Source organism: Chryseobacterium sp. Marseille-Q3244 (assembly GCF_940807095.1).
Classification (GTDB): domain Bacteria; phylum Bacteroidota; class Bacteroidia; order Flavobacteriales; family Weeksellaceae; genus Chryseobacterium.
The window spans coordinates 57,672-115,342 of the sequence record NZ_CALNWX010000009.1; the positions used below are offsets into that span (position 1 = coordinate 57,672).

At 35.6% G+C, this 57,671-nt stretch carries 57 protein-coding genes and 1 riboswitch (2 of these 58 cut by a window edge); of the genes, 26 read left to right on the forward strand and 31 right to left on the reverse strand.

The window, feature by feature from the left end; translation table 11 throughout:
• On the forward strand, positions 1 to 932 hold the 3' portion of the coding sequence (locus tag NBX25_RS16345; protein WP_250254395.1) for an endonuclease/exonuclease/phosphatase family protein. Its footprint begins 151 nt before the window's first position; only the last 932 of its 1,083 coding nucleotides appear in the window; its start codon lies off the left edge, out of view; its stop codon occupies positions 930 to 932.
• Between the two features lie 46 nt (positions 933 to 978).
• Here the strand turns inward: NBX25_RS16345 and NBX25_RS16350 are convergent, their stop codons facing one another.
• The 9 genes from NBX25_RS16350 to NBX25_RS16390 form a co-directional block, all read right to left on the reverse strand.
• Positions 979 to 2,034, reverse strand: a complete 1,056-nt coding sequence (locus NBX25_RS16350) for a diphosphomevalonate decarboxylase (RefSeq protein WP_250254396.1) — start codon at positions 2,032 to 2,034, stop codon at positions 979 to 981.
• Between the two features lie 70 nt (positions 2,035 to 2,104).
• Positions 2,105 to 3,874 carry an AMP-dependent synthetase/ligase gene (locus tag NBX25_RS16355; RefSeq protein ID WP_250254397.1) on the reverse strand — a complete coding sequence of 590 codons (1,770 nt, stop codon included), beginning with the start codon at positions 3,872 to 3,874 and terminating at the stop codon, positions 2,105 to 2,107.
• Positions 3,871 to 4,884, reverse strand: coding sequence for an NAD-dependent epimerase/dehydratase family protein (locus tag NBX25_RS16360; RefSeq protein ID WP_250254398.1), 1,014 nt, complete (start codon positions 4,882 to 4,884; stop codon positions 3,871 to 3,873). The genes NBX25_RS16355 and NBX25_RS16360 overlap by 4 nt, the downstream gene beginning before the upstream one ends.
• A gap of 452 nt (positions 4,885 to 5,336) precedes the next feature.
• Positions 5,337 to 6,341, reverse strand: coding sequence for an MvdD family ATP-grasp ribosomal peptide maturase (locus NBX25_RS16365; RefSeq protein WP_250254399.1), 1,005 nt, complete (start codon positions 6,339 to 6,341; stop codon positions 5,337 to 5,339).
• A complete protein-coding gene (locus tag NBX25_RS16370) occupies positions 6,334 to 7,290 on the reverse strand; it encodes an MvdC/MvdD family ATP grasp protein (protein WP_250254400.1) in 957 nt (318 codons plus the stop codon). Before NBX25_RS16370 ends, NBX25_RS16365 begins: the two co-directional genes overlap by 8 nt.
• 89 nt (positions 7,291 to 7,379) lie before the next feature.
• Complete coding sequence (locus NBX25_RS16375) at positions 7,380 to 7,598, reverse strand: microviridin/marinostatin family tricyclic proteinase inhibitor (protein WP_123857120.1); 219 nt, start codon at positions 7,596 to 7,598, stop codon at positions 7,380 to 7,382.
• A gap of 114 nt (positions 7,599 to 7,712) precedes the next feature.
• Positions 7,713 to 8,492 (reverse strand): alpha/beta fold hydrolase, encoded by a 780-nt coding sequence (locus NBX25_RS16380; protein WP_123910691.1) that lies wholly within the window; start codon positions 8,490 to 8,492, stop codon positions 7,713 to 7,715.
• Between the two features lie 104 nt (positions 8,493 to 8,596).
• Positions 8,597 to 9,316: a pyridoxine 5'-phosphate synthase gene (locus NBX25_RS16385; protein ID WP_123910690.1), complete on the reverse strand. Its 720-nt coding sequence runs from the start codon at positions 9,314 to 9,316 to the stop codon at positions 8,597 to 8,599.
• 144 nt (positions 9,317 to 9,460) lie between these two features.
• Positions 9,461 to 10,729, reverse strand: a complete 1,269-nt coding sequence (locus NBX25_RS16390) for a mechanosensitive ion channel family protein (RefSeq protein WP_123910689.1) — start codon at positions 10,727 to 10,729, stop codon at positions 9,461 to 9,463.
• A 176-nt stretch (positions 10,730 to 10,905) separates the two neighbouring features.
• Here NBX25_RS16390 and NBX25_RS16395 point away from each other — a divergent pair, with 176 nt between their 5' ends.
• A complete protein-coding gene (locus tag NBX25_RS16395; RefSeq protein ID WP_123910688.1) occupies positions 10,906 to 11,397 on the forward strand; it encodes a DUF456 domain-containing protein in 492 nt (163 codons plus the stop codon).
• A 19-nt stretch (positions 11,398 to 11,416) separates the two neighbouring features.
• The gene (locus tag NBX25_RS16400; RefSeq protein ID WP_250254401.1) at positions 11,417 to 11,914 is read left to right on the forward strand and encodes a hypothetical protein; all 498 of its coding nucleotides are present in this window, start codon (positions 11,417 to 11,419) and stop codon (positions 11,912 to 11,914) included.
• Here NBX25_RS16400 and NBX25_RS16405 read toward each other — a convergent pair.
• The 3 genes from NBX25_RS16405 to NBX25_RS16415 form a co-directional block, all read right to left on the reverse strand.
• Positions 11,901 to 12,542: a uracil-DNA glycosylase gene (locus NBX25_RS16405; protein WP_123910686.1), complete on the reverse strand. Its 642-nt coding sequence runs from the start codon at positions 12,540 to 12,542 to the stop codon at positions 11,901 to 11,903. The genes NBX25_RS16400 and NBX25_RS16405 overlap by 14 nt on opposite strands.
• A gap of 37 nt (positions 12,543 to 12,579) precedes the next feature.
• The gene (locus NBX25_RS16410; protein ID WP_123910685.1) at positions 12,580 to 13,581 is read right to left on the reverse strand and encodes an acyltransferase family protein; all 1,002 of its coding nucleotides are present in this window, start codon (positions 13,579 to 13,581) and stop codon (positions 12,580 to 12,582) included.
• 64 nt (positions 13,582 to 13,645) lie between these two features.
• Positions 13,646 to 14,152, reverse strand: coding sequence for a GNAT family N-acetyltransferase (locus NBX25_RS16415; protein ID WP_250254402.1), 507 nt, complete (start codon positions 14,150 to 14,152; stop codon positions 13,646 to 13,648).
• Between the two features lie 127 nt (positions 14,153 to 14,279).
• On the opposite strand from NBX25_RS16415, the gene NBX25_RS16420 reads away from it, so the two are divergent.
• The 5 genes from NBX25_RS16420 to NBX25_RS16440 all read left to right on the forward strand — a co-directional run bounded on the left by NBX25_RS16420 (position 14,280) and on the right by NBX25_RS16440 (position 19,736).
• A complete protein-coding gene (locus NBX25_RS16420) occupies positions 14,280 to 16,427 on the forward strand; it encodes an endonuclease MutS2 (protein WP_250254403.1) in 2,148 nt (715 codons plus the stop codon).
• 135 nt (positions 16,428 to 16,562) lie between these two features.
• Positions 16,563 to 17,225 (forward strand): hypothetical protein, encoded by a 663-nt coding sequence (locus NBX25_RS16425; protein WP_250254404.1) that lies wholly within the window; start codon positions 16,563 to 16,565, stop codon positions 17,223 to 17,225.
• A gap of 33 nt (positions 17,226 to 17,258) precedes the next feature.
• Positions 17,259 to 18,146 carry a hypothetical protein gene (locus NBX25_RS16430; RefSeq protein WP_250254405.1) on the forward strand — a complete coding sequence of 296 codons (888 nt, stop codon included), beginning with the start codon at positions 17,259 to 17,261 and terminating at the stop codon, positions 18,144 to 18,146.
• Positions 18,147 to 18,223: 77 nt separating this feature from the next.
• The gene (locus NBX25_RS16435; RefSeq protein WP_250254406.1) at positions 18,224 to 19,021 is read left to right on the forward strand and encodes a hypothetical protein; all 798 of its coding nucleotides are present in this window, start codon (positions 18,224 to 18,226) and stop codon (positions 19,019 to 19,021) included.
• Between the two features lie 34 nt (positions 19,022 to 19,055).
• A riboswitch (cobalamin riboswitch) is annotated at positions 19,056 to 19,236 on the forward strand.
• Positions 19,237 to 19,352: 116 nt separating this feature from the next.
• A complete protein-coding gene (locus tag NBX25_RS16440; protein WP_047098292.1) occupies positions 19,353 to 19,736 on the forward strand; it encodes an acyl-CoA thioesterase in 384 nt (127 codons plus the stop codon).
• Between the two features lie 47 nt (positions 19,737 to 19,783).
• Here NBX25_RS16440 and NBX25_RS16445 read toward each other — a convergent pair whose 3' ends face one another.
• The 3 genes from NBX25_RS16445 to NBX25_RS16455 form a co-directional block, all read right to left on the reverse strand.
• On the reverse strand, positions 19,784 to 20,374 hold the full coding sequence (locus tag NBX25_RS16445; RefSeq protein ID WP_123910679.1) for an HD domain-containing protein: 591 nt from the start codon (positions 20,372 to 20,374) through the stop codon (positions 19,784 to 19,786).
• A 1-nt stretch (position 20,375) separates the two neighbouring features.
• Positions 20,376 to 21,074 carry an XAC2610-related protein gene (locus tag NBX25_RS16450; RefSeq protein WP_164464461.1) on the reverse strand — a complete coding sequence of 233 codons (699 nt, stop codon included), beginning with the start codon at positions 21,072 to 21,074 and terminating at the stop codon, positions 20,376 to 20,378.
• 207 nt (positions 21,075 to 21,281) lie between these two features.
• Positions 21,282 to 22,292, reverse strand: coding sequence for an acyltransferase family protein (locus tag NBX25_RS16455; protein WP_250254407.1), 1,011 nt, complete (start codon positions 22,290 to 22,292; stop codon positions 21,282 to 21,284).
• 404 nt (positions 22,293 to 22,696) lie between these two features.
• Here NBX25_RS16455 and NBX25_RS16460 point away from each other — a divergent pair, with 404 nt between their 5' ends.
• From NBX25_RS16460 to NBX25_RS16485, 6 genes are all read left to right on the forward strand, one after another.
• Complete coding sequence (locus tag NBX25_RS16460; RefSeq protein ID WP_045499677.1) at positions 22,697 to 23,026, forward strand: PadR family transcriptional regulator; 330 nt, start codon at positions 22,697 to 22,699, stop codon at positions 23,024 to 23,026.
• A gap of 11 nt (positions 23,027 to 23,037) precedes the next feature.
• Positions 23,038 to 24,756, forward strand: a complete 1,719-nt coding sequence (locus NBX25_RS16465; RefSeq protein WP_250254408.1) for a PspC domain-containing protein — start codon at positions 23,038 to 23,040, stop codon at positions 24,754 to 24,756.
• Between the two features lie 313 nt (positions 24,757 to 25,069).
• Positions 25,070 to 25,654 carry a 1-acyl-sn-glycerol-3-phosphate acyltransferase gene (locus tag NBX25_RS16470; protein WP_123910676.1) on the forward strand — a complete coding sequence of 195 codons (585 nt, stop codon included), beginning with the start codon at positions 25,070 to 25,072 and terminating at the stop codon, positions 25,652 to 25,654.
• A 64-nt stretch (positions 25,655 to 25,718) separates the two neighbouring features.
• Entirely contained in the window at positions 25,719 to 26,147 is a 429-nt protein-coding gene (locus NBX25_RS16475; protein WP_068944176.1) for a PaaI family thioesterase, read from the forward strand.
• Between the two features lie 223 nt (positions 26,148 to 26,370).
• A complete protein-coding gene (locus tag NBX25_RS16480) occupies positions 26,371 to 27,339 on the forward strand; it encodes a chorismate-binding protein (protein ID WP_250254409.1) in 969 nt (322 codons plus the stop codon).
• Positions 27,340 to 27,486: 147 nt separating this feature from the next.
• The gene (locus NBX25_RS16485) at positions 27,487 to 28,008 is read left to right on the forward strand and encodes a hypothetical protein (RefSeq protein WP_123857144.1); all 522 of its coding nucleotides are present in this window, start codon (positions 27,487 to 27,489) and stop codon (positions 28,006 to 28,008) included.
• A gap of 301 nt (positions 28,009 to 28,309) precedes the next feature.
• Here NBX25_RS16485 and NBX25_RS16490 read toward each other — a convergent pair whose 3' ends face one another.
• The 12 genes from NBX25_RS16490 to NBX25_RS16545 form a co-directional block, all read right to left on the reverse strand.
• Complete coding sequence (locus NBX25_RS16490; protein WP_066694630.1) at positions 28,310 to 28,507, reverse strand: hypothetical protein; 198 nt, start codon at positions 28,505 to 28,507, stop codon at positions 28,310 to 28,312.
• Between the two features lie 5 nt (positions 28,508 to 28,512).
• Entirely contained in the window at positions 28,513 to 29,115 is a 603-nt protein-coding gene (locus tag NBX25_RS16495) for a MarC family protein (protein WP_115973180.1), read from the reverse strand.
• A 44-nt stretch (positions 29,116 to 29,159) separates the two neighbouring features.
• Positions 29,160 to 30,899 carry a BatD family protein gene (locus NBX25_RS16500; protein WP_250254410.1) on the reverse strand — a complete coding sequence of 580 codons (1,740 nt, stop codon included), beginning with the start codon at positions 30,897 to 30,899 and terminating at the stop codon, positions 29,160 to 29,162.
• Positions 30,899 to 31,645 carry a tetratricopeptide repeat protein gene (locus tag NBX25_RS16505; protein ID WP_123910672.1) on the reverse strand — a complete coding sequence of 249 codons (747 nt, stop codon included), beginning with the start codon at positions 31,643 to 31,645 and terminating at the stop codon, positions 30,899 to 30,901. Before NBX25_RS16505 ends, NBX25_RS16500 begins: the two co-directional genes overlap by 1 nt.
• 99 nt (positions 31,646 to 31,744) lie before the next feature.
• Positions 31,745 to 32,752: a vWA domain-containing protein gene (locus NBX25_RS16510; protein WP_123910671.1), complete on the reverse strand. Its 1,008-nt coding sequence runs from the start codon at positions 32,750 to 32,752 to the stop codon at positions 31,745 to 31,747.
• The gene (locus tag NBX25_RS16515; RefSeq protein ID WP_123910670.1) at positions 32,752 to 33,744 is read right to left on the reverse strand and encodes a VWA domain-containing protein; all 993 of its coding nucleotides are present in this window, start codon (positions 33,742 to 33,744) and stop codon (positions 32,752 to 32,754) included. Before NBX25_RS16515 ends, NBX25_RS16510 begins: the two co-directional genes overlap by 1 nt.
• Complete coding sequence (locus NBX25_RS16520; protein WP_250254411.1) at positions 33,737 to 34,633, reverse strand: BatD family protein; 897 nt, start codon at positions 34,631 to 34,633, stop codon at positions 33,737 to 33,739. The genes NBX25_RS16515 and NBX25_RS16520 overlap by 8 nt, the downstream gene beginning before the upstream one ends.
• Before the next feature lie 56 nt (positions 34,634 to 34,689).
• Positions 34,690 to 35,553 (reverse strand): DUF58 domain-containing protein, encoded by an 864-nt coding sequence (locus tag NBX25_RS16525; protein ID WP_123857150.1) that lies wholly within the window; start codon positions 35,551 to 35,553, stop codon positions 34,690 to 34,692.
• A gap of 102 nt (positions 35,554 to 35,655) precedes the next feature.
• A complete protein-coding gene (locus NBX25_RS16530; RefSeq protein ID WP_250254412.1) occupies positions 35,656 to 36,114 on the reverse strand; it encodes a GNAT family N-acetyltransferase in 459 nt (152 codons plus the stop codon).
• Positions 36,114 to 37,118, reverse strand: a complete 1,005-nt coding sequence (locus NBX25_RS16535) for an AAA family ATPase (RefSeq protein ID WP_123910667.1) — start codon at positions 37,116 to 37,118, stop codon at positions 36,114 to 36,116. Before NBX25_RS16535 ends, NBX25_RS16530 begins: the two co-directional genes overlap by 1 nt.
• 288 nt (positions 37,119 to 37,406) lie before the next feature.
• On the reverse strand, positions 37,407 to 37,799 hold the full coding sequence (locus NBX25_RS16540; RefSeq protein WP_250254413.1) for a hypothetical protein: 393 nt from the start codon (positions 37,797 to 37,799) through the stop codon (positions 37,407 to 37,409).
• Positions 37,800 to 37,891: 92 nt separating this feature from the next.
• Positions 37,892 to 39,193, reverse strand: a complete 1,302-nt coding sequence (locus NBX25_RS16545; RefSeq protein WP_250254414.1) for a hypothetical protein — start codon at positions 39,191 to 39,193, stop codon at positions 37,892 to 37,894.
• 239 nt (positions 39,194 to 39,432) lie between these two features.
• On the opposite strand from NBX25_RS16545, the gene NBX25_RS16550 reads away from it, so the two are divergent.
• The 9 genes from NBX25_RS16550 (at position 39,433) to NBX25_RS16590 (ending at position 48,488) form a co-directional block, all read left to right on the forward strand.
• Positions 39,433 to 40,770, forward strand: coding sequence for a peptide-N-glycosidase F-related protein (locus NBX25_RS16550; RefSeq protein ID WP_250254415.1), 1,338 nt, complete (start codon positions 39,433 to 39,435; stop codon positions 40,768 to 40,770).
• Positions 40,771 to 41,104: 334 nt separating this feature from the next.
• Entirely contained in the window at positions 41,105 to 41,575 is a 471-nt protein-coding gene (locus tag NBX25_RS16555) for a DinB family protein (protein WP_066694648.1), read from the forward strand.
• Positions 41,576 to 41,608: 33 nt separating this feature from the next.
• On the forward strand, positions 41,609 to 42,001 hold the full coding sequence (locus NBX25_RS16560; protein WP_250254416.1) for a four helix bundle protein: 393 nt from the start codon (positions 41,609 to 41,611) through the stop codon (positions 41,999 to 42,001).
• A 62-nt stretch (positions 42,002 to 42,063) separates the two neighbouring features.
• Entirely contained in the window at positions 42,064 to 42,807 is a 744-nt protein-coding gene (gene rlmB, locus NBX25_RS16565; RefSeq protein ID WP_250254417.1) for a 23S rRNA (guanosine(2251)-2'-O)-methyltransferase RlmB, read from the forward strand.
• Between the two features lie 31 nt (positions 42,808 to 42,838).
• On the forward strand, positions 42,839 to 43,888 hold the full coding sequence (locus tag NBX25_RS16570; RefSeq protein ID WP_123910661.1) for a DUF6263 family protein: 1,050 nt from the start codon (positions 42,839 to 42,841) through the stop codon (positions 43,886 to 43,888).
• Between the two features lie 65 nt (positions 43,889 to 43,953).
• Positions 43,954 to 44,184, forward strand: a complete 231-nt coding sequence (locus NBX25_RS16575) for a hypothetical protein (protein WP_123857160.1) — start codon at positions 43,954 to 43,956, stop codon at positions 44,182 to 44,184.
• Between the two features lie 31 nt (positions 44,185 to 44,215).
• On the forward strand, positions 44,216 to 46,756 hold the full coding sequence (locus NBX25_RS16580; RefSeq protein ID WP_250254418.1) for a YfhO family protein: 2,541 nt from the start codon (positions 44,216 to 44,218) through the stop codon (positions 46,754 to 46,756).
• A gap of 62 nt (positions 46,757 to 46,818) precedes the next feature.
• Positions 46,819 to 47,127, forward strand: a complete 309-nt coding sequence (locus NBX25_RS16585; protein WP_250254419.1) for a GIY-YIG nuclease family protein — start codon at positions 46,819 to 46,821, stop codon at positions 47,125 to 47,127.
• 68 nt (positions 47,128 to 47,195) lie between these two features.
• Positions 47,196 to 48,488 (forward strand): glycosyltransferase family protein, encoded by a 1,293-nt coding sequence (locus NBX25_RS16590; protein ID WP_250254420.1) that lies wholly within the window; start codon positions 47,196 to 47,198, stop codon positions 48,486 to 48,488.
• Between the two features lie 107 nt (positions 48,489 to 48,595).
• On the opposite strand, the gene NBX25_RS16595 is transcribed toward NBX25_RS16590, so the two are convergent.
• Positions 48,596 to 49,240 carry a hypothetical protein gene (locus tag NBX25_RS16595; protein WP_250254421.1) on the reverse strand — a complete coding sequence of 215 codons (645 nt, stop codon included), beginning with the start codon at positions 49,238 to 49,240 and terminating at the stop codon, positions 48,596 to 48,598.
• A gap of 234 nt (positions 49,241 to 49,474) precedes the next feature.
• Here NBX25_RS16595 and NBX25_RS16600 point away from each other — a divergent pair, with 234 nt between their 5' ends.
• Entirely contained in the window at positions 49,475 to 50,455 is a 981-nt protein-coding gene (locus NBX25_RS16600) for a YpdA family putative bacillithiol disulfide reductase (protein ID WP_123910656.1), read from the forward strand.
• Between the two features lie 84 nt (positions 50,456 to 50,539).
• On the opposite strand, the gene NBX25_RS16605 is transcribed toward NBX25_RS16600, so the two are convergent.
• Positions 50,540 to 51,733, reverse strand: a complete 1,194-nt coding sequence (locus NBX25_RS16605) for an MFS transporter (RefSeq protein WP_502799776.1) — start codon at positions 51,731 to 51,733, stop codon at positions 50,540 to 50,542.
• Positions 51,734 to 52,037: 304 nt separating this feature from the next.
• On the opposite strand from NBX25_RS16605, the gene NBX25_RS16610 reads away from it, so the two are divergent.
• Together NBX25_RS16610 and NBX25_RS16615 are read left to right on the forward strand one after the other, a co-directional pair.
• Entirely contained in the window at positions 52,038 to 52,916 is an 879-nt protein-coding gene (locus tag NBX25_RS16610; protein ID WP_250254423.1) for a helix-turn-helix domain-containing protein, read from the forward strand.
• 90 nt (positions 52,917 to 53,006) lie between these two features.
• Positions 53,007 to 54,947, forward strand: coding sequence for an oleate hydratase (locus tag NBX25_RS16615; protein ID WP_123857166.1), 1,941 nt, complete (start codon positions 53,007 to 53,009; stop codon positions 54,945 to 54,947).
• A gap of 161 nt (positions 54,948 to 55,108) precedes the next feature.
• Here NBX25_RS16615 and NBX25_RS16620 read toward each other — a convergent pair whose 3' ends face one another.
• Together NBX25_RS16620 and NBX25_RS16625 are read right to left on the reverse strand one after the other, a co-directional pair.
• Positions 55,109 to 56,779 carry a glutamine--tRNA ligase/YqeY domain fusion protein gene (locus tag NBX25_RS16620; RefSeq protein WP_123857167.1) on the reverse strand — a complete coding sequence of 557 codons (1,671 nt, stop codon included), beginning with the start codon at positions 56,777 to 56,779 and terminating at the stop codon, positions 55,109 to 55,111.
• A gap of 87 nt (positions 56,780 to 56,866) precedes the next feature.
• A protein-coding gene (locus tag NBX25_RS16625; RefSeq protein WP_250254424.1) for an MFS transporter crosses the window boundary here: on the reverse strand, positions 56,867 to 57,671 show its 3' end. Its footprint extends 2,204 nt past the window's final position; only the last 805 of its 3,009 coding nucleotides appear in the window; its start codon lies beyond the right edge, outside the window; it ends in the stop codon at positions 56,867 to 56,869.

Sequence of the window (57,671 nt, forward strand, 5' to 3'; positions counted from 1 at the left end):
TAATTGATTCTACGAAATATTTATGGTATTATCAGGGGTTTCTGTTTGTTTTATTTGTTTATCACAGTCAAACCCTCATTAAATATACTCGCTTCTATCCTGTAAAAAAGCATAGACACCGTTACAAATCCTCGGAAAAACTCCATTTTGTTTCAGCCAATGTGTATCAGTTCAATAATGAATATGAAAGGTTTTCTAAACTTATTGAAAAATATGAGCCTGATTTTTTCATGACCATGGAAAGCAATAGCGATTGGGAAAAAGCAATGAGGAATCTGGAAAAGAAATATCCCTACCAGCACAAAGTAACTCTTGAAAACACTTATGGAATGCACTTCTATTCAAGAATTGAAATCAAGGAAGCCAGAACTCATTATTTTGTAGCAGATGATATTCCGAGCATCGAGGTACACATGGAAACAAATGATGGTTTTTCTTTTGTTTTCTTTGGAGTTCATCCACCACCACCAAGCCCTACAGAGGAGGAAACTTCCAAGGAAAGAGACGGCGATCTTCTAAGCACTGCCAAAAGGGTAAAAGATATCAAAAAACCGGTTATTGTTGTGGGAGATTTCAATAATGTTGCTTGGTCAAGGTCATCCGTGCTTTTCAGAAAAATAAGCCATCTGATTGATCCGAGAATCGGACATTCTTTCGTTTCTACGTTTCATGCCCGATACCGCCTTTTAAGATTTCCTATTGACCTCATGTTTCACAGTGAAGATATTTTCATCAAACAGTTGAAAACATTGGAAAATTTTGGATCAGATCACTTGCCGGTATACTGTGAGTTTTTCATAGACCATCACAATGATGAACAAGAGGAACTGGTAGAAACAGCCAACTCTGAAGAAAAAGCTGAAGCCGAAAAAATGATAAAGGAAGGAAAGCAGGAAGACGGCGAACGCGATGCTGTAGTCACTGAAGATTAACAAAATAGGTGAGCAAAAGCCCACCTATTGAATATTATGTCTGTTTTTAAAACTTCATTACATCCTTCACTACCCCATTCTTTTGAGTGTGTTGTAGTAATTCAGTTTCTATAAATGTTTTGATCTGTTCTTCCGAATCATCCCCCGGGAATAAAAGGTGTACGTTCGCACCTGCGTCCAAGGTAAAGAATAATGGTAAACCAGTATCTCTTCTAAAATCCCATATTTTATTGATGACCTCCAATGTTCCTGTTTTCATCAATATAAAAGCAGGATCGCTCATCATCATCATGGCGTGAAGAGTAAGTGCTTCATGTTCTACCAATTTGATAAAACGTTCCATATCTCCGCTTTTCAGAATTTCCTTCATCGGAACAAAGTTTTCCCTTGCCTCCTGGAATCTTCTTTCTGCATACGGATTGGTCTTCATCAAACCATGTCCTACTGTTGAAGAAACGCTTTTCTGCCCTTCATGAATCAATAATACCCAATCATTGAAATTTTTGAATACCTCATGAATTTCAGTCTCAGGATATTCTACAGCAAATAGATCAGAGCTTCCCTGAACTTCTTCTGTTTCTCCCCACACGATCAATCCGTTGTATAAACTTCTGCATGCACTTCCACTTCCTAATCTGGCTAAAAATGAAGCTTTTCTCAGAGACTCTTCTTCAGAAGTTTTTCCAGTAAATGTTTCATCTAATACCATCAGACATTTAGCTATAGCTCCGAATCCCGAAGCAGAACTTGCAATTCCTGAACTGTGTGGAAATGTATTTTCTGTTCTGATGATGTATTTTCCTTTTAAAATCCATGGAAGATACTGTTCAATATTTTTGAAGTATTTTTCAATCTTTTCAGCAAATTTCACCTCTTCATTTCCTGATAAAAAGGTTTGTACAGAAAAAGGCTCATTAGCCAAAAATTCCATTGTAGTATTGGTTTTACAATGATTTAAAGTATAACTGATACTAGGATTGGCTGGAATCTGATTGTCATATTTCCCCCAATATTTAATCAAAGCAATATTAGAAGGGCAGCTCTCTGAAACCGTTTGTGTATGAATGGTAAAATTTTCTTTTCCTATAAATGGTGTTGTCATAGTTTAATTTAAGTGATACAACTTAAGTATTTAAAGCTTGCTTTCGCATTTTTTGTAGTTGACAAGTCTATCAATACATCTTCTCTATAATATCTGCATATTTTTTAAGAACTACATTTCTTTTCACTTTCAATGTGGGTGTGATTTCTCCAGTATTAATGTCAAATTCTGCCGGCATCAGGGTGAATTTTTTCACTTTCTCATAATCGGCAAGCTGATGTTGCAGCTCCTTAATTTTTTCTTTATAAAGACTGATTATTTTTTCATTTTTTACCGCATCTCCCCAATTTGTAAAAGGAATATTATTCTTTTTAATATAATCCTGTAAGAATTCAAAATTCGGAACGATTAACGCAGAAACAAACTGTCTTCCTTCTGCAATCAGCATGATCTGCTGAATGAAATTATTATTGGTCAGAAGGTTTTCAATCTGTTGTGGAGCAATATATTTTCCGTTAGAAGTCTTCATCAGATCCTTAAGTCGGTCTGTAATAATCAGGTTACCTTTATCATCAATTTTACCTGCATCACCGGTTTTAAACCAGCCGTCTTCCGTAAATACTTTTTGAGTTTCTTCAGGTCTGTTATAATACCCTTTCATAATTCCATTTCCTCTAGCCTGGATTTCATCACTTTCTCCGATACGGATTTCTACCCCCGGTAATGGTTTTCCGCTCGTAGCATGTTCAAAATGCGTTAAAGGGAAAAGAGTCAAAGTAGCTGTAGTTTCTGTTAAACCATATCCAACAGTAACGTGAATTCCCACCGACTCAAAGAACCGGGTTACTTCAGGTGATAACGAAGCCCCTCCACAAGGCAAAAACCATAGTCTTCCTCCCATTTTATTCTTGATCTTACTGAAGACCAGCATATCGGCAATGGATTCTTTTATTTTTAATCCAAAAGGAATCGGTTTCTCATTTCTTCTTAATTCTGCAGTTTCCCACCCTGTTTTCAAAGCCCAGTCAAAAATCTTTTTCTTGAAAGATGATCCTTCTTCTGCCTTTTCTAACACTCCGGCATATACTTTCTGGAAGAACCTCGGTACTGCACACATCGCAGTTGGCTTTACTTCTTCCAAAGCTTTGGCTACATTTTTCGGATCTTCAAGGAAGTACACTCTTGCTCCTCCGTAAAGACATAATAGACTCCAGCTTCTTTCAAAAACGTGACTTAAAGGCAGAAACGCCAATGAAAGTTCTTCTTCAAAGTTTTTAAACTTAAAAAATTCAAAGTGAGAATCAAATGCTTTGATGAAATTACCGTGGGTAAGCATAACACCTTTGGGTGTTCCCGTAGTTCCGGAAGTATAGATAAGTGTTGCGGTATCTTCATCTTCTTTCTTACAGATCTCCAGTTCTGAAGAAGATTTTGCGATAAAGTCTTCAAGATAAAAACTATTGAATTCTTTCTTGATCCATACTGCTTTTTTAGCAATAATAATGGTTTCAAGATGGTTATCCTCTTTGTGTAAAAGTTCCAGACAGGCATCATACTGCATTTGATTTCCTACCAAAACTACCTTAGCTCCGGAATCTTTTATGATATATTCTGCCTGCTCAGCATTATTCGTAGAATAAATAGGAACGGTAATCGCTCCTATAGCCATTGCAGCCAGATCCATAATCATCCATTCAGATGAATTGTCTGAATAAATAGCAACTTTATCGTCTTCCTGAACTCCTGCTTCCTTTAAGGCATTGGCTGTTTTAAAAATAATCTCACTGAATTTCTTCCAGCTCAGCTCTTTCCAGGCTTCTTCTTTCTTTTTAAAACCGATTGCCCCTTTTATAGGATGTTTTTCTACATTTTTAAGGATTATTGCCTCTGCAAGATTCATTTCTTCAGCTTTTTGTCGTTAATATAATTGTTCAGGTGAAAGTCGATGCTCTCTTGTATTGGGATAAACTTGTAATTCAGTTTCTCCCTTACTTTGTGATTGGAAATGGTGTTGAATGAAGATATGGCTTCAATATTTGATTCTGTAGCCATTCTCAATTTGGGAATCAGCCATCCGAACAGGGTATTGGCTAATTTTCCTATATTTAATTGAGATCTTGTAAGAATTCTTGCCTCTTTAAGACCTAATCGGGTTCTGATCTGTTTTGCCAGATCGGAATATCTGTTGTTTTCGGAAACGATGATAAAACGTTCTCCAAAAATATTGTTTTCCATGAGTTCAACGGCTGTTTTAGCAACATCTCTCACATCTACATAAGCAGATCCTCCTGCAAAAGTAAAGCTATTGTCTTCAAAGGTTGAAAACAGTTCACCGCTGCTTTGGGTCCAGTTTCCGCTTCCTACGATCATTCCCGGATTGATGATGACTACATTTAAACCTTCAGCAGACGCTCTCCAGGCTTCCATTTCGGATAAATGCTTGGAAATAGCATAAGCAGAGTGCTCCAGTTTCGGATTAAAATCAGATTCTTCGTCCAACTCTCCTTTTTCATTATAGTTATCTAAAACAGCTACAGAGCTTACATGCAGAAATTTTTTAACATCAGATCCTTCGCAGGCATACAATAAGTTTTCGGTACCTTTAATATTGGTATGATACATTTCTTTTTCATCTTTGGGATGAAAGCTTACTTTTGCGGCACAGTGATAGACCTCATCTACCCCTTTCAAGGCATCTTTTAAGGAATCAATATCATCAAAATCCACATTGATCCATTCGATTTTATTAAAAAAATCATCAGGATTCTCCGTATAAAAGCTGTATGAATGCCTTACTTCGTTTAAATTGCTGCCCGATCTTTTGGAAGCCCGTACGTTTTTACCTCTCTTAAGAAGTTCAAGCACTATTATTCTTCCCAGAATTCCGGTTGCACCCGTTACAAAAACCATTAATTATGTTACTTGATTGCTGACTAAAATATGACAATATTTTCTATCCTACAATTCTTCAGGTTCCTGCAAAAGTTACCCAAAAAACTGCTTTTGCAAATTTGCGATTTTTAAAGCAAAATTCAACTTTATTTAACCAATATTATCATTCTGAAAATCACAAAATTTGAAACTAAAAAAGAGAACCTTATTATTTTAACCACAAAATACACAATTTTTTTTGAACACTAAGAAATGTAAGTTATCAACTTTGTGCATAAGCAGTACCCTTAAGCTTTGTGAAAATTTCCGATTTTCACGAATATTTCTGTTGAAGACGTGAAATATTCCTTTCTTATGTAGAGGTCACAAAAAGTCAAAGAATTTTGATGGGGTGAGACCTACACACATTAAATAAAAAGCCCTGAAAGCATTCAAAAACTTCCAGGACTACTATATAAAAAGTTAATCATTTATACCATTACCACATTATCTCTTCTTGGAGCTTTGTCACAAAGAACATCTGCAATACTTTTAGAGATAAGGTTTGCTTCGGTAAGATTATCCAGCCAGAAAAATTCTCCCGCAGCATTGATTTCGATGAAATAATATTCATCTTCAGGAGAAACGATAATATCTATTGCTCCATAGTCTACATTGTAAATATCAAGAAGCTCCAGAAGCTTTTCTTTAACATCAGTGGGAAGTTCCGTCTGTGTCCATTTATCCAGCAGATTAACTCCATCTTTTCTCCAGTCCACTTTAGCATCTTCAAACTGCTGAGAATCCACTTCAAAAGCATACACATCTCTTCCTACAATGGTAACCCGAAGTTCTTTTTTCTTCTGGATCATTTTCTGGAACTGCATTGGACAGTATAGCAGTGAATCCAGTTCTTCAAGTTTATCTTCACTCACAATATTAGTGAAGACCACATTTTCCACTCCGTTTTCATAGATGGCAAAGCCTGTTTGCATTTTGGCTACTACATTCTGATGCTTCAGAATAAACTGTTTGGCTTCTTCAGGATTATTCGTCAGACAGGTTTCCGGAATGGTAAGTCCGATTTTCTGAGCGATTTTCAATTGTTCTTCCTTACTGTCCAACCTTCTATAAACACTTGGTTTTCCTAATGCATACACATCAATAGATTCAAAGAATCCGAATAATGTATTGCGGATCTCTCCCATTGCTGCACTATAAAACTTAGGATCCATTTCCTCCTTTAGTCCTTTTCCTATATTGTAAGCCCGGCGGTACCAGACTGCTGAAATATCATTCAAACGGTATTTTTTTTCAGAGGTTTCAAGAAATGTCACCCATGCTCCGTCCTGAAAAACAGTGGACAGTTTATTATGTAAAGGATATAGGTCAACATCAAAGCGAATAACCTCGCAATCGTTTTCTTTGATATATTCCGTTACTTTTTCAATGGAAAAATTATCTGCAGTATGTGTTATAATTAAGATTTTATTCATGGATATTAATTCTTTTAATAAGATTATCAGCAATTCTTTCTGCTATGGGAAACCTTAGTTCTTTTTCAAGCATTCCCCACTCTCCCTGTGGATTAACTTCGAGGAAATAATATTTTCCATCTTTTCCCCGGATCATGTCAATAGCGCCTGTATACAATCCCATTTCCTTCATCATCGAAATCAGATTTGTTTTGATCTCATCAGGCAATTCATAAGCGATCCAAAAATAGCCTTCGTGACTTACTCTCCAATCTGCATTTTCACTGTTATTGATCTTTCCTGTAAAAAACGCTCCATCTACATACATAATCCTCAATTCATATTCTTTATCAATATAGGGCTGGAAAATCATAGGACAATAGATAATATCTGAAAGGTTCTCCAATGTATCCCGTTCAATCACCATTGTGGAGACCAAATTTTCACCACTCATTGTTTTGCGGGTTACCCCATGAAGTTTAGCAATTGCTTTTCCTGAACAATGCTGGTCAAAAAAAGCTTTTACTTTTTCTTCATCATTAGAAAAAAGGGTTGGTGGAGTGGTCAAGTTATTTCGCTGAGCTATTTTTAGCTGAAGCATTTTATTCCCGTCTATTTTCTTTTCATTCTCGTAAGGATTGATCCATGGAAGATGCTCCAGTTGGGTAAACAGATTGTAACGGAGACTTGCATATTCATTTCGAAAGATTTTTTCATATTCCTGATCCAGTTCTTCCGGAACGCTGATCTGCCATGCTTTTCTATGCCATACTCCTGTAATATCATCAGAATGGATAGAGTTCCCATCCTCATCCGCTATCTCAAATGAATTCTCATTGATGCTGATCTTCTGAAAATGGTTCAATTGGTCAGAATTCAGCCTGAAATATGGAATATTTTTAGATGAAAGGTGTTGAAAGAAACGATCAATAGTATAGAAATCCTGTGAGTGGGTAATACAGAGAATCATTTGCCGTTGTTATTAAAAAGGGAAACTTAACCTGTTAAGTTTCCCCCTTTGTTACAATTTTGTTAATATGTTACTGTAAAATAATCATTTTATAGCTGAGCGGCATCATCATCACCATCAGAAGGATATTTCATAGTATGCTCCATATCGTTTAACTTAGAAGTTACATCATCGATAATCGGCTTTGTAATAACATCCCTTTCTGGAATTGTGATATTCGTTCCTCCTTTTACTGTTTCCGGATCTTTAAGTTGTTTTTCAAGAAATGACGCGAAAAACGGTTTCTTTTTTGAGTTTTTGTTTTCCATAAGTTAATATGTTTGTTTATTTGATAATCGAATGTACAAAAATTTCAACTCATGGAGAAATAAATAAACACTTTAAGATAATTTTAACATATTATCAAAGCATAAAGTATATTTTTAATTCAAACCAAGAAATTGCTTAACAACTATAGCAAAATCAACAGGGTTTTCAGCCTGAACCCAATGCCCTGCATTCTTAATGGTTATAATCTTCGCTTTTGGAAATTGCTGTTTGATTCCATATTCATCCTGTGGAAGAATATAGTTAGACTTCTCTCCTGCTATAAATAAAGCTTCTCCTTCAAAAACACCAAATTTAACAGCATTGGATACGAATTCATTATACTTCTCAGACAAGGTTTTAAGATTGAATCTCCAGTTCAGCTTTTTATTATCATCCCAGTATAGATTCTTTGTTAAAAACTGTATTGTTGATTTTTCAGGAATGTACTGATTCAACACAGCCTCCACATCATTTCTTGAACCTACCGTATTAAAATCTACCGTTTCCAGAGCTTTGATGATTCCCTGATGATGGGGTGGATAAGCTTTTGGTGAAATATCTACAACGATCAGCTTCTCTACTTTTCCGGGATACTTTATAGCAAACTGCATCACTGCTTTCCCGCCTAAAGAATGGCCTAAAACATGAGCCTTCTGAATGCCATAATGTTCCATATAACGAACTATGTCATCTGCCAAATCATCATGGGACATATCATCGGAATGAAAACTTCTTCCGTGGTTTCTGAGATCAATAAGATGCACGGGAAGATATTCTCCAAGGTCTTTCCCGAAACTTCCCCAGTTATCAAGCATTCCAAATAGCCCATGGAATACTAAAAGCGGCGTAGCGCTAGAACCTTCGCCAAATATTTTTGAGTTTAAGATTTCCATATTTTCTTTAAATAATAGATTTCAGATACAGATTCCAGATAATTCCAGTAGCATCACATACTACTAAGGTCTGCCTTCCGATGTCTGGTATCTTGTATTCATTATTACCATGTTGCCAATCTCTTCAAATAAGACTGAACTGTATTTTCCAAGCCCATATATAATGCTTCAGAAACCAAAGCATGTCCGATGGATACTTCTAATAAGTTAGGAATAGTATCTGCAAAATATTTCAGATTCTCTAAGCTTAGATCGTGACCGGCATTGATCCCCAAACCGAATTCATTAGCTACAACGGCAGTATCATAATAAGGTTTGATCGCCTGTTCTTTATTAGACAGATAGTTTTTTGCATAGGCTTCTGTATAAAGTTCAATTCTGTCTGCTCCAGTCTTTGCAGCATACTCTACCAACTCAGGTAAAGGATCAAGAAAGATAGAGGTACGGATGCCTGCATTCTTAAATTCTGCAATAATCTCAGTAAGATAATCAAGGTGTCTTTTAGTATCCCAACCTGCATTGGAAGTAATGGCATCATCGGCATCCGGAACCAGAGTTACTTGTTCAGGCTTCACATCCAATACCATATCAATAAAAGACTGATGTGGATTTCCTTCGATATTAAACTCAGTCGTCACCAATGGTTTCAAATCATAGACATCTTTTCTTGTAATGTGCCTTTCATCCGGTCTTGGGTGAATCGTAATTCCCTGACCTCCGAATTCCTGAATTTTTATAGCAGCCTCTGTCACACTTGGTGTTTCACCTCCTCTTGCATTTCTTAATGTCGCAATCTTATTGATGTTTACGCTTAGTTTTGTCATTTTTATATTTAGATGTTAGATAGCAGAAGTTAGAAGGTGGAAGATGGAAGCCTGGAGGTTACCCGGACCTATTACTTCTTCTTGGCGTTCTAATTTCTTTATCATTTAAAATTGTTTTTTTGAGAACAGTTAAATTTCCTGTTTTTATACTTTAATACTTACCTGCATTACCTGAAGTTCAAACTCTTTGGAGGCCACGAGTAAATGATCGAAAATATCAGCCTGAATCTGCTCGAAATGTTCCCATTTAGAATCATTCGCAAAACAATACACTTCAAGCGGAAGACCTTGCGGAGTAATTTCCAGCTGACGAACCATTCTTGTTGCATTTTTTTCAATATCTGGATCATTTTCTATATATCTCTGTGCATAATATCTGAAAACTCCAATATTGGTAAGCTGCCTTCCGTTAATAGTCTTGTCATTATTGCTCAGGCTCTCTTTTTCTCTCCTGATTTCCACTCTTTTTTGTTCAAGATAATCTGCAATAAGATTAATTTCTTTTAACCGTTCAATATCCTCATCCGTAAGAAACTTAAAGGAATTGATATTAAAATAAATAGATTTCTTAATTCTCCTGTTATTGGATTCGGACATGATCTGCATGTTTTTGATCTCCGTAGTCAGGAAATCATAGGTAGGAATGGTAGAAACCGTTTTATCAAAATTGGTAATTTTTGTAGTCAGAAGGCTGATCTCTGTAATATTGCCTTCTATACTGTATTTGGGAATGCTGATCCAGTCTCCCACTTTCATATTCTTGGAAGTTGCTACATGAATCCCCGTTACAAACCCTAAGATCGTATCCCTGAAAACGAGTACCAAAACAGCTGTAATAGCTCCCAAACTTCCTACAATGGTTGTTCCTTTGATCCCGAAGACCACACAAATACCTACAACCGTAAACACAAAGAGTCCAAGGATTTTTACGGTTTCTGAAATGGCATTTAATGCCATAATTTTATAGAAATCCTGCTTGATAGAAAAGTAATTTCTCAATGCTGTTAATGATCTGTATAGCATGCCTGCAAGAATCATTACTAATCCCAGATTAACACATCGTATGATGAAAATTGTTGTTTTGGGCAATGCTCCTTCTGGGAAAATAGAGCCTTGGATTCCACCAACAATAGTCAGCGCGGCAAAATGAGCGACCGAATTGGTAATTTTGGATTGATAGATGGATTTAAGGACCGGAAATTTTTCTTCGTTGTGAAAAAGGCGGAAAATAAAATTGATAACAAATTTAAAAACAAAGTCTACAATTAAGAATACCGCACAAAGCAGCGCCAGCTTTACAATGATATGAATAATCCAATCTAACCCAGAGGGTGAGATCTGAGTAATATAAATGTATAACTGTTCGCTTATTTCCTGCAAATAGTTCTTGGTATCCTGTAGGTCATCTTTCATTACAGCAAATTTATAAAATTAAGGATGATGATGTTACTATTCACAATCAATTTTCATCCCAAATTTCAAAACGGTAGTAAAATTTCTTTATACCACTCAGGAAACTCCTGTATTTTCATAATCAGGCCTATTTGTTGAATCACTCAGGTTTCATATCTTCGTTTATATTTTAAAGAATGGATACAACTGTCATTAATATTCTCTGTCTTGTTTTATTGTTTGTCGGAATATTGGGAACATTTCTCCCTGTTTTACCAGGACTTTTATTAAGTATTTGCGGTTTACTGATCTACAAATTCGGGACAGATGCTGATCTTCCCATGCTCTATGTTTGGGCTTTCGGAATCCTCACAGCTGCCTCTGTGGTTTTAAGCTATGTGATTCCCGCAAGAACCAACAGAAAATATGGCGGAACACGTTGGGGAAGCATTGGTTCTGTAATAGGAACTATTGTGGGAATATTCATTCCGATTCCGTTAGGCTTTCTGGTTGGAATGTTTGCAGGCGTATTTATTGGTGAAATGCTTCATGACAGCAAGGATATGAACAAAGCTTTACAATCTACTAAAGGGGCTTTAATCGGTTTTATCTACGGCACCGGCTTTAGTTTCGTAGTAGGTGTGGCAATGTTTTTGGTAGTACTTCTTAATATGTTTGATATTATTTAACTCAAAAAAAGAAAAAATCATGTTCCATAAAGCCCTCATACTTAGCCTGGGAATTTTCGCATTAACGGGATGCGATGCCCAAAAGAAAACAAAAGCAGACACAAAAGCCCCTGAAATGACAACCAATACAAAGTCTAATGATCAGAAGAATGATCTCATTTACCTGAATGAAGGAGAAAATAAATTCCTGAAAGAATATCAGATGAATATTACTTTCAAAGGGGTTTCTGAAGACAGCCGTTGCCCTGAAGGAGTAAATTGTATCTGGGCCGGAGTGGCTCTTGCACAAGTAGAAGTCATGGGAACCTCTACCCGACCTGTACTTTTGAACCTTGCAAGCATGGACTTTCCCAATCGAAACTATCGCCAATCGGCAGATTTCAACGGTTATACTATTACTTTACAAGAGGTAACTCCATATCCTAAATCAGAAGGAGCTACAGCATTAAATGGAAAATATAAAATAGGAGTCAGTATTAAAAAAGCCGGGGCTTCATCTGGCACTACCACGAAATAGGCTTTTTCCCTTTGGAAACAAGATATTCATTAATTTTTGAGAAAGGCTTGCTTCCGAAGAATCCTCTATAAACAGAAAACGGTGACGGATGTGCCGATTTCAATATAAAATGCTTAGCCGGATCAATGAGTTCGGCTTTTTTCTGTGCAAAAGCACCCCATAATACGAAGACTACATTTTCTTTTTTATCTGAAATTTCCTTGATGATAAAGTTGGTAAATTGTTCCCAACCAAGATCTTTATGAGAATTTGGGGTATGTGCCCGTACCGTTAATGTTGCATTTAGCAAAAGAACCCCCTGTTTCCCCCAGTCATCTAATTCTTTGGAAGTTCTTATCACTCCAAGATCATCTTTTAGTTCGATAAAAATATTTTTAAGGGATGGCGGCGCTGTAACCTGCTCAGAAACAGAAAAACACAACCCATTAGCCTGATAATCGTTATGATAAGGATCCTGACCAATAATCACTACCTCAACATCCTCAAACGGGGTCAGTTCCAACGCTCTGAAGATTTGATTTTTAGGAGGAAAAACTTTGGTGGTTGCATATTCGTTCTTTACTTTTCCCCAAAGGGTTGTAAAGTATTCAGTGCTTTTTATCGGGGCTAAAATTTCTGTCCAGGTCATATTGCAAAAGTAATTAATATTAAAATAAAAGCATAATTCAGACTTTAAATATCTTCACTTTTCTTTCAATTAAAATATAGGAAAAATAAGATAAAACAATAGATAAACCTATCAATAGAAAGCTATTCAGAAGCTCAGAGGAAAGAAATACCAATCTCTCTCTCAGGACGATATAATGAATAATATACAGTGAATAAGAAATATTCCCCAGAAAATATACCACCCCACTTCCTAAAAACCTTTTGATCATATTATCTTCACCATCATATAACTGTTTAATCATAATTGCTGATAATAATGGGATAAAGAAGAGTCCTTTTTCTGTGTATAGTAATAACAGAGAAAGAATTAATACAATATAAATAACTATTTTTTTTCGCAATCCGGTACCTGCTAAAAAAGCAGCCCCTATTCCCAACAGGTAAGATGATACTGTTCGTACCAAAGAATTTAAACCATAAGTAATATCAAGATAGTCTGAAGATTTAATCATCTGCATCCGCATGTCTGAGCCTAAATATAGTTGATCAGGAAGATATGGGAGAATCACTCTTAAAACCAAGCCTGAAATAATCAATATTTCACTGCGTATTTTATACCGAACGATGAAGAAAAGCAGAAAAGGAAATATCAGATAACAAATCCATTCTGTGCTTAATGACCAATAGACCGTACCTAATGAATAATTGGGATTAAAAAAACACTGTAATAAAGCGGCATTAACTAAAAATTTGGTTTTTGAAGTTTCAATCAGAAATAGAGCAATAAAAATAACAGATACAATATAGACCGGATAAATCCTGTTTACTCTTTTCTTATAAAACTTCTGTACCGCGCTAAAATTTAAGGTTTTAAATTTATCAGCATAAGAAATTGCCAGTAAAAATGCGCTTAAGACAAAAAAGATATCTACCGCAACATAGCCTTTCTTAACAACAGTCTGAATAAGATCCGTCTTAAAATGACTAAAATGAAAAAAAGTGACCCATAATGCTACAATTCCCCTTAACCCGGTTAAGGACTTTATTTCATTTTTCATATATTGTGTATACTCTCAATCTGTTTGAGGCTAAAGATAGAAAAAAAACTGATGGATTGAATGTTTAGTCTCTTTTTAAGCTAAAAATAATATTGTCGGGATTATCTTCGTCTTTTTGATCTTCTTCAAGGGTAAAATGATATTTTAAAAGAAGCTGTTTAGAATTTTCATTGAATCTGCTTGTGATGGCTAAAACTTCCAGCAATTGCAATTCATTATATCCATAATTTAAAACAGCATTTAGAGCTTCGGACATAAGTCCTTTTCGATGATATTCTGGTAATAGTTCATAACCAACCTCAGCTGTTTCTCTGTCCTCCGAAAATTTCCATAAACAAATAGTTCCGATGAGATTGGGAGTGTCTTTATATGAAATTCCCCAGAAAACAATCTCTTTATTTTGAGTTTTCCTCTTAATATGCAGGATAAATTCCAAAGCATCATAGTTGGTTTTTGGATAATTCCTTTTCACATATTGGTTGATAATCTCATTACTTCTGATTCGAAGAATATCCTCTATATGACCTTCATGGATCTCTTTTAAGACCAGTCTTTCTGTTTCCAGTTTCATATTTTCATTAAAAATTATCATTAAATCTTTGAAAAGAAATACAGAATAAGGAATAATTCTTCCATCAATCTATTTTGTAAATCACTCAAATATACGTAATAATCAAAATTCTCACTAAATTTGCACTGTGTATATAGATAAAGAAGATTTAGACGAATTAGAGTTTCCGCAATTGCTCGCGGAAATTTCCCCATTTGCGTATTCTCCGAAAACAAGAGAAAAAATTCTTCAACTTCGTCCGATGGAAATTGACGAGGCGGAACTTTCATTGAAAAAAACATCAGAATATCTGTCGAGTTTTGAAAGTTCAAATGCAATTCCGTTTGATGAGTATGAAGATATTGAAAGTGAGCTGAAACTGATGCTGATTGAGAACTACCGTCTGGAAAACAGTGCTTTCATTAAAATAAAAACCATCACGGAACAGATCGGAAGATTACAGAAGTTCTTCCCTACTATGCCGGAAACGTTTCCTACTTTATTGGAAGAGGTTTCTGTCCTGGAATTCAGAAAAGAGATCATCGACAAAGTAGATAAGGTATTCAACCGTTTTGGTGAGGTAAAAAGTGAGGCATCCCCAGCTTTAAAAGGGATAAGAACTGAGATCCAGCATGCTAAAAAAGCGATTCAGGAAAACTTTAACCGTGCTCTGACTACGTATGGACAGAGTGATTTTTTGGATGATATAAGGGAAACAATTATTGACGACCAAAGGGTGTTGGCGGTAAAATCAGGATTTAAGAAAAGAGTTCCGGGCAGAACCCTGGGCATTTCAAAAACCGGTTCTATCACCTATATCCAGCCGGACAGTGTTGTAAAACATTATTTCAAACTTCGTGAAAATGAAGAGGAAGAGAAAAAAGAGATTGATAAAGTTTTAAGAACGCTTACTGCTGAACTGGCAGAATTCCAGCCTCAACTTTGGAGATATCAGGTGTATATTTTTGATCTTGACCTGGTAATGGCTAAAGCTAAGTTTGCTGAGCTTATCAACGGTGTTCTTCCAAAGATCAACCGTCATAGAACATTGAGACTGAAGGATGCTTTCCATCCATTATTATGGTTGAGAAATAAGGTAGAGAACAAAACAATTCACCCACAAACCCTGGCTTTAACGGATCATAATAGAATTATATGTATTTCCGGACCTAATGCTGGTGGAAAATCAATTACATTAAAGACTGTAGGCTTGCTGCAATTGATGATTCAAAGTGGGATTCTGGTCCCTGTTCATCCAAAGTCCGAAATGTTTTTCTTTGAAAAGATCATGACTGATATAGGTGATAATCAATCTATTGAAAACCATCTATCCACTTATTCATCAAGATTAAAGAAAATGTCCGGAATCATCCGTGAGGCTGATGCGAATACACTTTTACTGATTGATGAGTTTGGAACGGGTTCTGATCCTGAATTGGGAGGTGCTTTGGCTGAAAGTTTTATGGAATTTTTCTATGATAAGAAAAGTTTTGCAATCATTACAACCCATTATACCAATATTAAATTGGTTATAGAACAGCTTCCGAATGCTCAGAACGCGGCAATGCTTTTCAATGAAGAAACCCTGGAACCCATGTATAAACTGGAAGTTGGACAGGCAGGAAGTTCTTTTACTTTTGAAGTGGCTGAAAAGAATAAAATCCCAAGGTTCATCATTCATTCTGCTAAGAAAAAGGTAGAACATGACATTGTGAATCTTGATAAAACGATTGTAAAGCTTCAACAGGAGAAATTTGAGGTTGAAAAACTGAAATCGGATCTTGCAGAAAGAAAAGAATCTGTAGAAGACAAGCGTGATAATCTTCAGAAACTGAATGACCAGCTTCAGCAGAAACTATTCAATTTCCAGAAACTTTACGAAGAGGAACACCGTAAGCTTCAATTCGGAAACAAGATTGAAACGTTCATTGACAGCTATACAAAAGGAAAATCCAGAAAAGATGTGGTGAAGGACTTTGTGAAATTGCTCGAACAGGAAAAATTCAGAAAGATTGGTGCTGATAAGGATGAATCCAAACGTCTTCAGGTGGTTAAGAGAAAGATCACCCAACAGCTTAAAAAGGAAGAAGTAATTGAAAAAATTGCTGAAACCAACGAAAAACTGGAAGAAAAACGCAAGAGTGACCGCGAAATATGGATGAAAATAGGGCAGCGTGTCCGAATTACCGGAAGTACCAGCGTAGGAACGATTGAGAAAATCTCCAGAAATAAAGTGATTGTCAATTACGGAACTTTCAAAACGACAATTGATGCAGATGAACTAGAGAGAATTTAATCCATTTGAAAATGGATCAATTTGAGAGTTTGAAAATTAACTGAATACAATAATGGAAGAGAGTGTCTGAGGATGCTCTCTTTTCTTTTGTATATTCTCATGAGAATTTCTTATTTTTAACAAAAAACAATAATTATGAAGCCATTAAAAGTATTATCAGACCTTATTCCAATACCAAGTTACACCGTCATTATTCTATGTTTTTTCTTTCCTTTTTTCCTGATAAAGTGTGGTGATACCACCTTAATGTCTATTAAGGGAACAGATTTGGTAACAGGTGTTTCCAAGCAAGCAATGAATGATCGTATGAAGGAGAATTTGAAAAAAAACGCTCCCTTTGGGTCCGCTTTTGGAAATGATTCTGATGACTCATCGTCAAATGCTAACAGCGAGTATTCACCACTTAATGCTTCCAATGATAAAAATAACAAAGAGAATATTCCCCCAAGTCCGTTTATCATTCTTGCTTTTTTAGCTGCCATTGCAGGAATTGTCATTCATCTGATAAAAAGTATTAAGAAAAAATATATCTATCATATTGCCATTTCCCTGTTGGGTCTTATCTCTTTATTAACTTTCTATTTAACATTCCAATCCAAGATGGAAGGTCTTGGAAATAATAAAGTTGGAATGGGATTAGGCGGCGGCGTCACCATCAGCTATGGTTTTGGGACTGCCTTTTATGTATGTGGAGCGTTGTTCCTGCTCGTGCTTCTTTTCTTCGGGGTCTTTTCCTATTATCTTAAAAATGATCCGAAGGCTATTTATGACTCGTCAAATCAGAGGTCAGAATCTTAACACAAGATTTGTAGATAAAACCATTATTCTAACATGTACAAGATCTATCGCTCAGTATTTTTAATTGGGATTTTCAGTATTTCGTCTTTTGTGAATGCCCAGCAGAAAACACCAAATCCTGCACAAAAATTCAGTACGATAAAAATTGATGATATTTCAAAGGAAAACCTAATTACACCTACTTATGAGACCCTGGTTTCCTATGCCAAACAAAAGCAGCCTGTCAATGGGATATTTTACACCGCAACCTATAATCAAGACACCAATACACATAGTGTAGAATTGAAAGACAAAGCTGACAGCCTTATTCCATTAACCTCTTATGAATTCAAGGACGGAATAATCAGCTCTATTATGACAGGTAAAAGAGATACACAAAAGTATACAAGAACAACTGAAAATTCAGGTTATACCCAGCAATTCTCTAACGCAATTCAGACCCAAATTGACTTCTATAAAAATGGCTTAATTCATACCATAAGACATTTTGGATATGGAGTAAAAGCTTCCGGCTATCCGGTAGGGATATGGTATGCCTATTCTGAAGATGGTACATTACAAAAGAAAATAGACCATGACTCTCATTTCAGAATGAGTTTTTATGACCTTCTGGCTATAGGAGATTCATACGGCTTTCCTAATATAGGTATCACTAGAGCTTTTAATGATATTCATTCCTATTGGTACATCTTTCTCAATCCACATCCAGAAGACAGAACGACGAAAGAGATAACAATATTGGTAGATGATAAAACAGGGCAAATAATATACAGTATCACTAATGAACAACAAAAATATTTGAAAACTAAAGCCTATGACAGACTAAACCTTAGCAAAGAATCCCTGGAATGGGTACTGGAGAATGATAAGTACCATATTCCTGATGAAGAATTTTATAAATTATTTAGAGGGTATTGGTAATTTCAATAAATACCTTTTTATTTTACCCATCCAAAAAACATTTAATTTATATATTTGGGGATCTAAAATTTGTTAAGATGATTTCAGTAAACAAGACATTGTACCTGTCTGCTTTCAGTTTTTTTTCTTTAGCCTTCGTCAAAGGACAGAATAAAGTTCCTTTTGGTGTTGTAAAAGCTGAAGAAGGCTATGCCAATGTTCGTGTGCATAAGGATAATTACAGGAAAATTGTAGATAAGATCCGCATGCGCAAAGGGGATGTTTTTGTTTATGTAAAGCCTGCTCCCGGAGAAACGGAATGGATCTGGATCAAATATCCTGAAAAGCAGGACGATGACAAACCTTTTGTACGCTATGAAACCCTTGACAAAGAAGGAATGGTGAACAAAGAGCGTATTGCCTTTGTTGATCAGCTTCCCGCCTATACACCTTCTAAATCTAAAAACGGAAAATCACTGATCTTTACAGATAATTCTGACCCTAAAATTCCTACTGCCCAGAGAAGTAAAGTGGTGATTGACATATATCCATCTAATGCCAGTTACCGTAAAAAGGAAAAAGATGCCGAAGGAAAGCTTCTTACCATTGATAAAGTAAAACCATGGGGAATTGGAAATGATCTTCCTGAAGGAATGACGGAGATTAAATCAATCAGACTTCAACAACCTGGAAGAGGTTCTGTTTTCGTGAGAGAAGCCATCAAAAATATGTTCCAGCCTACCATGGATTTCAACAATATTGGAGTAACTTCTCTGGACAATGACAACATTTTCCTTTACATGATCAATGGTTCCGGCGAAAACAGATATACAACCCTATGGACTATCAAGAAGGGAAGAGTAATCAGCCAGATTATTTATCATAATCCGGAATAAATTCATTAATTTTGCAGCCGAAAAAGTTTTACGCTTATTCATCATAGAAACTGGTTCTGCATAACCGCAGATTAAAAGGGAACCGTGTGAAAATCACGGACTGTCGCGCAACTGTAAGTAACTGAAATCTTTATCAAAAGATCCACTGTGCGAGGCATGGGAAGGAGATAAAAGATGTTACAAGTCAGGAGACCTGCCGATTTCTTAAACAAGAAACTTTCGCGATTTGAAGTTTTATTGATCTGATGGATTCTTTCAGGGGCCTCCAACGTTCCTGTCATTATTCTGTTGTTTTGATACGATTTCATTTCGCCTTAATTAATAATGAAATATGACTACAGAAGAAAGAATTGAAGCTGCAGAAACCAGAATCTTTAAAGCGGTTTTCCCTAACACAACCAATCATTACGATACTCTTTTCGGAGGTACAGCCATGCAGCTTATGGATGAAGTAGCCTTTATTGCTGCGACCCGTTTCGCAAGAAAAAGAGTGGTAACAGTAAGCAGTGACAAAATCGATTTTAAAAAACCAATTCCTGCAGGAACAATTGTAGAACTGATCGGAAAAGTTTCATATGTTGGAAAAACCAGTATGAAAGTAAGTGTTGAGATCTACACAGAACAAATGTACTCTTACGAAAGAGAAAAAGCAATTGTGGGAGACTTTACTTTTGTAGCAATTGATGAATTCAAGAAACCAATCCAGATCTTATAAATAAAAGTTTCGGGCGGCCTTTGGCCGCCCGAAACTTTTCATACTATTTATTTTAAAACTTTTTCCGTTTCCAGACCTTTCCTCAGTAACAGTTCAAAGGCCTCTCCCATTTCATCCGAAGCTCTGGTAATGGCATTTTCAAGCATATTTCTGATCTGCTTTTCGGTAACCCCAGCCTCTGTCCAGCTTTTTCCTGAAGTATAGGAATTCAGAATAAAAGGCATAATCCTGTCAATAGAACAGGCAAAAATGGCATCCGGAGTTGCCTCTTCCTCAAACTCAAGCCATAGATTAAAGAATTCCGACCGTAAAGGCTCATCCAGAATTCCGAAAATTTTCTGTGCAGACATCTTTTCTCTTTCAAACTTTCCAACCATAGCAGCTTCGTCGAAAAGAAAAGTATCACCCGCTTCAATTTCGACAAGGTCATGAATGGAAAGCATTCTTATCACTCTCAACAAATCAATATCCATACGGTTTTTAGCATAGGGATAAAGGATTTGGGCCAGAATAATGATCTGCCAGGAGTGTTCTGCTGTATTCTCTCTTCTGGAATCATCTGCATTGTAATTTCTTCTCTGTACATTTTTCAGGGCATCAACAGCCAGGATAAAATCGATTTCTTTCTGGATTTTCATTTTACTTTCCTCTATTATATTGATCTGATGGATATACCTTGGTTCTGGTAGTCCACTTATTATTCTTTTTTTCTTTGATGATAACTTTCACATAGCCATCTTCGCTTTCGTCTTCTTCTTTTTCAAGCACTTTATCGAGTCCTTTATTTGGAATGACTTCATATTCTGTAGTAAAAAAATTACAACATCCGGATTTTCCAAAGGCAATAAGGCGTTTACGAACCGGATCTGTTTCAAAAAAATCAAAATTATCTGATCCCAACTCTGTAAGTTCTTTACTTTTTACAAACGACATTCTGGTACTATTGAATACATATACATCATAAGATGCTGAACTGTAATTCCCCATATTTCCATTTCTTATCGCCAGATCTTCGGTTCCGTCAAAATTAAAGTCACCAAAAATCACAGGGCTTTGTTCATTTGTTAGGGCTATTACTTTTCCACGCTCCAGTCTCTGTCCTTTTCCAAGTTTTAAAACCAGATTATCTGATGTAAAGCTCTGCACTTTACTGTTTTTATTATCAAATACCTCAACAGTTCCTTTATCCATACATTGGTCATCGAAACAATTGTCTATATGAATGATAGCATTATAATTTTTGGATGCCTCTTTAACTTCAAATTGATATTGTCCAAAACATAAAGGACCTAATAGCATAAAAGCGGATATACTCCTGTAATAATTCAAAATATTCATGTTCATAGTAATATTGGATTCAAATGTTTTATAAAAAACTTTCAAACAAAAATACGAATCATAGTTCCGATTTCAAAACTCATAAAGAACGAATTATGATCAATGAGTTGTTTTGGAAATATTTAATATACAGGTATAGGAAAGTAAATACTTTCAGAATTAATGGTGGTTTTATGTTATTATAAAAGATAGCCCTTAAAATATATCTTACTGGGACTGTAATTGCGGACTATAAATGGTTTTAAATCGTTTCATCTTTTTCTCTACAAAATGCCATGAAAAATAAGATAAGATGTAAGTTACAATTGTTGATAAAGTAAACAATAAAATAGGAGACAAATTCAAAAAGCTCATAAAAACTTGTTGGATAAAAAAGGCATAAATATAGACGCCATATGATATATCTCCTAACTTTTTTGGAAGTTGAAATGATTGAAAATAATCTTCACCTAAAGGAATAATTAATAACGGGAATATAAAGGATGAGGTTATATGAAATACACCAAAATAAAAGCTAATGGCTAAGGAAACTAATAGTATGACAAACAGAAGCCAATTGAATCTGAATTTTACAAAATTCATTAATGCCCCGCCAAAGAACAATGCAGAAAGCTTGTAAAACAGAATAGATTCCAGATTAATTGTATTGAAAAAAGAGCTTAGGTAATTAGGGTTAAACGCTGTAAGACATACACTTATTAGAAAACCAAGTATTAACAAGTTTCTTTTAGTTATTGACGATTTAATAAAAAACAAAAAACTTATAACTATGTACATGCTAAACTCGTAGGCCAATGACCAAAGACTGCTATTTGTAGCGTTGGGATAAGGGTTGTTTACAAACATACCCGGGACATTGTATTGAACGTTATACAGACTTAAATTATTTGGTAAATAATACCAAAAATCTTTTTGAAAAACCACTTTATAATTTAGTAAAACCATTACCCCCATTGAAAAACAAAGCATAACTAATAATGCAGGGAAAAGTCTTAGTGATCTTTTCCAAAAATAATCGAAAAGGCTCTTAGAATTTTCAACACTTTGAAAAATTAGGTAACCACTTAAAACAAAGAAAAATGCTACTGCAATTGCTCCTAATGAAGTTGTCTTTGTCAAATCAAAAAGGAAATCTGAATTTCCGGTTAGGTCAAATGAATGGGAAAAAATCACTAATGTTGAGAAAAGTAATCGAAGCCAATTAAAATTATTTTTCATGGAACTAATTTAACAAATAAATACCATTTGAAATATATTTTAAACAATTACACACCTTTAAGTTAATGTTATAAACCTGATTCGTAAGCATTTAACATATATTGAAAGTTTATTGTGTTAATTACCTAATACTTTAATATTGATTAGTTAATATTCCCATATTTTTTATCTAAAAATTTGATTTTTTTTAAAAAAATCAATCAAAATCTATTCAAATAAAAATTACGTATAAAATTATTTAACTGATTATCAATATATTAATTATTTTATTTTTAAAATTTCACTACTTTGTATTGCATAATACCATTTTATTTACATATCTTTGTAATGTAAAATTAGAATAGGCTCAACTAGCTAGGAGCATTTTTCTAAAATATAACCTTAATTAACAAAACTTATCAAAGATGAATACTGAAAATACCAAAGCGCAAATGCGAAAAGGAATTCTGGAATTCTGTATTCTAAGTCTCATCAATAATCGCGAAATGTATGTTTCTGATCTTATTGACGAACTGAAAAAAGGAAAACTGGATGTTGTGGAAGGTACCCTCTACCCTCTTCTCACAAGACTTAAAAATGGAGAGTTTCTCTCTTACAGATGGGAAGAATCTACTGGAGGACCACCCAGAAAATATTATCAGATCACAGAAAAAGGAAAACTTTTCCTGGATGAACTTCAAAACACGTGGAATGAGCTTACCGCTTCAGTAAACCAAATTACACAACAACATTAAAAAACAAAGCTATGAACAAGACACTCTCAATAGGACTCGCAGGTTTTTCTTTTACAATAGAAGAACACGCATATATAAAGCTCAGCGATTACCTGAACGCTCTGAGAAGCTCACTGGATGCTTCGGAAGCAGATGAGGTAATGCATGACATAGAAATAAGAATGGTGGAGATCTTCAGAGATTCTCTGGGAAAACGTGAAGTGATCAACGATACGGATGTAGAAAAAGTAATCGCACAGATCGGAACACCTGAAAAGATCGAAGAGCAGGAAGAAGCTTATTTTTCTGAAAAAAATACAACTAAAAATACAAACACAGGAAATCCTTATACAGACAAAAAACAATTGTTCCGTGATCCTGAAAAACAGAAAATCGCAGGGGTTTGCGCAGGTTTAGCTCATTATGTAGGAATGGACATTACTGCCATGAGAGTTATCTGGGTAGTTGTTTTCTTAGTAATGATTCCTGCCGCAGGAAGTGCTTTAGTGATCTTACTTCTTTATTTAATCCTTTGGTTAGTACTTCCAAAAGCACAAACCGCTTCAGATTTCCTGAAGATGCAGGGAAAGCCTATGAACTTCGACAATCTTAAGAATGAGTCTAATAAATTGGTACAATTTGCCAATGAATCTACTCAGAGGGTCGGAGAAATCTACAACGAAAACAAACCTTACATTGACAATGCAGGAAGTGGAATATGGAATATATTCAAATATATAATTGGTGCATTCTCTGTATTGGTAGCTGTAGGAAGTATTATTGGAGTATTTGTACTATTTGCCCTTTTCGGGATGGATACAGATTTCCCTGGAGCCAATCAGATCAGATTCTATATGGATGATAACGGTCTGGATAAAGTACTGGCAGCTATCATGATTATAGGAAGTTTAATTCCTGCCATTCTTTTCAGCTTACTAAGTATTAAAATATTCTCTCCAAAAACAAAACTGAGAAATCTTGGATGGGTAGTGGGCGGATTATTCCTTCTTCTGATCGGACTGGGGACTTATTTCGGAATCAGCATGGCTAAGAAAAACCTGATCTACAAAGGCAGTAAAGAAGATATAGAAAATATAGCCATCAATACGACTTCTGACACCGTATATGTGGACGTAAAACAAGTAAGTATTCCGCAAAATTATAAAGCCTATGACGATGACATCTATTCTGATAAAAGATCAGTGTATGAAGAAGATTATATCTCAGTAGAAGTGACAAGAAAACCGGAAGTAAAAACCCCTTACTTAATCATCAAAAAAGAAGGAAACGGTTATAACTTCCCAATTCAGGTAACAGTTCCCGTAGAGGTTGTAAACAATAAAGTAATACTTCCAAATTACATTAAATATCCGTATGAGCACAGATTCAGAGATTACAGAGTAAATTATGAACTTGTAGTTCCTCAAAATGCAGTGGTCATCCCATTGAAAAAAGACAGAATTGATTTTGACGGTGACCTGAACGGAGACGGTATCGATGATGATGACCAGAACAAAGATGAAAACCACAACGGAATCAGAATCGAAAAAAATAAGATTACTGTAAACGGATCCAGTATAGAATATAACTCTAATGATAAAGACAGCATTATCATTAACGGTAAAAAAGTTCCGAACAACCAGGCTAAGAAAGTTATTGATTCCGTAGCATCTGATATCAAAAAAATCAACAAAGATGTGGACATCAAAATAAAAGACGGAAAAAACGAAATATCCATACAAACTAAATAATTAACTACAGAGAGTGGTAGAAGGTGTGAATGAAAGGCAACCGTTTGAAATTCACACCATTCTTCTCTCAGAAAAGTGAAAAAAGCTAATATTTAGTTCTCTATGTGAAAAAAATGTTTTAATTTCGTATAGCTAAAATTTAATAACCAACCAACACTAAAAAACACTCTTATCATGATACAATTTGCAATGGAATTCGTAATGAAAATCGTAGATTTAATCAACGGTTTGTTTTAAGAGCAATAATATTTCAATATATTTGTAAAAGTATAACCAGTTTGGTTATACTTTTTTGTTTTTAATCCAAGAAACTATGAAAAAGCTGATAGGCAAACTAATGTTAAAATTATTAGGCTGGAAAGTTGTTCTGCAGGGCGACGTTAACAACCTGAACAGATGTATTCTGGTGGTAGCACCACATACCCATAATATGGAATACATCTTAGGAAACTTTGCCTATTGGTCTCTGAATAAACCTTTAAAAATCATCATTAAGGACGCCCACACCAAAGCTTGGTACGGAAGTGTTGTAAAAGGACTTGGTGGTATTGGTATTGACAGAAGTCAGAAAAATGACCTTGTCAATTTTGTAGCCAGCAAGTTTGCCAAAGAAGATTTCAGTCTTGTTATTACTCCGGAAGGCACCAGAAGCTGGGTTCCGAAATGGAGAAAAGGATTCTACCATATGGCAATGGCAGCAAAAGTACCCATTGTATTGGCAGCAGGAGATTTCAAAAGAAACATCGTATACCTTGGTTACACAATTCCTTATGAAAGAATTGCGTCCGTTCCGTTTTCTGAGATCATGCAGGAAATTCAGGATTATTATGTGAAAAACGACATTGTTCCTAAGGTTTCTGCCAACTGGAACCCTAATATTATGGGTTCAGGGGAATAATAAAAGTAAAATAAATTACGATCTTCCCATCATCATTTATCAATTATCTCTTATCTATAAAAAAATGAAAGGTCAGACAAAAGAAGAAATATTAGCATTCATCAATAACTGGGGTGGCGAAACCCTGGCAAAAGCAATGGAAATCAAATTCATTGATATAGATCTTGAAAATGAAACTCTTACCGCTACAATGCCTGTACTCCCAAGAACTCATCAGCCTTTTGGGATCATGCACGGAGGAGCAAGCTGCGTACTGGCTGAAACATTGGGTTCAAGCCTGTCTAACATCTTCATTGATGGTGATAAATATTATGGTGTAGGCACCAACATTAATTCCAATCACCTAAGAAGTAAAAAGGACGGAATAGTAACGGCTACTGCCCGTTTCATCAGAAAAGGAAAAACAATGCACGTCTCTGAAATTGAGATCAGGGATGAAAAAGGAACGCTTATCAACCATACGACGATGACGAATAACATCATCAATAAGTAGGTTGAACAGACATACCATTAAAAAGCTCAAAAAAAATTGGGCTTTTTTTATTTCCCTACCGTAATCTTTTATTTTTCTGTCCCTTTACTGATGTTGTTATAAAAAACAGCTCATATAATTTTGACATCTTTAAGACTAATAATACCTTTGCAGAAAGGAAAATCAACTTCGGAATTTCCTATATTATTTCCGGTTAGTGATTTTCAAAATCCGTTCATAACACATGATTTATTTCAAACTTCCCTTCAACGAAGGATTGCATACTGTAGAAGAAACAACTGATAAAAACGCAGTCAATTTTTATACTTATAACAGCCTGAATCAGATCAACTTTAATGGAAATATCATCAAGGTTGATGCTGTAAAATTTAATGACATTACGATCACTAATGAATCCCTGGTAAAAGATACAACGGGTTTTACAGCAGAAACTAAAGAAGAATACTGCAATACTCTACAACAGGTAATTGAGGTTATTAAAGAAAATGATCTTCCTAAACTGGTGTATGCAAGGAGAAAGATCTTTACGGACTTTAATACGATTGATTATAAGGCAAGTTTCGATAAATTATGTCAATCCTATCCCAATGCCTTCAGATATCTTTTTAACGATGGAGAAAATGCATGGATGGGCGCTTTTTCCGAAGTATTAGGTAAGTTTAATAAAATCACCCATGAGTTTGAAACTATGGCACTGGCAGGAACCCTTCCAACATCTGAAGAATGGACAGAAAAAGAGATTGAAGAACAGAAACCGGTTACCACTTACATTCAGAATATTCTGAAAAACTATTCAGACAACATTCAGCAATCTGAAACCTATGACCATATTTCCGGAAATATTAAACATCTTCGTACGGACTTTAAAACGATAATAAAGTCCAATGACCTTGACAGTTTAATAAAGGATTTACACCCTACTCCTGCAGTATGTGGTATTCCTAAAGATTTCTGTAATGAAAATATCCGAAAATATGAGAAATTCCCTCGTGAATTTTATGCTGGTTATATCAAAGTGGAAACAGAAGAGAGTGTTCTTTATTTTGTGAATCTTAGATGCGCAAGACTTTATAAAGGTTCAGTACATGTTTTTGTAGGCGGAGGAATTACCGCTCAAAGTAACCCGGAAAAGGAATGGACGGAAACAGAGCTTAAGTCTGAGGCTATTTTGAAGAATTTGGTTGTTTCTTAATATTCTTTCTCTTCATATTATAAATCTATTACAGGAAATCAGATCCTTTTGTTCTAATGGACTATAAAAACTGGTAATTTAAAAAAAAATCTTAAGTGATAAACTTTTGATACCTTTACAAAACACCAATTGAAAAAAAACATTATTATGAAATCAAATCTTTTTCTTGCTCAATTATTGCTTTTGGGGCTCTTATCCTGTAAGTCTGAAAAAACAGCCAATTTTGAAAAAACAGTTACAGACCAAGAGCAGATTGCCTCTAATACACTGATTGGTAAAAACGGATATGAAATCCAAAAGAACCAATATTTAATTAAAAAGAATTTCGAGGGTGCTCTTACTTCTTTAGATCAGCAAGAACAGCTTTTTAATTCAATTATTAAAACGTTATCAGGATTATCCACTGATGGCATTAAAGAAAGCTCACCTGTAAAAACAACTGCCATTGGGTATTACAAAGCAATGAAGAACTTATTTCTCATCGAGCGGCTGTCTATTGAACAACAACAGCAACTTACTTTTACTAAGGATACCATTAAAATAGATAAAGCTCAAGACAGCCTGCTTCAAATTGACCGAAAAAAATTAGATCTGTACAAAGTAGTTGCTGAAAAACAATCAGAATTCCAAAAAGCACTCAAAAGTTTTAATCAAGCCAATAATTTGTAACTCTTTTATTCCATATTGATTAGTTATGCTCCTTTAGCCGGAAAAACCCACAGTAAGCAATAAAAAACCTCCTTCAAAAAGAAAGAGGCTATATCTATATAAAATTTTTGAGTTATACTTTTAAATTCCATCATTTGAAATAATTATATATTGAATTTCAAATAGTTATAATTTTTAATTATGATTTTTGCCTAATCTTTTAGAAAGTTATCCGATTTTTCACTCAAAACAAACCTATAAACACCTGAGAATAAACATATTAAACAACAGAAGCTATTTGGATAACTCAATAAAATTTAATTTACTTTTTTACACCGATTCGGCTCCAGGTATCCATTACAAAAAGCAGGATAAGGCCTATTGCTGCAGCAGATGCAGAAAATACAAACTTAATGTTATCTTCATCAGCGATAAGGTCATTCTGCCAGTTGATAGCATATAAATTAATAGCGATGAAAACGATGAACAGTACTAAAAATACTTTATAAAACTTCTTCATAATTTTTAAAAATTAACATAATTCAGCACCAATTGGGCAAAATTTGCAGTGAATAATTTAATTGAAATCGCTAAAAGAATAATACCGAAAACTTTCTGAAGAATCATCAAAGTAGCATCTCCTATTTTCTGCTCCAACCATTTCGCTGATTTCAGCACCAAATATACGAAAATTGTATTAAGAATAATCCCGCAGATAATATTAATATCATGAAATTCAGCTCTGAGGGATAATGCTGTTGTTAAAGTTCCGGCCCCTGCCACCAATGGAAATGCAATGGGAACGATAGATGCAGCCTTTGCTTCGGTTGTTTTATTGATTTCAATTCCTAGAATCATTTCCAGTGCTATGACAAAAATCACAAAAGCTCCGGCAATGGCAAATGAATTTACATCTACACCAATCAGTTTTAGAATTTTATTTCCTACAAACAGGAAAACTATCATAATTGCTCCCGCAGTAATCGAAGCTTTTCCGGCTTCAATTTTTCCGAACTTCTGCTGAAGGCTTACTATAATGGGAACTGAGCCGATAATATCAATAACGGCAAAAAGAACCATGAAGCTGGTAACGATCTCTTTAAAAGAGAAACCATCAAAAATTTCCATCTCTTTGTAATTAAAAATTTCGCAAAAATATGAAAATAAACTGACTATTTGCTAATTTGTGAATATAAATTAACAATTGTTTTCAAAAGTTCCTCGATCCCCTCTTGAGATTTCACAGGAGAATATTTCTCCATCTGAATTTTCTGCTGCAATCTTCCATATTGTTCCGCAACGGAAGAACCTTTGTGCTTTTCAAGAAAAGTCTTAAACTCTGCAACAGAGCTTTGGAAATACTGATTTCTTATTTCCTGATCCAATTCTTCCAAAGTAATAAAGAACTTTTCATACTCCCCATTATCTTTGAGGTTTTCAAGATAACCAAAATAATCATTGATATCCGTTTTCAGCAACTCTCTGATTTCCTTTTCTGTTTCAGCCACCGAACCCAAAGGTTTTTGAGATACGGTTTCCCTAACTAATGTGCGTTTTTTTTGCCAAGTCTTAAATAACAGATACACAACAAATAAGCCTAAAAGAATCGCAATATTGGTCAAAAGAATACTCCAATGAAACTTACTTTTCTCTTTAACTTTAAATGAGGTGGTTTTCAGAACCGGTGTATCTACGGTCTCTAAAAGGTTATTGGTATATTCATTCACTTTTTCTACCGTAGAACGGGATTCCAATACCTGATCGTGCGAAAATGTATGAACATCCAATATTCTTTGCCCTACATCCACATATTCTTTATTTTCAGGATCAAAGAAAGCAAATGGTTCCATCTTGATAGAAATGGCTCCTGATTTATTAGGAATTACTACATAATTGGCCAGAATCTCCCCCTTCATTCCGGTTTTACCCGGAGAAACTTTTGATGTAATCTTTGGAGCAAAAACTTCATAATCGGGAGATGTTGCAATTTTCGGAAGTACAAGGTCCGGTAAGTTTCCTTCTCCGGCAACCTTTACTACAACATTCAGAGGCTTTTTAGCCTCAGGTTTTTCTTTAGTAGTATTGTAAACACTTACGTTAAAATTTCCAACTGCATTTTTAAAGCCGTCTGGTGCTCCTTCCGGAAGCTTTCTTACGTTAATCTTTACTTTATTGGAAACAATTTTATTTTTATTTGAATAAGTACTCACAGATGCAGATACTCCAGGAACTTCAACGTAACCAGCCTCATTTGGGAATACCATAAACACGGCTAATATCTGAGATGCCATATTTCCGTTATCAGACGGATCAATCTCTGATTTATTGAAATTGATAGGATGTACATTGATATTATCCTGCTGTGGAAGGCGGATATTCTTTACTTTTCTAAGGTTATCCATATTTCTGGAATATACTTTCAGAACAGCAACAGTAGGCTGATCCTGATAGACATCCCTGTCTTCAATCTCCATATTCAGATAGACTTCATTGGAAGTATTACTGGCCAGAGATTTCTTTTCAATAATATCACGGATATTAACGTCGAAAGGTTCGGTTTTATAAATTTTATTATTTACAGTTACCAGTACAGATCCTATTTTGATCTTTCCTTTTTTCTTAGGTTCAAGAGCAATTCTGGATACTTTTTGAGTAATAAGCGTATTGGTAGCCGGATCAATGACTGTATTGGTTACAGATCCACTACCGATAATGTTGAATTTTGAAAGGTCCGGAAGCTGAAAACCTGTCTGTTGAACAAGGTCACTTCCATTAAGTTCAAGAACAATGGTAAGGTTTACAATATCCTTTCCAGCATACTCGGTTTTATCTGCGTCAAGAGAAAGATTTACCTGTCCGTAAGTAATTACGGATGCCAAAGTAAGCAATATGTAAATCAATTTGTCTTTCATCACCAATCTTTCTCGTTGCTTGCGGGCATCGAATAAGAATTCTTATTTAAAATTCTTCTGGCGGTTTCTTTTTCTTTTTCGTTTATTTTATCTAAGAGCTGATTTTCAAGATTTTTTGGCATTTTGCCCTCATTATTCTGATTCTGTTGAGGGGTACCCTGGTCACTTTTGCCTTCGTTTTGCTGGCCATTTCCCTGATCCTGCCTTTGGTCTTTTTTATCACCTTTCTGATCTTCACCTTTGTTTTGATCGCTACCGCCTCCACCTCCTTTTCCGGAGTTATTCTGCTCGTTTTTATTTTGCTGCTTTTCTTTTTCTTTCAGTTTGGCAATTTCATAATTCTTACGGGTAGCCTCACTGTAAGGGTTTTGTTTAAGCGATTTTTTATAATAATCTGCCGCTTTTTCCGGCTGATTCATCTGCATATAAGTATTTCCTAAATTATGAAGGGCTGCAGCCTTATCCGGAAGAGTCTGTGACAGCTGTTGTGCTTTTTCAAACTCGGCTTTTGCTTCTTCATATTTTTTGTTTTTATACAGAGCATTTCCCATATTGTAATGAGCCGTAAAATCTTTATCATTAGATTTCACAGCTTCCATATATTTGGAAGAGGCTCCATCATAATCTTTACCGTCAAATTTCTGATTGCCTTCATGAACCAAAGTCCTATAGTTTTCCTGCCCAAACAAAAAGCCTGAGAAGGAGAAAGCAACTATAAACGATAAAAATATGGTTTTAGTATTCATTACCTGCAAAATTATTCCTTTATATGTTAAGAAACAGGGGTTTATTTGTTAAAATTCGGTTAAAGTACCTGTAGATATTCTTCTATAAATAAAGGGAAACTACAGATTAAAATCATTTTTGGGATTAAAAATATAAATTAAAAAGAAAAACAGGATAGATACTGCTAAAAAATATTGATAATAATGGTTTGCATTCTGAGATTTCACCAGTGTTTCTGATCCTGAAGACTTCTTATTAATAGCATCAATAATCCTGTCCGGAGCTTCATTGATATTATTACCATCAATATATGTTCCTCCCGTAGAACCAGCCATTTTACTTAGGGCTTCAGTCTGTCTCTTGGAAATAACAGTACTTCCGTTGACATCTGTTTTATACCCCATCAGCTGTCCGTCATTGTATACGGGAACCGGGGCTCCTTCATCTGTTCCTATTCCTACAGAGGTAATGGTTATTCCTTCTTTATTAGCAAGCCTTATGGCGGCATTATCATTCCCTTCATTATCCTCACCGTCACTCAGTAGTATAATTTTTCGCGATCCTTTGCTTACATTTTTAAATTTCTCCGTGGCAGCCTGCATTCCTTTCAGGAAATCTGTCCCCTGAATCTTCATAGAATTGGTTTCAATGGCACCAATATAGGTTTCAGCAGAATTATAATCTGTTGTTAAAGGCATGATTGATATGGCCTGCCCGGCAAAAATGACAATCCCGATCTTATCGTTCTTCATTTTCGACATCGTCTGTATCATTAGGTTTTTAGCTTCTGTAAGACGGCTCGGCTCAATATCTTCAGCATTCATAGAGTTGGAAACATCCAGCATAAAAATTACATTATTTAATCTCTGATTGCTTTTCACCTCTTCTGAACCATTCAGAAGATCAATGATCGAGAATATCAGGAATAATGTACCCAATAGATATAATGCAGGAAAAAACCTTGTAAATCCTGAATTCTTCTCAAATAAATTATCATGAAACTGACTGGCAGCAAAAACATCCCTCTTTTTCTTTCTCCATTTTAAAAAACGGACCAAAAAGACAGCTAACAGCGGCAGTAACAACAGTAAAAATAGATACCAGTAATTTCCTAAAGACCAACTCATCAGCTTAAAATTTTATAAAACACCCATCTCAATAATGCATCCAGCACCAACATACCCAAGGCTACCCATAAAAAGATTTTGAAATATTCCTCATAATTGTACAGCTTTGACACTTTTACATCAGATTTTTCCAATTGATTGATCTCATCATATACTTCTTCAAGACTACTGTTAGAAGTAGCCCTGAAGTATTTCCCTCCTGTAGTCTGAGCAATTTCTCTCAGTGTATTTTCATCAATAGTCACCTCAGCTTCCGTAAAAATAAGGTCTCCGAAAAAATCCACAGCTGTTGGCATCAGTGCATAACCATTTGTACCAATCCCAATGGTGTACACCTTTATATCATTATTTTTGGCCAGTTCTGCAGCAAGTTGTGGCGGAATCGCATTTTCAATATTGCTTACCCCATCCGTCATTAAAATAATGACCTTACTTTTGGCTTTACTTTTAATTAAATGGTTCACTGCAACGGAAAGACCTTCTCCTATGGCTGTTCCCGGTTCAAGACCGTTAGAGTTAAGGTTTTTGATCTCATCAATCACCACCTGATGGTCTGAGGTAACAGGAACTTTGGTAAATGCTTCTGCGGCATAGGCTACTACTCCAATCCTGTCATTCGGACGTTTCTGAACAAATTTAACGGCAATATCTTTAAGGGCAGTAATACGGTCGGGATTTAAATCTTTTGCCAGCATACTGAGTGAAACATCAATAGACAGCATAATATCTACTCCCTTGGTATCATCCCTGTCCTGTGAAACGGTAAAAGTCCTTGGTCTTGCCATGGCAATAATAAGCGCCGACAGAATAATGTACTTTGATATTTTTAATAAGAAAAGAACTCCTTGTATTCCACCGCTCGTTCCCATATTTTTGATGGTAGGAACTTTTATGCCTTTTCTTTTCTTTTTACCCGCATCTTTTATCAAAAGAGGAATAAACAGCAAAAAAAGCAGCAAAAACCACGGACTGTAAAACTCAAAATTAAACATCTTTTCTTAAGTTTTCGAATTCTAAATCTTTGGATGATCTTTTCACAAAGTCTCTTATATCTGCAAAGTCTTTCTCCATCGTAGCCTGATCCGGGAAAGTTTTGGCAAATTTCACCAAATCTCCTCTCAGGAATACTTCTTCTACAATTTTCTCATTATCCTGAGAAATGGTATTGTTCTTTTTCATAACATCAATAAGATCATCAGTCAAAAGAACATCTGCCGGAAGATGGTATTGTTTGGTAATAAAATTCCTTGATATTTCGATTAACTCCACATAAAATGAACGGAAGTTTCCTCCTTCAATATATTTTTTCTTTTTAAGAGAATCTAATTCCTTCAGGGTTTGGTTCGTAGCTACCACGGGAGCGTTTTTCGCTTTTCGGCCCCATTTTACAATCATGATAATCGCAATAATGAGAGCAATAGCAGCCAATGCTGCCAGAATATAAAACTTGTACAATTCCCAATAATCTTTAGCCTCCAGCTTCACCTCTTTATTTTTCATGATGTCATTAATCTGATCAGCTTTCTGGGCTGTATTGATGACATCTATTTCGTAAGGAATTGTTTTAAGAATTTTATCTCCTACTTTGAACTCCAGTTCAGGAATGGTAAACTTCCCTTCTTCAAAAACCGCAAACTCTATTTTTCTTTCGTATGAATTGGCATTCTGGCCAATACTGTCTTTGGTTTCTTCAAAGTGAAAGGGCAGCAATTCATTTTTTGCTGCAGAATTTACCTGCTCGTCATGGAGGTTGTCAATCTTTATAATAAGGTGATTGGTTTCTCCCAGAGCAATGGTTTTCTTCTCTACATTAGAAGATAATATCTGTGAAAAAGCATTTGCACAGATTAGAAAAGATAGTATTAAAAGTATTTTTTTCAATGTTAAATAATAATAAAGGCTAAGCCTGATGTTCTATTGACGGGCAAAACCCGGGGTTATTTTTTCTGAAAATAATTATACAACAGTTTTGAATAATCTGAACCGGTATTTACATTCATAAAACTGGCTGAACTGTTGGAAAAATCATCCTCCAAAGCTCTTAATTTTTGTTTCTGAGCTTCTGCAAAGGTATACCTCCATCTTGCACTGGAAGTATTGGCCCATATTTCTTTTCCTGTTTCTGCATCATATAATAATGTGTAGCCTACATCGGGAATTTCATTGTCTTTTTCATCATATATCCTCAGTCCTAACAGCTGATGTTTCTTGGAGGCGACTCTCAACATTTTGGAATCATATTCATCCTGAAAATCTGAAAATAAAAACACAAGAGATTTTCTTTTAAAAATCCCCATCATATATTCAAGAGCTTTATCTATTTTAGATTCTGCAGGAACATAATCTGCAGTAAGAATATTGCTGATAATAGAAAGGATATGCTTCCTTCCTTTTTGAGGCGGAATGACCTTATATACTTTATCTGCAAACAGGATCAATCCCACTTTATCATTATTCCCTGCTGCTGAAAACCCAAGGCTGGCTGCTATTTCCGCAACATATTCTCTTTTCAGCTGATTCTTTGTTCCATAATCCATAGAGGCAGAAATATCTACCACAAGCATCATCGTCAGCTCCCTTTCTTCTTCCATTACCTTTACGAAAGGTTCACGGAAACGTGCCGTTTTATTCCAGTCGATTCTTCTGATCTCATCACCAAACTGGTAGGGACGGACTTCTGAAAAAGTCATCCCCTGCCCTTTAAAGGCGCTATGATATTGCCCCATCAAAGCAGCCTCCGTCTTTTTTCTGGTACGGATTTCTATCTGCTTTACTTTTTTTACAATATCTTTTATCTGCATAGAGGGTTTTTATGTTTAAAGTTGAAAGTTTTGGGGTTAAGATTTTCGGGATCCGGGACTTGAGTTTCGGGAGTTGAACCCTGTTTAAACTCTATCACTTTTCTAGTTCTTAAACTCAATAGATACATTCAACCATTCGTCGTCAAACTTTGGACTGTATTTTTTATAAAAATTAATGGCAGGTTCATTCCAATTTAATACCTGGAAAACCATTCCACTGTATGCATTTAATTTTCCATATTCCAATGTAGCATCAAACAGGAGTTTTCCAATCTGTTTTCCTCTCATTTTTTCTGTTACTACCAAATCCTCAAGATAGAGTCTTCTTCCTTTCCATGTTGAATATCGATCATAGTACAATGAGATCCCTACAATTTCACCATTCAATTCTGCAACGAAAGATCCCCAAACCGGAGATTTCCCAAAGCCATCATCAGTAAATTCATCCAGCGTTACGGTTACTTCATGTAATGCTTTTTCGTATTCTGCCAGTTCCTTAATCAACTCCAGCATGGAAGCACAATCTTCCTGAACTGCTTTTCTAATAATAACATCACTCATTATGGCGCCTGTATTTTTGCTAAAATCCTGTTAATGATCTCTTCTGTTGAAATCTCTTCGGCTTCGGCTTCAAACGTTAAGCCCATTCTGTGTCTCAGTACATCTTTAGCCAATGCCTTTACATCCTCAGGAATTACAAAAGCCCTTCCTTTTAAGAATGCGTACGCTCTTGAAGCAATCGCAAGGTTAATAGAAGCTCTTGGAGAAGCTCCGAAACTGATATAATTCTTAAGTTCAGAAAGTCCGTAATTTTCAGGATAACGGGTTGCAAAAACCATATCCAGAATATACTTTTCTATTTTTTCGTCCAAATAGATCTGGTTGATAATCTCTTTTGCATCAACAATATCCTGAAGTGAAATCACAGGATTTACAGTGGGTTGATGGGATGTAGAAACCATTCTCATTACCTTTCTTTCATCTTCGAAAGCAGGATAATCAATAGTACACTTTAGCATAAAACGGTCACTTTGTGCTTCCGGCAATAGATAAGTACCCTCTTGATCGATCGGGTTCTGAGTAGCCAGTACCAAAAATGGTTTTGGAAGCTTCATGGTTTCGTCACCAATAGTCACCTGCTTTTCCTGCATTACCTCTAAGAGTGCCGACTGTACTTTTGCAGGGGCACGGTTGATCTCATCCGCAAGAACAAAGTTCGCGAATACCGGACCTTTTTTTATAGAAAAGTCATTGTCTTTAATATTGTAAATCATGGTTCCCACAACGTCTGCCGGAAGCAAATCCGGTGTAAACTGAATTCTTGAGAACTCACCATGAACTGCATCTGCCAGGGTTTTGATGGCTAAGGTTTTTGCCAGTCCCGGAACTCCTTCCAACAGAACGTGACCATTTCCTAAAAGCCCTACCAACAGACGGTCTACCATGTATTCCTGTCCAATAATCACCTTGTTGATTTCCTGTCTCAGAAGAGAAAATAAGTAGTTTTTTTCTTTTACTTTTTCCGTCAACTGACGGATATCCTCGGCTTGATATGTATCTGACATAGCTTGATTTAAAATAAGTGGTAAATTTCTGATAAATACTTGCATTAATCAACATAATCAATGCCATATTTGAGTTAAAGTTTGTTAAATATTCCGGGTTTAACAACTTATTTTGAATTCAAAATAAATTTTATTGCGATAATTCTATTGACATATTTCAATCTTTCACACTATCATTCAATCTATTATAAAAGTGTTGTGACAAATAATTGCCACAACACTTTTATATCAATTTATACAATAGAGTTTATTTTAGATATTCTATCAGAATAAAAATTCAATAATTTACTATTCGTAAGCAATATCCGAAGATTCTATTTTTTTTATTTCTGGCTTGTTTAAAATAATGTCCTGAATGATCGTATTTATTTTTTTAAATCTTTTACCATTTGAACAAAACCATCCATCCTCTCTATTGTGTATATATTTTACGGAAAAATCATCTATAAAAAGTTCATCATATATTTTAGGATTAGTTCCCCATTTAGAACAATCAATTTCATGAGGAAAACGTTGAAATTGATTTTCAGAAAATGCCTTTAATATTTTCTCTCTTTCATTTTCTGTTAATTTCATTTCTATTTTGATGGTATCATCACTATATCTTCTTTCAAAAATATTAGTTTTTGAATGATAGCTGTCGGTTAAGCTTTCATAGCCAAATGAAGAACCCGGATTCATCTCTACTTTTCTATTACAAGAAAATAGAAATAACAAACAACAGATTGCCAGATACAATTTATATTTTACCACGATACCCCTTTTGCATAGAATTATAGTTTGGTAATATTTATTGTAAATGCACCCTCTGGCATATCTACAGAATCTTCGTAAGATCCTATATTGATGTAATACTCTGTTCCTGCGGTTGTTGTAATAGTCATTGTTTCAGCCGACCCTCCACCGCCATTATCCATTGTCCCCACACAAGCCAAACTATTACAAGTTCCGCTAAACACTCCTATTTTAGGATCAAAAGAAGCTGCCGAAGGTGTAGCCTTAATGGTATATTGACTCCCATCCCCTGTAAATTTAAACCATAAGCCATCATTCATTCCATCATTAGCACAGGCCAATATAAATCCGCCATTATTAGTAGAAGACATTCCATCAGCCTGTGTATAAGCATAAGGGAACGCAGAAACCTGCAATGCTCCGGAGCATGCATCATTTACGGGCACAGGAGGAATAGTTTTAAAAGTATAATCTGCGCAACCGGCAGATTCTCCGTTAGCAGAAACAGCTGTAACTTTTAAATAATAATTAGTATCATTATTAAGAACAACAGATGGAGAAAGGTTATAACTCACCCCATTCACTGTTTGATGGTTAATAACATCTGTCCCTCCAGGAGTAGTTCCTAAAGATACCCTATAAGAAGTAGCTCCCGTTACCGACTGCCAGCTAATATTAGGTGACAAAGAAACAAATTGAGCATTATTCGCTGGAGAAATCACAAAAGGACAACCTGGAGTAAGATTAGCATTCAAACCTGAAATTGTTACAGCAGATTTATAATCTACCCTTATCCCTCCCGGTGGAGATGCCGGATCAACAACAGCACGATCACCTTTGTAAACAAGAGTGGAATTCTGTAAGTACGGATACACACGGAAAGCTTCATCAAAATTATTAATGTCAATACTTGGCGAATTTTCTTTTGCAGCCACCACCAGATTATCCATATTATTATAAGCAAACGGCGTTGTAAAAACTACTTCAACCTTATTAGCATTTTTTGTTACCGTACCTGCAAAAACCTGAGTCAATTGAGCAGCAGGCACCCAATCTGTGCCAGAGGCAAAAGAGGCTTTTGGAGTATGCCCCAGATAAACAGTCCAATTGGACGAGTCATTAATAGTGGCAGAAGGATCAAGATAAAACGTAAGTCCTGTTATAGTTCCAGCAGCACTAGCATTCAGTTCCTGCTTGGGATATATCTGCTGAACATAAGAATAGGAAAAAAAACTACTTACTGGCGCAGTTCCTACACTTGTACTTCCGATATTGATATTGATCTGAGCATTAACAGTAAGCACTGCTAACAACAGAGATAAAAGTAAAATTCTTTTCATTATTAATAATATTACCATTGAATACAATGCTAATTTAACAATAAAATATTGATTCCTCTAATAAAAAAAAATATTCAATCATTTCTATTAATTAACATGAAGACTATCAGCATTAATTCTATTATTTAATTAAAATATTTAAACATTCAACAACAAAAACACTCTTAACCTAAAAACAAAATCAAATAATCATTATTTTTAATACCTATTTTAATATATTTACATTAAATATCAACGATATGTATAAAAGACTATTTTTTGCAAGTCTATTCCTTACAGGTCTATTCAAATCACAGACGACAACTATGACGAATCTGATTTCAGATGCGGTATACTATGACGGCTATGCTGCACCGGTTGCCAATCCGGTTCCTAACGGCCTTATCAGACTGGGAAATACCAGATACGCAAGAAAGCTTACCGATACTGAACTAGACTCTTTTAAAGCAAAAATTGCCATGAGAGTAACCATTGGTGCTTTATGTGATAATTACGATCGACTGGGAGAGGTATTTTTGGCATTGGTACCTAAGAATCAGCCTACTTATACTATGGATGATGCTGGGGTAAAAAGAATTGAAGCTGCCCGGTATATTACCCCGTTCATGAACAAAAACCGTTCACCAATAGAGATTCCTTACACCTATGATATCAGCAACCTCTACAGTGTATTTCATAATACAGAACTGCGTAATGCTTATGATATATATATGGAACTTGATGTCTTTGGCGTCCCTTATGCTGCACAAACACAGGTTGCAGGATGCTCAGGCAGAATTGATGTTTTTTCAGGAAATCTAACGTTCTTTTCAACAGATGTAGGAGCTACTCCTACAGATTATAATACTCTTGTTCCTATATTAAGCTATAACAGACTCAACAACTATAATAGTACTGATGCTCCGGGGGAAACCGTAAGACTTGTCACCTTCAACCTTCCTACCGCAGTTAACAATGCTAATTTTGTTGTCATCACTACCCCTCACGGCGCGAATGCAGGAGGAGAAGAATATATAAGAAGACAAAATTATACTTATATAGATGATGTCCAGATGCTGACTTATACTCCAGGAGGAATATCCTGCGAGCCTTACAGAGTATACAATACACAAGGTAATGGAATTTATGGAACCGTCCCAAAATCTTTTGATGACTGGACCTCATGGAACAACTGGTGCCCAGGAAACTCAGTTCCTATCCGTGGATTCACTATGGCTAACATAACTGCCGGAAATCACACATTAAAACATACAGTTCCTACTGCCGTTTTTAATGGACAACAGGGAGACGTATACTTGTCAGTTTATATGCAAGGTAAAAGCAATGCTTCTTTAAATGTAAAGGACATAAAAACCATTGATGTAAACATTTATCCCAACCCCACCACTGATTTTGTCAATATAAAAACAAAAGAAGATGTAGTATCCATGACGTTGTTCAGTATGGATGGAAGAAAACTAACCGAAGTTTACAAAGAAAACAGAATCAACCTTTCATCCTATAGCACCGGAGTTTATTTTTTAAATATTGTTCTGAAAGACGGAACTACTTTTAAACATAAAATCATTAAAAAATAATCAATTTTAATTGGCAAAAAAGAGCCTATTTTCCTTACAATCTTTTTGCAAAAAGATAAAATAACTCATAAAAAACAGTTAATAAAATAATAAAAAACTCTCCTTTGACAAAAATCATCGGAGAGTTTTTGGCTTCATAAAAATTGATAAATATCTAAAAAGGAGAAGTTAAAATTTCTAAAACCCATCACGATCCCGTCAAATTTCCACGCAAAAAGAAAATAATAAATAATGTATTTTTTGGGTCTCATGGAACTTTTACTTTAATCCTTTACCCAAAAAATTGTCATTTTCAGTTTATTAAACTATTTTTGGTGATTAAAATTTCTGCAAAATGAATTATCATTTTCAAGCACACAGACAGGTAAGAAGAAACCTTTTAGATATCCTGCAGAACACTTCCCATGAGGACCTTCTGCTGATTCCTGATGGTTTCAACAATAATATTTACTGGAATATTGCCCACACGGTTGCTACTCAGCAGCTTTTGCATTATTACTTAAGCGGGAATCCTTTCCGTATTGATAAATATTGGGTTGAAACGTACAAAAAAGGAACGTTACCTAACTTAAATGTTCAAAAATCCGAGGTTGAAGATCTGGAGTTTTTATTAACCGAAACCTCTAAGATATTAATGAAGGATTATGACAGCGATTTCTTTTCAGACTATACGCCTTACACCACAAGTTTTGGAATGGATCTGAAAAGCATTCAGGATGCCATTATCTTTAATAATATGCATGAAAGCCTGCATTATGGTTATGTTATGGCGCAGAAAAGAGCAATTTTAGGAGAAAAGTACTAAATGTTTAAAGTTTACAGTTCATAGTTTAAGGTTATGGGAACCATTAAAAGATTTGAGTACCTAGAGATCTGGAAGTTGTCGCGAGAACTTTGCAAAGAGGTTTATCATATCGTTGAATCTACTCATCTTAAAAATAATTTTAAACTTTGCAGCCAGATTGATGGCTCTTCAGGTTCCATTATGGATAATATAGCAGAGGGATTTGAGAGAAACGGAAATAGAGAATTTATTCAATTTCTTTCAATTGCAAAGGCTTCCTGCGGAGAAACAAGATCACAGTTATATCGGGTCTATGACAGAAATTTTATTTCACAGGGAAAGTTCGAAACTTTAATTGAAGTAACGGAAACATTCAGTAAAAAGATTAATTCTTTTATAAAATATTTAAATACAACAGATTTAAAGGGAACAAAGTATAAACCTTAAACTCAAAACATTGAACTTTAAACAATGACTTTGAACCCTAACATAAAATTATAAACAAATCAATGAAAGACGATTTTATTTTCGGGCTGCGTCCCGTGATTGAAGCAATTGAAGCGGGAAAAACGATTGACAAGATCTTTGTGCAAAATGCACTTCAGGGTCCTATTTATGCTGAACTAAAAGCGATTTTAGCGAAAAATAAAATCCGTCCCAATTATGTTCCGGTTGAAAAACTGAACCGTTTTACAAGAAAAAACCACCAAGGTGTAGTTGCTTTTATTTCAGATGTTCCATTTCATAAGGTGGAGGATCTTATTCCACAATTATTTGAGGAAGGTAAAACTCCTTTCCTGTTAATTTTGGATAGACTTACAGATGTAAGAAACTTTGGAGCCATCTGCAGAACGGCAGAATGTGTGGGTATAGATGCTGTCATTATTCCTGAAAAAGGAGCAGCTCCTATCAATTCTGATGCGATTAAAACTTCTGCAGGCGCTATTTATAATATTAAAATCTGTAAGGAAAACAATCTTGCTCATGCAGTAGATTTCCTTCAGCAGAGTGGAATTACTGTATTTTCTGCTTCTGAAAAAGCTCAGAAATTAATCTATGATGTAGACTTCACAGAACCATGCGCTATTGTTATGGGAAATGAGGAAACAGGAATTTCTAAAGAAGTATTACATCATTCTGATGAAAAAATAAAACTTCCTATTGAAGGAAAAACTCAATCTCTGAATGTTTCCGTAGCATGTGGAGCCATTTTGTATGAAGCGGTGAGACAGAAGAGATTGAAAATAAATTAATTCGATAACACAACACTTAAAAAATCAGAAAATGAAAAACATAGCAGCAATAGCGCTATTATCATCTATAGCTCTTGTGTCTTGTAAAAAAGAAACAGCAAAAATCACGAAAGTAGATCCTAAAACAGGAAAAACAGTAACGGTAGAAGTTCCTGCGGATTCTGTAGCGAAAGTTGCAGAAAATCCGGCTATCAGAGATTCTGCTGGAATCGTTATTCAGACTTTCAAACTTGAAAAAGGGAAAACTTATCCTCTTACTACTTATCAGAGAGATGTAAAAACAATGACGGATCCTCAGGGGAAATCTATCACTGCGACTTCAGAATCTACAGATGAAATGAACTTCGTAGTAAACGATATCAAAGGGAATGTGTATGACATGACTCTTAACCTGGTTTCCAAAAGAAGTTCTCAGTCTGCACAAGGTAAAACAGTAGTAGTAGACACTAAACAGCCTCTTCCTAAAGAAGATGATCTTAAAATGATCTGGAATATCAACAAAGCGCTTACCAGCAACAAACTTGATATGAAAATGGATACCAAAGGAAATGTTATTTCTATTACAGGTTTTGATGCTGTTTATACAAAAGTTACAGCAGCTATAGGAACTCTTATTAAGGATGCTAATGAAAGAGCAAGCGTTGTAGCAAGTCTTAAACAGTCTTTTAATGAGAAAGTATTGAAAGATCAGTTTAGCAAAAATCTTTCTATCATTCCTAAAAAAGGGATTAAAATAGGAGAAAAATGGACAACTTCTGAAAACGCTGATCCAAACGGAACCATCAAGGTGACTTCAAACTATGTTTTAAAAAGCTTAGGAAACGGAACTGCTGAAATTGCTGTAACCGGAGGTATTCCTAAGAAAACTGAAAAGAAAGCTCAGGGACCTATTACCCACAGCATGAGCAGTGAACTTGCTCAGAACGGAACTATCAAATTTGATGAAAACACAGGATGGATCACCAACCAGAACATCAATGTAAAAACGACACAGATCGAAAGCATTTCAGATGGAAAACAATCTCAATCTATGAAGAGCGTTTCCAATTCTTCTGTAATGGTAAACCCTTCTGTAAAATAATTAAAGCTTAAAAGAGTAAGAGTCAATATTTGATTCTTACTCTTTAAACCTTAAATCAATTTATTATGAAGTACATTCTTGAGTTAGTACTGTCTGCCATTATTATTTTCTTTGTCTGGAATATTCTGAAAAGAATTTTCTTTAAGACATTTTACAGCTACAGGTTCAATAACCAACAGCATAATAATTCAAGAGAGGATATCCACAACTCGAATAAGAATAACAAAAAAGACCTTAAATGGGATGCGGAAACCGTAGACTATGAAGAGGTAAAAGAGAGTAATGACAAAAGGTAAAAAATCCAAGAAATAAAAGATAATAACCAGCATGGCAAAAAACAAAAACTTAATTTATATTGCAGTTTCATTAGTAGTATTTATAGTTTTAGCATTTTTATATTCCACTCCTGTATTTTCAGGAAAACAGCTTTTCCAGCATGATATTGTGCAATACAGAGGGGGAGCAAAAGAACTTCTAGACTATAGAGCTAACACAGGAAATGAAACCTATTGGAGTGACTCCATGTTCGGGGGAATGCCGACTTATCAGATGGGTAGCCAGTTTAAGGGCGATATCATCAAGAAAATCGACAGCAATCTGAACTTCCTGCCAAGACCGGTCAATTATCTCTTCCTGCTTTTTGCAGGTTTTTTCCTTTTGGGAATGGTAGTGGTCAGAAACTGGAAATATGCCTTACTGGGCGCAACCTTTTTCGGGCTTTCCACTTATTTCTATATCATTATTGCTGCGGGACACAATGGAAAGGTAAATACCATTGAGTATTTCGCACCGCTTTTAGCCGGTATTTTACTGGTTTACATCCGAAAACAATACATCTGGGGATTCATTGTTACGACCCTTTTTATGGGACTTCAGATTGCAGCGAACCACCCGCAGATGACCTATTATCTGTTTCTGGCTTTAGGATTTTTATTCCTTTCTGAATTAATCAGAGCGATCCAGAAAAAGACTCCGATGAAACATTTCCTTATTTCTTCAGGAATCATCGCAGCCTCTTGTGTTATTGGAGTTGGAATGAATTCCCAAAGAATCATGGCCAATTCTGAATATGTAAAGGAAACTGTTCGTGGAAAACAGATCTTAACCAATGACAGCCATACTTCAGGAAAATCCGGAATGGATAAAGAAAGTATGCTGATGTGGAGCTACGGGCAACTGGAAACTTTAAACCTTTTCATTCCAAGATTAATGGGTGGCGGAAGCCAGGAACCGGAAGCTAAGGAAATGATGAACAAGGTACAGGAGCTTGTTCAGGAAAATGTAGGTTCGCAGGCTGAAATGGACAGAATTTCGAAAGGTTTCAGCGGAATGACCTATTGGGGAGATCAACCGGGAACTTCAGGACCAGCATACCAGGGAGCTATCGTATGTTTCCTTGCGCTATTAGGGTTCTTCTTTGCATCAAAAAAATACCGTTATTGGATCTTAGGAGCTTCTATTCTGACCATTTTATTGGCCTGGGGAAGCAACTTTATGCCTTTATCCGATTTCTTTATTGATTATGTTCCGTTTTACAATAAATTCAGAGCACCTTCTTCTATCCTTGTGGTAGTAGAGTTGCTATTCCCTTTAATTGCTATTTTAGGATTATACAGATTCTTCACAGATGAAAAGCTGACAGAGGAATACAAACAGAAAATTCTGATGTATGTAAGTGGTGGGACTTTAGGGTTACTGTTAGTTCTTTTACTATTCGGTAAATCATTGCTAGGGTTTTCTACTGCGGGTGAGAAGACTTACTTCCCTCCTTTCTTGTTGGATTATTTAGTGGATGAAAGATATAAGTTATTTAAAGCAGATGCTGTAAAAGCATTTATCTATGTAGCAATTGCTGCTGCTGCTTTATTCTTTAGCCTGAAGAAAAAACTTAGTCCTAATATTGCTTTGGCAGTGATTGGTATAGTAAGTTTATTTGATCTGTGGACGGTTAACAAACGTTATTTAAATGACGAAAACTATGTAGACAAAATCTTTGCAGAAAACCCTTTCCAGACAGAAAGCTCAGATCTATTAGTAGAAAAGACACAAGGAAATCCAAACCTTGAATCTATTTTATCTACTGTAAATATTAATAAGGCTTTAGAGACTATCGCGGATAAAGACAAGGCACATTATAGAATTTACAACCAAACTCTAGGGGTTACCAGTGAGACCAACACCTCTTACTTTAAAGCTTCTATCGGAGGTTATCATGCTGTAAAGCTAAGAAGATATGATGATGTATTGAATGCTTATATCAACAATATCGACAGTGTGAGAACTCCTAAAATCCTTAACTTACTGAATGCAAAATATATGGTTTTCGGAGGTCCGGATCAGCCTCAGGTTGTTCCTAATCCTAAAGCCAACGGAAATGCATGGTTTGTAAGTGATCTTAAGTTTGTAGATACACCTAACGAAGAAATTAAATCTATCGGGGAAATCGACAACAAAAAAACAGCTGTCATTGCAGCTTCTGACAAGGCTTATTTCAGTAATAAACCAGTTCAGGCTGACTCTACGGCATTTATCAATTTAACGACCTACCAACCTAACGAGATAGAATTTAAATCGCAGTCTAAAACGCCTCAGTTGGCTGTTTTCTCTGAAGTCTATTATCCTCACGGATGGAAGGTTCTTGTCGATGAAAAAGAGGTTCCTTATATCAAAGCTGATTATTTGCTTCGTGCGGTACACGTTCCTGCAGGAAATCACCACATCAGAATGGTATTTGAACCGGAAGTGATTGAAAAAGGAAAATGGATCTCACTTTTAAGTTTCGGATTATTTATTGCATTGGCTGCCTTTGGAATTTTCTGGATGAATAAGAACAAGAAAAAAGAAGCTTTAGCTGAACCGAGTGCCTAATGTAAACATTGTACTGTGTCATTCTGAATGGAGCATAGCGCAATGAAGAATCTCAAGTCAAAATGAAAACATTAGGAACACATAATTACTATGTTTATATACTAACCAATAAAGTAAAAACAGTATTGTATACGGGTGTTACCAATGATTTGAAAAACAGATTATATTGGCATCAACATCCAGAAGCTATTGATAAGAGTTTCACATCAAAATATAAATGCTTTTATTTAATCTATTTTGAGCATTTTGATGTTATTGAAACCGCAATAGCAAGAGAAAAACAAATAAAAGGCTGGACTCGAGAAAAAAAAGAAAACTTAATTACAGAATTCAATTCTGATTGGAAATTTCTGAATGAAGAGGTAGAATGAGATTCTTCACTACGCTACGCTTCGTTCAGAATGACAAATGAATGACAAACGTCTGATTTACCCAAGAAATGGAACAAAAGAAAATATTAATTATCACCTATTACTGGCCTCCTGCGGGAGGCCCTGGTGTTCAAAGGTGGCTGAAATTTGCTAAATATCTGCCGGATTTTGGATGGAAACCGGTGATCTATACTCCAGAGAACCCAAGCTATCCATTGATGGATGAAACACTGATGAAGGATGTTCCTGAAAATATTGAAATCGTTAGAACCAAGATCTGGGAGCCTTATCAGCTTGCTGAAAAGCTTAATAAAAGCAATAAAAAATTCAAGGCTGGACAATTTGATGTAGGAAAAAATCAAAGCTGGAAATCCAAGCTTTCTATTTGGGTAAGAGGGAATTTTTTCATTCCTGATGCCAGAGTTTTCTGGGTAAAACCCTCTATTACATTTCTGGAAAAATATTTACAGGAAAATAAGATTGATACCATTGTAACTTCTGGCCCGCCCCACTCCCTTCATCTGATTGGATTAGGCTTAAAAGATCAATTTCCCAACCTTAAATGGATTGCTGATTTCCGCGATCCATGGACAGAAATTTCCTATTATAAACACCTGAAGCTTACCAAGAGTTCAGATAAAAAACACCGTCAACTGGAAAGTGCTGTGTTTAAAAATGCCGACATTACCCTGGCAACAAGTTATACGGATGCCGACAATTTCAGAAAAGCCGGAGCCAATGCGGTTTGTATTACGAATGGTTTTGACGAAAGTGATTCAAAAGAAAATACAGCACAGCAAAAAGAGTCCAATACAACTTTTGTATTAAGTTATATCGGAGTTCTGGAACAACTTAGAAATCCGGAAAATCTTTGGAAAGCACTGGATGAACTGGTAAAGGAAAATGAAGAATTTGCAAAGTATTTCAGCTTAAAATTTGTAGGCAGAATCGATGATAAGATTCTGAATACCCTAGAAAATTCAAATCTGAAAAATCATATTTTGAACTTGGGTTATCTTTCACATGGCAAAGCGGTGGAAGAAATGCAGACTTCAGAAATATTGCTGATTACCAATTTTCCGAACGAATCTTCAAAAGGAATTATTCCCGGAAAAATATTTGAGTACCTGGCCTCCGGAAAACAAATCCTTTCATTTGGCCCCAATCAGGCTGATGTTGCCAGAATACTGGAGGAAACCCATGCAGGGAAACATTTCAGCTATAATGATTCCGAAACCGTAAAAAGATTCATCCTTGAAAAGTTTGAACTTTGGAAAAACGGGAATCTTTCTGAAAACACACAACATATTGACCAGTTTTCCAGAAAAAACCTCACCCAACAACTGGTCGAAATTTTATAAAGAAGCATCAGTAATTTTCAAACTACAAAAGCCACAAAAGTGTTTAAAATAAAACTTTTGTGGCTTTTGTGATTAAACTAGAAAGTAGCTAATCTTTTTTACCCTTCTTAAATTGTCCATTGGTCATTCACCACGGCAATCAGATAGTATTCTCCCTGGAACTCTTCAAATACAAAACGAAGGGTCTTCCAGTCCATTTCACCATTCTTTTCAGTTCCTTTGATATAGTTTTCTGTAAAATCTTTCTTAGGGTAGATTTTTTCAAGGTTATTCAGAGAGTTTCCGCCACCAATAAATTTGTTCAAAGAATACTGAGATGCAGTAAAATCTGCAGCAAAAACCCATTTTCCAAGATAGTCATTAATTGTTGCTTTATAAGGATCTCCGGAACCATCCTTTGCCCCCCAGGTAAATAATGTTTTTGTAGGTTGGTATTTTTCAAACTCTTCTTTAGAGAAATGTTTATCTCCTTTGGGATCTACAAAAGCATACATGGAGAAACTAATTCCCTTTTCGGGATGAATTAATGAAGCAAATGTTTTATAATCCTTAGCTTTCAAGGCTTGTAAAACCTCATCATTAACCTTTTTAATATTACCTTCTTTCTTTACTTTTTCTTTAGCAATTGTTGCACTATCCAATGGTGTTACACGGGTAATGGTATCAGTTTCACTGGGAACCGGCTTTCCTGCTTCTTTCTTACAGGCTACCACCAGGCTCAGCATAAGTATTGAAACGAATAGTTTTTTCATATCTTTTAGTTTTGTAATAGATAGAAAAACACCAAAACTGATGCCAATGCGGGGGATTCGGGGTGTAGAATTCGTAATACGGTGGTCAGTGATGCGATGTTTTAAAGTGTAAGATTCCAAGTTAGTATTCTTTCAATAGTTTTATCCTTCCTATTTTATTCTTCAGGGCTGCTTATCAGTAATCTTCTCTGTTTCAATGAAGGCTTTTTCCCAATTACATTGTACCTTTGGGATATGGAAATTTTGGATATTCTCATTATAGGAGCAGGGCCTATTGGTATCAACTGTGCCATTGAAGCCCAGAAAAACAACTTGAATTATTTAATCATAGAAAAAGGAACCATTGTCAACTCATTATACAATTATCCTTTATATATGCGGTTCTTTTCTACCGCTGAGAAACTGGAAATTGATGGAACTCCCTTTATTTCCACCGCTCCCAAACCGGGAAGGCAGGATGCTTTGGAATATTACCAGGGAATTGCCCGGCAAAAGAATCTGAATATTCACCTTTATGAAAAAGTGTTGAACGTATCCAAAACCCTTGATATATTTGATATCGAAACAACAAAAGGAAATTATAAAGCTAGAAATGTCGTGATTGCCACAGGATTTTATGATATTCCGAACCTTATGAATATTCCGGGTGAGGAACTTCCGAAGGTGAAGCATTATTATACCGAACCTTATCCGTATGCAAGGCAGAAAGTGGTAGTGATAGGATCAAGCAATTCCGCGGTGGATGCTGCTCTGGAAACGTATAGAAAAGGAGCTGAAGTGACTATGATTATCCGTCATTCAGAGATTTCAAAAAGTGTGAAATATTGGGTAAAACCGGATATTGAAAACAGAATTTCAGAAGGAAGTATTAAAGCGTATTTTAATGCTGAAATGATGGAGGTAAAAGAAAATTTTGTGATTTTCAAGGATGAAAAAAACCAAATTCATGAGATTGAAAATGATTTTGTTCTGGCCATGACAGGCTACCTTCCTGATTTTGAATTTTTGAAAAATTCCGGAATTGACCTGAATGGGGATTGCCTGAATCCGTTTTATAATCCTGAAACTATGGAAACTAATATTCCTGATCTATATCTTGCAGGAGTCGTTTGTGGTGGAAAGGATACACATCTTTGGTTCATCGAAAATTCAAGGATTCATGCCCATATGATTGTTAATTCTATTTTATCTAAATCTTCTGTAAATAAATCATAGCTTTTGCAGTTAAAAAAATAGAAAGTATAAATAATAACCCCTGATTAAGTAATATGTAATCAGGGGTTATCTTATTTCTTCTCATTAATTTTCTTTTAAAACTAAATCCTCCTCCACTTTCTTCTTATCTTTAAGCATCCAGGGAATAACAAAATAAAGAGCTATTGCAATTCCCATGGCCAATACTCCAGTTCCAATCCATAAAGTGTTAAAGCCTAATTTATCCGCAATCAGAGTTCCTATATAAGGTGTAATGATAAATGCTATGGAAAATGACATCCCGTTCAGTCCCATATATGCTCCTTTATTATTCGCTCCGGATCGTAATGCAGTAATGGTTGACATAAAAGGTAACGTCCAGATTTCTCCAATACACAGCAGTGTCATAGATACCAATAAGGTAATCATGCTATAGTCGAAAGCCAGCATCGCATAGGAAAACCCACAAATGAGAGTACCAATCAGCATGGTAAACGCTAAGGTGAAATACTTTTCTGCGATCTGTACCAATCCCATTTCCAACAGAACGATCAGGAATCCGCTATACCCAAGAATATATCCAATATTCTGTTGACTGAGATGGGCAGTATCTTTATAAAAAATCGTCAACGTACTGAATAGCTGGAAGAAACAAACAGAGAATAACATACAAAGTATACAGTAAATCAAAAACTTATTATCTCGATAAGGCGAATTTTCTTTTTTAATAACTATTGCTTCCTTTACTTTTTTTGCTTCCTGTTTAGCCAATTTTGCACGGCCTTTAAAGAACCAAATATACATCAGTCCAGCCAATAAGGCAGCCAGCGCATTACTGTAAAACAGGAATTCATAGGAAATAGCAGACAGAATTCCTCCCAGTGCAGGACCTATGGAAAATCCTAAATTAACGGCCATACGGTTCAGAGAAAAAGCTCTTGTTATATTTTCCGGTTTCGCATATTTGGTAATCGCTACGGAGTTTGCCGGGCGAAACGTTTCGCTTACAATACTCTGAGCAAGAATAATTCCAGCCAACCCAGCTTCTGTCTCAAATAAAGGAATCATACAAAACAAAGGTACACTGAGCAGTAAACTCAAACTCTGTACCCTATATTCACCAATTTTATCGGTGACCATTCCACCCAGCCATGAACCAATAACCGAACCGATTCCAAAAAAACTCAGGACAATCCCTGAATTCTCAATGCTAAAATGTAAATGATCTGTCATATAAACTCCCAAAAATGGAAGTACCATAGAACCTGCCCTGTTGATGAGCATTACCAACGCCAGCATCCAACTCTCCTGCGAGAGTCCTTTGAAAGAACTCGTGTATATGTTTATTAGTTTCACAATAATATGTTGGGGGGAAAATTTGAAAGTGCAAAGTTAGGTAAAAATCACTGCAACACCCTTTATTTTAAGCCTTTTTTACGAATAACATTTATAAGAATAAACAATCAACTGTATCCGGATAAAAACGAATATTTTCGATATATAAGATTTAAAATCATTTATAAAATTCGTAAATTGCAGTAACAACAGGTTTTTTAACCTTAAATTTCATTGAACACCTATAAAAAATCAACCAACAGTAAGAATGGTAACCTACGAAAACTTACACGATACGCTGTCTTTTTATAGTATTGACTGCCGCGAATCCTACTACATATCCTCCGGAAAACCCATTTTTGAATTCCCAAAAACTTCTTTCAGAATGGATTATTATGCGCTTTGTATCTGTACTGCGGGAGAAATAAGTGTTGAAATAGATCATCATCAGTATAAAGCAGATGCACACAGTATTCTGGTGGCTGCTCCGTCTACGATTGTAAAATTTCTGAAAACCAGTCAGGATTTCAGAATGAAACTATTATTCTTCGATAAGAATTTTCTGATCAAAAATATCTCTAACCCTTTTATCATTGAGAAAATGAACCTGTTCTCCAAAGGTTCCTACAGTATTGTAAAAACCACTCCTAAAAATGCTTTGGTATTACAAGATCTTTTGGATTACCTCAAAAAGAAATCCAGAAAACAGGGAAAATTTACTGAAGAAATTGTTCGTACCATTATTTTCAATCTTCTGCTGGAAACCGCCGAAATCCTGGAAACGAAACATACGACAGCTTCTGATAAGGAAGAAGGAAAAAAAGATCTGTTCCTTAAATTCAGTCAACTGATCCGGGAAAATATCAGACAACACAGAACGGTTCAATTCTATGCCGATCAGCTTTGTGTTTCCAATAAATACCTTATCGAGGTCATCAAAAAAGCCAGTGGAAAGACTCCGCATGAAGTTATTGACGAAGCCTTATTGAAAGAAGCTTATGTCATGCTGGGAAATCCGGATCTGACAATTTCAGAAATAGCTTTTGAACTTCAGTTCAATTCCACCTCTGCCTTTGGTCGTTTTTTCAAAAAACATACATCCTTTGCTCCTTCTGAGTACAGAATAACGGAAAATATCCAGTCCTAGGAATTTCGGGATACTAATTCTGACATTAGGGATATACATCGCATTTTGAATAGGGGTACCTTTATCATGTTCATTAAAAACAAAAACAAAATGAGTACGATCAATTCAAAATTCGACAACGTTTTAAATACCTCTGATCAGTTTGGGAAAGTAAATCACGAACCGGATTCAAGCAAAGAAGTTCAGATTAACACTCCTGAAAAGACCATGCCTTTTTCAGACCAGATCGGAAACTATCAAAGAAATAAAGGGATTCCTTTACAATCCTACGAAAACAGCAAAATTTATATTGTCGGAAGCGGAATTGCAGGGATGTCTGCAGCATACTATTTCATCCGTGACGGCCATGTTCCGGGTAAAAACATCATTTTCCTGGACCAGCTTGCTATAGAAGGCGGTTCATTAGATGGAGCCGGGAATCCAAAAGATGGTTATATCATCCGCGGAGGACGTGAAATGGATATGACTTATGAAAATCTATGGGATATATTCCAGGATATTCCTGCTTTGGAATTGCCTGCACCTTACAGTGTCCTGGATGAATACCGTCTCATCAATGATAATGACCCCAACTATTCAAAAGCAAGATTAATTCATAACCAGGGACAAATTCAGGATTTCAGCAAATTCGGATTGGAGAAAAAAGATCAATTGGCTATTGTCAAACTTTTATTAAAGAAAAAAGAGGAGCTTGATGATCTCAGCATTGAAGATTATTTCTCAGAATCATTCCTGAACAGTAATTTCTGGTTCTTCTGGCGTTCAATGTTTGCCTTTGAAAACTGGCACAGCTTACTGGAACTGAAGCTGTATATGCACAGATTCCTCCACGCTATTGATGGAATGAAAGACTTTTCATGCCTTGTATTCCCTAAATACAACCAGTATGATACCTTTGTTACTCCTCTAAAGAACTTCCTGGTAGAAAAAGGAGTACAAATCCAGTTCGATACTTTGGTAAAAGATCTTGATGTTCATATTAATACGGAAGGAAAAACAGTAGAAGGCATTATTACTGAACAAAATGGAGAAGAAGTAAGAATACCCATCGGAAAAGATGATTACGTAATTGTAACTACCGGATCTATGACGGAAAGTACTTTCTACGGAGATAACAATACAGTACCGGAAGTCACCATAGACAACAGCAGTGCCGGACAAAGTGCCGGATGGAAATTATGGAAAAATCTTGCCGCCAAATCTGAGGTCTTCGGGAAACCTGAAAAATTCTGTAGCCATATTGAAAAGTCTTCGTGGGAATCTGCAACATTAACGTGCCGTCCTTCTGCATTTACAGAAAAATTAAAAGAATTATGTGTGAATGATCCTTATTCCGGAAAAACAGCTACTGGAGGTATTATTACAATTACAGATTCTAACTGGGTAATGAGTTTTACCTGCAACAGACAGCCACACTACCCGACCCAGCCGGATGATATCCTAGTAGTATGGGTATATGCCTTATTGATGGATAAAGAAGGAAATTACATCAAAAAAACAATGCCAGAATGTACTGGAAATGAAATTCTTGCTGAATTATGCCATCACCTCGGAATGACAGATCAGCTTGATAATGTGATTGAAAATACAATTGTCCGTACTGCATTTATGCCTTATATTACCTCTATGTTTATGCCTAGAGCTCAGGGAGACCGTCCAAGAGTAGTTCCTGAAGGCTGTACTAATTTAGGTTTGGTTGGGCAATTTGTAGAAACTAACAATGATGTTGTGTTCACTATGGAAAGTTCTGTAAGAACAGCCAGAATAGCGGTATATAATCTTCTTAACCTCAACAAGCAGGTTCCAGATATTAACCCGTTACAGTATGATATCCGACATTTATTAAAAGCGACTCAGGCATTAAATGACTATAAACCGTTCTTAGGAGAAGGAATCTTAAGAAAAATTTTGAAAAACACTTACTTTGAGCATATACTGGTTGACCGTCCTGAAGAAAAAGAGGAACATGAATCTTTCTTTATGGAGCAGGTTGGTAAATTCCAGGATTGGATCAAAGGCGTGAAAGGCTAAAACATTTTGACAATTAATATTGGAAGTCATATTCTATGTATCTATGTGGTAAAATAAAAATTAAATTATTTTGAACATAGTCACATAGAATTTACATAAATAAAAAACAGGACTTATTTCTAAGTCCTGTTTTTTATTTATGGATTATTCCTTATAGCTTATTAAGGCTTAAAAGAATCTTTTAATGTTACTGTACGGTTGAATACCAATGCATCATCCGTAGAATCCTGATCTTTTGTAAAGTATCCGATTCTCTGGAACTGAAGTGGTTCACCCACAGCTACATCTTTCAGGCTTGGTTCAGCAAAACCTTGAATCGTAGCTACAGATTCGGGGTTGATAAAGTTTAAGAAGTCTACATCTTTTTCAGCATCAGGCTGTTCTACGGTAAACAATTGGTTGTAAATTCTTATTTCTACAGGGATTGCATGTTTAGCCGACACCCAGTGAAGTGTTCCTTTTACTTTTCTTAAGCTTTCTTCTGTTCCGCTTCCGGACTTACTCTTCTCATCATAAGTAGCATAGATGGTAGTGATTTCACCATTTTCATCCTTCTCTACTCTTTCAGCTTTGATAATGTATGCTGATTTTAAACGAACTTCACCCCCTAATTTAAGTCTGAAGAATTTATTATTAGCTTCTTCTTTGAAGTCTTCACGTTCGATATACAGTTCTCTAGAGAAAGGAATTTCTCTGGTTCCTGCATTCTCCTGTTCAGGATTATTTTCAGTTTCTACCCATTCTTCTTTATCTTCAGGATAGTTTTCGATCACTAATTTTACCGGATCTACTACTGTCATTACACGTTTAGCCACCTTATTCAGGTCTTCACGTACACAGAAATCAAGCAATTGGATCTCGATCAGATTTTCTCTTTTTGCCACCCCTACTTTATCAATAAAATTTCTGATAGAAGTGGGTGTGAAACCTTTTCTTCTCATTCCTGAAATGGTAGGCATTCTTGGATCATCCCATCCTGTCACTACTCCTTCAGCTACTAATCTTTGTAGTTTTCTTTTAGAAGTAATCATGTAAGATACATTCATTCTTGCAAATTCTCTTTGCTTGTTCTTAACCTTACCTTCTTCATAAACCTGATCCAAATACCAGTTGTACAACGGTCTGTGATTTTCAAATTCCAAAGAACAAAGCGAATGCGAAATTTGTTCTATATAATCGGATTCACCATGAGCCCAATCGTACATTGGATAGATTTTCCAAGCCGTACCCGTTCTATGGTGAGGCTTATTTAAAATTCTATACATAACAGGGTCACGCATATTCATGTTTGGTGAAACCATGTCGATTTTTGCACGAAGAGACATTGAACCGCTTTCGAATTCTCCGTTTTTCATTCTTTCGAATAAATCTAAAGACTCTTCAACAGGACGGTTTCTATATGGAGATTCAATTCCTGGTTCTGAAGGATTTTTTCTTTGCTCGGTAATCACTTCAGAGGGTTGCTCATCTACATAAGCTTTGCCATCTTTAATTAATTGTACTGCCCAATCGTAAAGCTGCTGGAAGTAATCGGATGCGTACAAAACTTTATCCCATTTGAAACCTAACCATTCAACGTCTTTCATGATAGAATCTACGAATTCCTGTTCTTCTTTTTCAGGATTCGTATCGTCGAAACGAAGGTTTACGGGAGCATTGTATTTTTCACCCAGCCCAAAGTTGATGCAGATGGCTTTTGTATGCCCTACATGCAGGTAACCATTAGGTTCAGGTGGAAAACGGAAACGGATCTGATCCTTGTTCAAACCGTTTGCCAGATCATCTTCAATAATTTGCTCAATAAAATTGAGTGATTTTTTTTCTTCTTCCATTAAATTAGCTTTTGTTTATAGCAAAAAAAGTGGTACAAAGTTACGGAAAATTTGGGGTTCAGAAAACCCTAATTGATAACAGCTTTACTATCTTTTTTCATAATTTTTTAAATCATTGATTAAAATGTCCAATCGTCCTTTTGGAGCAACAGTTGATATTTTTTCAGAGCCAGCAGGCTTTACCCCAAAATAAAACCCTTTTTTAGAAAGTTCTTTCTGAAGACTTTCCGCCAAATCCTTATCTCCTATATTGAAATACCGTATCGTATTTTCTCCTGAGAAAGAGACTTTCTGATATCCTGGCACCGTAAACACATAGGTGTTGTTTTTTCTTCCTTCAGAAACTGTGGCACTTACTTTATTGCGGATATAATTACTGATATCATTAACAAACTTTTCATCAACATTTTTAGTATAATTAAGGTAGACTGTAGAAACCTTTTTATCAGTATTCACAGAAATATTTTTATGTACTGCAGTGGAGATACTATCCAAAAACCTGTTATATCTTACAGCATTCTCGTCCAATTCGCGCGTTATATTTTTTTGTTGTGCCAGAATATTAGAGGTCAAGATATTATTATTTTTAGCTTGTGCTATCCTTCTGCTATCCGAAGCTTCTTTATTCTTTGCGAAATAATCATTCCGACTAGCTTCTATCCTTTTTAAATTACCAATAATAACTCCCGCACCCTTATCTTTTCTTCCATACTGAAGCATTTCGTTAATTGTTTTTGTACTAATTAACCTTGTGGTAGCAAATTTCTCAGAATTTTTGAGGGGTAAATATTCATCAATACTTCCTTCTTCTTGCTTTGACATATTCACTTCTTCTTCTAATGCTTTCAATGCATCCTCAGCATGTCCTTTAAAAGGAGTTTTATACGTTTGG

Excerpts from the sequence above, each read along its gene's own strand:
- NBX25_RS16450 (WP_164464461.1), bottom strand. The coding sequence starts at position 21,074 with ATGAATATTTTGAATTATTACAGGAGTATATCCGCTTTTATGCTATTA.
- NBX25_RS16360 (WP_250254398.1), bottom strand. The coding sequence starts at position 4,884 with ATGGTTTTTGTAACGGGTGCAACCGGAATTCTGGGAAGAATAATAGTG.
- NBX25_RS16620 (WP_123857167.1), bottom strand. The coding sequence starts at position 56,779 with ATGGAAGAAGAAAAAAAATCACTCAATTTTATTGAGCAAATTATTGAA.
- NBX25_RS16350 (WP_250254396.1), bottom strand. The coding sequence starts at position 2,034 with ATGACAACACCATTTATAGGAAAAGAAAATTTTACCATTCATACACAA.
- NBX25_RS16455 (WP_250254407.1), bottom strand. The coding sequence starts at position 22,292 with ATGAAAAATAATTTTAATTGGCTTCGATTACTTTTCTCAACATTAGTG.
- NBX25_RS16370 (WP_250254400.1), bottom strand. The coding sequence starts at position 7,290 with ATGATTCTCTGTATTACCCACTCACAGGATTTCTATACTATTGATCGT.
- NBX25_RS16535 (WP_123910667.1), bottom strand. The coding sequence starts at position 37,118 with ATGTCAGATACATATCAAGCCGAGGATATCCGTCAGTTGACGGAAAAA.
- rlmB (WP_250254417.1), top strand. The coding sequence starts at position 42,064 with ATGAAAGACGATTTTATTTTCGGGCTGCGTCCCGTGATTGAAGCAATT.
- NBX25_RS16380 (WP_123910691.1), bottom strand. The coding sequence starts at position 8,492 with ATGGAAATCTTAAACTCAAAAATATTTGGCGAAGGTTCTAGCGCTACG.
- NBX25_RS16585 (WP_250254419.1), top strand. The coding sequence starts at position 46,819 with ATGAAAACATTAGGAACACATAATTACTATGTTTATATACTAACCAAT.
- NBX25_RS16400 (WP_250254401.1), top strand. The coding sequence starts at position 11,417 with ATGTTCCATAAAGCCCTCATACTTAGCCTGGGAATTTTCGCATTAACG.
- NBX25_RS16485 (WP_123857144.1), top strand. The coding sequence starts at position 27,487 with ATGAAATCAAATCTTTTTCTTGCTCAATTATTGCTTTTGGGGCTCTTA.
- NBX25_RS16500 (WP_250254410.1), bottom strand. The coding sequence starts at position 30,899 with ATGAAAGACAAATTGATTTACATATTGCTTACTTTGGCATCCGTAATT.
- NBX25_RS16550 (WP_250254415.1), top strand. The coding sequence starts at position 39,433 with ATGTATAAAAGACTATTTTTTGCAAGTCTATTCCTTACAGGTCTATTC.
- NBX25_RS16595 (WP_250254421.1), bottom strand. The coding sequence starts at position 49,240 with ATGAAAAAACTATTCGTTTCAATACTTATGCTGAGCCTGGTGGTAGCC.
- NBX25_RS16515 (WP_123910670.1), bottom strand. The coding sequence starts at position 33,744 with ATGTTTAATTTTGAGTTTTACAGTCCGTGGTTTTTGCTGCTTTTTTTG.
- NBX25_RS16470 (WP_123910676.1), top strand. The coding sequence starts at position 25,070 with ATGAAAAAGCTGATAGGCAAACTAATGTTAAAATTATTAGGCTGGAAA.
- NBX25_RS16610 (WP_250254423.1), top strand. The coding sequence starts at position 52,038 with ATGGTAACCTACGAAAACTTACACGATACGCTGTCTTTTTATAGTATT.
- NBX25_RS16410 (WP_123910685.1), bottom strand. The coding sequence starts at position 13,581 with ATGAAAAATGAAATAAAGTCCTTAACCGGGTTAAGGGGAATTGTAGCA.
- NBX25_RS16555 (WP_066694648.1), top strand. The coding sequence starts at position 41,105 with ATGAATTATCATTTTCAAGCACACAGACAGGTAAGAAGAAACCTTTTA.
- NBX25_RS16390 (WP_123910689.1), bottom strand. The coding sequence starts at position 10,729 with ATGAAAGATGACCTACAGGATACCAAGAACTATTTGCAGGAAATAAGC.
- NBX25_RS16405 (WP_123910686.1), bottom strand. The coding sequence starts at position 12,542 with ATGACCTGGACAGAAATTTTAGCCCCGATAAAAAGCACTGAATACTTT.
- NBX25_RS16605 (WP_502799776.1), bottom strand. The coding sequence starts at position 51,733 with ATGCTGGCGTTGGTAATGCTCATCAACAGGGCAGGTTCTATGGTACTT.
- NBX25_RS16575 (WP_123857160.1), top strand. The coding sequence starts at position 43,954 with ATGAAGTACATTCTTGAGTTAGTACTGTCTGCCATTATTATTTTCTTT.
- NBX25_RS16490 (WP_066694630.1), bottom strand. The coding sequence starts at position 28,507 with ATGAAGAAGTTTTATAAAGTATTTTTAGTACTGTTCATCGTTTTCATC.
- NBX25_RS16540 (WP_250254413.1), bottom strand. The coding sequence starts at position 37,799 with ATGAATCCGGGTTCTTCATTTGGCTATGAAAGCTTAACCGACAGCTAT.
- NBX25_RS16440 (WP_047098292.1), top strand. The coding sequence starts at position 19,353 with ATGACTACAGAAGAAAGAATTGAAGCTGCAGAAACCAGAATCTTTAAA.
- NBX25_RS16375 (WP_123857120.1), bottom strand. The coding sequence starts at position 7,598 with ATGGAAAACAAAAACTCAAAAAAGAAACCGTTTTTCGCGTCATTTCTT.
- NBX25_RS16445 (WP_123910679.1), bottom strand. The coding sequence starts at position 20,374 with ATGAAAATCCAGAAAGAAATCGATTTTATCCTGGCTGTTGATGCCCTG.
- NBX25_RS16395 (WP_123910688.1), top strand. The coding sequence starts at position 10,906 with ATGGATACAACTGTCATTAATATTCTCTGTCTTGTTTTATTGTTTGTC.
- NBX25_RS16560 (WP_250254416.1), top strand. The coding sequence starts at position 41,609 with ATGGGAACCATTAAAAGATTTGAGTACCTAGAGATCTGGAAGTTGTCG.
- NBX25_RS16385 (WP_123910690.1), bottom strand. The coding sequence starts at position 9,316 with ATGACAAAACTAAGCGTAAACATCAATAAGATTGCGACATTAAGAAAT.
- NBX25_RS16430 (WP_250254405.1), top strand. The coding sequence starts at position 17,259 with ATGTACAAGATCTATCGCTCAGTATTTTTAATTGGGATTTTCAGTATT.
- NBX25_RS16600 (WP_123910656.1), top strand. The coding sequence starts at position 49,475 with ATGGAAATTTTGGATATTCTCATTATAGGAGCAGGGCCTATTGGTATC.
- NBX25_RS16460 (WP_045499677.1), top strand. The coding sequence starts at position 22,697 with ATGAATACTGAAAATACCAAAGCGCAAATGCGAAAAGGAATTCTGGAA.
- NBX25_RS16425 (WP_250254404.1), top strand. The coding sequence starts at position 16,563 with ATGAAGCCATTAAAAGTATTATCAGACCTTATTCCAATACCAAGTTAC.
- NBX25_RS16545 (WP_250254414.1), bottom strand. The coding sequence starts at position 39,193 with ATGAAAAGAATTTTACTTTTATCTCTGTTGTTAGCAGTGCTTACTGTT.
- NBX25_RS16530 (WP_250254412.1), bottom strand. The coding sequence starts at position 36,114 with ATGAGTGATGTTATTATTAGAAAAGCAGTTCAGGAAGATTGTGCTTCC.
- NBX25_RS16365 (WP_250254399.1), bottom strand. The coding sequence starts at position 6,341 with ATGAATAAAATCTTAATTATAACACATACTGCAGATAATTTTTCCATT.
- NBX25_RS16415 (WP_250254402.1), bottom strand. The coding sequence starts at position 14,152 with ATGAAACTGGAAACAGAAAGACTGGTCTTAAAAGAGATCCATGAAGGT.
- NBX25_RS16355 (WP_250254397.1), bottom strand. The coding sequence starts at position 3,874 with ATGAATCTTGCAGAGGCAATAATCCTTAAAAATGTAGAAAAACATCCT.
- NBX25_RS16570 (WP_123910661.1), top strand. The coding sequence starts at position 42,839 with ATGAAAAACATAGCAGCAATAGCGCTATTATCATCTATAGCTCTTGTG.
- NBX25_RS16510 (WP_123910671.1), bottom strand. The coding sequence starts at position 32,752 with ATGAGTTGGTCTTTAGGAAATTACTGGTATCTATTTTTACTGTTGTTA.
- NBX25_RS16465 (WP_250254408.1), top strand. The coding sequence starts at position 23,038 with ATGAACAAGACACTCTCAATAGGACTCGCAGGTTTTTCTTTTACAATA.
- NBX25_RS16495 (WP_115973180.1), bottom strand. The coding sequence starts at position 29,115 with ATGGAAATTTTTGATGGTTTCTCTTTTAAAGAGATCGTTACCAGCTTC.
- NBX25_RS16505 (WP_123910672.1), bottom strand. The coding sequence starts at position 31,645 with ATGAATACTAAAACCATATTTTTATCGTTTATAGTTGCTTTCTCCTTC.
- NBX25_RS16435 (WP_250254406.1), top strand. The coding sequence starts at position 18,224 with ATGATTTCAGTAAACAAGACATTGTACCTGTCTGCTTTCAGTTTTTTT.
- NBX25_RS16615 (WP_123857166.1), top strand. The coding sequence starts at position 53,007 with ATGAGTACGATCAATTCAAAATTCGACAACGTTTTAAATACCTCTGAT.
- NBX25_RS16525 (WP_123857150.1), bottom strand. The coding sequence starts at position 35,553 with ATGCAGATAAAAGATATTGTAAAAAAAGTAAAGCAGATAGAAATCCGT.
- NBX25_RS16475 (WP_068944176.1), top strand. The coding sequence starts at position 25,719 with ATGAAAGGTCAGACAAAAGAAGAAATATTAGCATTCATCAATAACTGG.
- NBX25_RS16590 (WP_250254420.1), top strand. The coding sequence starts at position 47,196 with ATGGAACAAAAGAAAATATTAATTATCACCTATTACTGGCCTCCTGCG.
- NBX25_RS16480 (WP_250254409.1), top strand. The coding sequence starts at position 26,371 with ATGATTTATTTCAAACTTCCCTTCAACGAAGGATTGCATACTGTAGAA.
- NBX25_RS16580 (WP_250254418.1), top strand. The coding sequence starts at position 44,216 with ATGGCAAAAAACAAAAACTTAATTTATATTGCAGTTTCATTAGTAGTA.